Consider the following 55,662-nt stretch of genomic DNA (forward strand, 5'->3'; position numbering starts at 1 on the left):
ACCTGGTTAATCCACCCTCTTGTTGTTACTACAATCTTAGTCCAATCTTTACTAAGTAGCACGCTGTACAATAAATCTACACATGCCTCCGACAATCTCAGTAATCATCGCTACCTATTATCGAAATAATCTACTATCGGAGGCCATTGAGAGCGTCGCCAACCAGGACTACGAACCCGTAGAACTCGTCGTCGTCGACGATTCGGGAGCGGAACATGCCCGCTCCGTATTGGAAGCGAACGAGGACGTCGTTGATCGCCCGATTTACAGGAGCACAGAGGGAGATTGGGGAGCAGCATACACAACAGGAATCGCGGCCTCGACGGGCGAGTACGTCCAGTTTCTCGACGACGACGACCTCCTCCTTGACGGGAAACTAACCAAGACGGCTGCTGTACTCGGTGAGAACCCTGACGTCGGCGTCTCCTACTGTGGCGTTCTCAAAGAAGACGAAAAATACTATCCGAATCCAGACGTTGCTGGCGATATACTGGAGCACGCACTGCGATTTCAGGATTTTCCCCTGTGGACCGGGTCAATGCTCATGGAGCGAGATGTTCTCATCGATTGCCTGCCATTGGCCACGAATGCGGGGGATCCAGACCTGAAGATCGAACTGGCGAAACGCACCGAGTTTGATTACGTCGACGAGTGTCTTGCCGTGTACCGGAGAGAAGCGAGTTCGAAGTGGGTTGGGCTGAAGAAGTTCGAGGAGGTGATGCGGGTCGTCCAAAACCAAAAGGAACTCTACGATCAGTATCCGGAGATCAGACGGTCCGTATTCGCCGACTGGTACGAGAAACAGGGAAAGGCCTACCTGAAACAGCGCCCGTGGTCACCGAGGGCGACCCTATGTTTCGCCAAATCCGCGTATTACGACGACGAAAACAGGCACATAAAGGCTATCGAGGCCGCGACGTCCGTTTTCGGCCGCCTCGGATTGACCACAGCGAGCCGTGTGTACGCCGCCGCAAGGGGAAGTCGGTAGCGACTCTACCGGTCCATGATACGTTCGCGTCCTCGCGTGTCGAACCGAAGTAGAACGGGGGCCCGGACACGGACCGTCGAAAGTACTCGCCAATCCAACTGACAAGGGATCGAAGAGACGGATTGTCGGTACTCGAATTTCGAGTCTTAGGGTGTGGGAAGGTCGATTTCCAATGTGTGCTCACCGGAACCGAAAGTGCCACTTGCTACCCCGAATTCCACTTGTTCTTCGACATCGACATCTTCCGCATCTATTGGACACTCCCCGTCCTTTGCAGCTGCTTCGACCTCTTCGTCGCCGAACTCCTCGATGAGGTCACGCGGGGGTCGTATGAAGACGGCCAGATGGAGGTCGAGTTCCTCTTCGGAAACGACCTCAAACCTGACGCTGACATGGGTCGGGTTGTCCTCGTCGTCGAAGTCGAACTCTCTGTCGAGGAGATCGATTTTGTCCTCCTTCGGAAAAGTGCAGGACGGATTGTAGCTGACGCGATCCGAATTCCCCACGGCAGCCATTAGGAAGTCAGCGGGGTCGTAGTCCGGCACCCCCTCGGGTGGGCTCGAGCCGAGACCGAAGTCGACTTGCCAGTACACGAGTCCCTTACACTCGCCGTCGCTTATGGTGAGCAGTGCGTTCCGACCGCCGCCTGTCACATCGACAGAAGCACTCTCTACGGTTCCGCCTTCGTCCTTGCATACCTCGATCTGATAGGCCCCATTCCCTCGCTGCACCCACTCACTGTATGTCTCGCTATCTTCATTCTCGTACGTCACCTCGAGTTCGTTGACCTCCTCGAACTCTTCTGGTCCTCCAGGCGTCAGTACCCAATACCAGCATCCATCTTGCCAGGGACAGTCCTGGGTCGCGTGCTCGCTCCCCTGCCCTTCCCACTCGATCGTGCGGTCCTCGTCATCGCTTTGCGGCGGGCCTCGTTCGTCGTCCGGTGGGCCACCGGCGTGGTCGGGCGGTCCGCCACCATTGCCGTTCGGTGGCCCTCGACCGGATGCCGAACCGGTACCGCCGATCCCGATCAGCGATATCCCTCCCAGCGTTCGCAATACTCTCCTTCTCCGGACTGTTCTCGATCCGTGACCTTCTTCTCCAATATTGTCCTCGGACATCGACGGCATCAACGGTCCGAACTTGCAATGTTATACACTACTTACTTTGATCATTGTAGCCGATCATGTCCCCTTCTTAGCCGCACGTACCCGTTACTCTGCTTCGTCTCCGGTTCCCGAAGCGTTTCGGTCACCTCACGGAGTGGGGTGACGTCGGCGTACTTCATCTCCATGTCGAACAGCGACACCTCGTGTGAGACCACCGATCGATCCGCCACGCACTCCGGCGGGACGATCATCCGGAAGTTGCTGGAGTGGCCATCGACGACGGTCGCCCGGACGCAGCCACTCGTCGACATCCCGCAAACGATCAGGGTGTCGATCCCGTAGTGGTGCAGGTAGTTCGACAGGTGCGTGTCGAAGAAGGCACTCGCACGGGGTTTTTCGAACACCTGTTCGCTCTCCTGCGGTTCAACGTCGGGGGCGATCTCGTCGAGTTTCTCTACCCACTGTCGATGCTCCTCGTCCGGCGTTCCCTCGACCGATCGTATCGTCGGCTTCCGATACTCCCGGGGATACGTGCCGGCCGGTGTCGGAACCGCGTACACGACCGGAATGTCGACGTCCCGCGCCGTCGTCAGGAGCTCCGCGGTCGACTCCACGCACGGCCGGCTGACTTCCGGTCGTTCTTCGATGAACGCAAGCGTCAGATCCACGACGAGGACGGCGGGCGACCCGCCCCACCCGGCGACCCGTGACACGTCCTCGTTGAGGTCGAAGTACTCGAGGTCCGAATCCGGGATCACGTCCGGGACGTAGTACTCGCCGTTCCTGTTCATCCAACCGGCTCCGTTACGATCCGCTCTTGTCTTCTCCCGCTGTCCACCGTCGCGCGCCCGGAACGATCCCGACGAGTTTGGTCACGTATCCGAACCGGAACAGCCCGACCTGGAACAGCACCCCCAGAACGAACACCGCCAAAAACAGCGGCGAGAGCATGTCGAAGATCAACGGCTCGATCGACAGCGTCTCCTGGGCGGCCTGGAACTCCGCGAGCGTCAGCGACCGGGTCGCGAACGCCGAGCCGATGAAGCCGCTTGTGAACACCAGCGTCAGCTTGGTCGCGATCAGGCCGAACAGCGCGCCGACCACGAGGCCGACGACGGTGACCGCTGCGGTTTCCCACGTCCCGGCGACGTAGATCGGCGCCACGGCGAACCGGGCGATGAACGCGCCGACGATTCCCCCGATCCCCATCACTGCAAACGAGAGACCCGCGTACGCGAGGAACGCGCCGACCAGCCCGACGACGACCACGATCCCCGCGGTCGCGACCAGACCCTCGGCTCCGACGACACCGAGCAGCGACGGTGCGAAGACGTACCCGGTTCCCGCGCCGACGAGGAAACCGGCGAGCGTGACGGCGTACACCGAAAGCGCCGCGCCGACGAACGCGAGCAACAGCCCTACGAGGACGAGTCCGACGTCGACTGGGGTGACCATACGTACGTGTTCTCCCGGCTTCTTATAAAAGTCGGCGGACGGATTCAGCCTGCCTGCTGTGGGGGCGTCCCCGACCTCTCACTGCGGACGGCCGCGTTTGGCGGCCTGGATGTCGAGATACCTGCTGTAGGATCCGACCGCGAGCGCGAGCCCGACGATCGCGATCACGAACCCGACGATGCTGCTCATCCCGATCGAGAACATCCCGACGAGAAACCCGATCAGGAAGGTGAACACTCCGACTGTTGCGAGCACGATCGACAGCACTCCCGACGGCTGGACCTCCTCGCAGTGTGGGCACGTTTTGGTGCCTCGCGAGATCGGCTCGCCGCAGGCGAAACAGCGACGTCGCGCCCGTGGCTCGCGGTTGTCACGGGGCATAATTGGCGGGAGTTCGGTCCCCTCTTAGCTCTCCCTGTCTCCGTCTGTGTCTTCGGTTTCGTCGGTCGCCCGGGACTCGCTTCCGTCGACGTGTTCCCGGTCGGCATGCCGCTCGGGGTCCGCGCCGTCGGCGCCCTCCCGCTCGGCGTGCCGCTCGTCGCCGTCCGAGTTGTCGACTTCTTCCTCGGTTTCCGCGCCGTTGCTCACGGTCACCTGGGCCGCGCGAAGCACTTTCTCTCCCATCTCGTACCCCGGCTGGTACAGTTCGGCGATCGTGTCTTCGGGCGCTCCAGAGTCGACTTTCAACATCACTTCGTGACGTTGGGGATCGACCTCCTCGCCGGGTTCCGGATCGATTACGTCGACGTTTTCCTCCTCGAGCACGTCGTCGAACTGCTCCAGCGTGGATTCGACGCCGGGACGGATGTCTGCCTCCTCCTCCTGCTCGAGGGCTCGCATCAGGTTGTCTCGAACCGGAAGGAGTCGTTCGACCAGCTCTTCGGTCGCCCGTTCCCGGAGCTGGTCGCGTTTCTTCTCCTGTCGTTTCTTGAAGTTCTGGAAGTCGGCCTGTTTGCGCTTCAGCCGGCTCACCAAGTCCTCGACTTCCTTGGATCTCTCCTCGAGTTCCTCCTCGAGCGTTTCGACTCTCCCTTCCAGCTCGCTGAGCCGATCTTCGACGGCCTCGGCCAGTTCCTCGTCGTGTGTGGCGACCCGTTCGACGAACTCAGTCTCGCGGTCGACGACGTCTCCGTCAGCCGACGTCGACTCGGCTGCCTCCGACGTCGACTCGGTGTCGGTCTCCCGGGTGTCGTCGCCGGCTTGCTCGGTCATGTTCGAAGGATACGCACGCCCCGGCTTAAGAGTTCAGAAACCGCCGACCTATTTCACGGGCAGCGACGAACTACGCGGCATGACCGCACCGAACCGAAACGCGCTGTGGGCGGCAGCGATCGTCGAGGAGCTGGTTGCCGCGGGGGTCGACACCGCCTGTGTCACGCCGGGAAGCCGATCCACGCCGCTGGCCGTCGCGTTCGCGAACCACGACGACGTTCACGTCTTCTCTCACCTCGACGAGCGCTCGTCGGCGTTTTTCGCTCTGGGCCGGGCGCGGCGTACCGGTCGGGTGACGCCGCTCGTGTGCACGTCGGGGACTGCGGCGGCGAACTACCATCCGGCGGTGCTCGAGGCAGATCGCGCCCGCGTGCCGCTGCTCGCGCTCACTGCCGACCGGCCGCCGGAACTGCGCGACTCCGGAGCAAACCAGACAGTCGACCAGGAGAAGCTCTACGGCGACGCGGTCCGGTACTACAAGGACCTCCCGGAACCGGAAGCCGCCCCGAGAAAGCTCAGATCGCTCCGGACCACCGTCGCCCGTGCGCTCTCGGCGGCGGAGGGGACACCCGCCGGACCGGTTCACCTGAACGTACCGTTCGCGAAGCCGCTGGAACCGACCCCGATCGACGGCGACGTGCCCGCGGATCTCGAGCCCGTGGCCGCAGAAGGGCGACGAGCCTCCACGTCGACGGTCGAACCGTTTGTCGATCGAACCGCCGGGACGCCGGAACTCGACGAGCGATCGCTCCGGGCGGTGGCACAGAACCTCGAGGCGGAACGGGGGCTCATCGTCGCGGGGCCGGCCGATCCCCCTGGATTCGATCGGGAATCGATCGTCGCGCTCTCGCACGCGACCGGTTATCCGATCCTCGCTGATCCGCTCTCCGGACTTCGGTTCGGCGGCCACGTGAGGGTAGCGCCGGTGATTTCGGGGTACGACGGCTACCTGACCGCCGACTCGGAGGATGCACTGGCCAGCCCGGCCGACGAGTGGCCGGCGCCGGACGTCGTACTCCGACTCGGGGCGTCTCCGACGTCGAAATCGCTCCGGAAGTATCTCGCCCGGTCGGGAGCCGACCAGTTCGTCGTCGACCCCGCCGGTGGCTGGCGGGAGGCGGAGTTTTCCGCGACGGATCTCGTCGTCGCCGATCCGTCCCGTCTGTGCGCTCGACTCGCCGAGTTGCTCCAGGGCCGATCCGCCGGGAAAGAGGAGTGGCGTAGACGCTGGGAGACGGCGGACAGGATCCACTTCGAGACGGCCCACCAGTGGATCGTTGACGGGGACGAACGGGACGGGACGGAGGGACAAGCCCTCTACGAGGGTTGGGTGCTGTCCGACGTCGTCGATCTCGCGCCCGACCCCGCGACGGTGTTCGTGTCCAACTCCATGCCGATCCGCGACGCCGACCGCTTTGCGGCCGCCGACTCGAGCGCCGTGACGATGCTCGGAAATCGTGGGGCGTCGGGCATCGACGGGATCGTCTCGACGGCGCTGGGGGCGGGCAGCGGAACGACCGACGATCTGGTCTGTGTGCTCGGTGATCTGGCCTTTTACCACGACATGAACGGGCTGTTGGCGCTCGCGCGGTGCGAGGTCGAAGCGACGTTTGTACTCGTCAACAACGACGGCGGCGGGATCTTCCACAAGCTTCCCATCGAGCGGTTCGATCCGCCGTTCACCCGGCAGTTCAAAACCCCACACGGCCTCGATTTCGAGCCGAGCGAGGGGCTGTACGGCGTCTCGTTTGCCCGCGTCGACGCGAGACCCGAAAGCGACCTCGAGTCTCCTCGGGAGACGTTTCGGGAGTGCCTCTCGGCGGCGATCGCCGCCGAGGGATCACACGTCGTCGAACTTCGGACGGACGCGAAAGCGGGTCATCGCGCGCGGGAGGCTCTCGAGGGGGCTGTACGCGAACGGGTCGTGAAAGAAACCCAGACCGGCTAGCTCGGCCCTCGTACGGAGTCGCCGACACCACTCTTCACGAACGTCACTCTTCACGAAGCCGTTCGTACGCGCGATTGACGCGCTTGAACTCCTCCCGGCTGCCGGAGTCGGTGTCGGGGTGAGATTCCTTTACTCGACGCCGATAGGCACGCCGTATCGCGTCGGCCGACGCGTCCGGTTCGATCTCGAGCGTCTGGAATGCCTCGCGTTTCGAGGGATGGTTCCCCCTCTGCGTCCCCGATCCCGCCCCCGTTCCGTTCGACTGGTAGGCGCGCCTCCGGTTGCGTTCTGCACGTCGATCTCGTTCGGCCCGTTGCCCGCGGGTCCCCTCCGGGCCTTCGGGTCCGAAACGCACACCTCCGACTGTTGACGCCCGAGCCTGATCGAAGGAGAGACGACCCGTTGCGTGTTGCCACATCACGTACGTCGCGCCCCCGAACGGCACCGACAGAAGGAAAAAGAACGGGGAAACGACGACGGCGATCACGAGCATGAACGCAGTCATCCCTCCCATGACTGCTGCGAGTCCGACGACGATCGCCTCTCGGTGCACAGGGTTCGTTGGGGGCGGACGCCCGTAAGGTTCTCGGGCGGATTTCGGCGAGGCGAACTGTTGGCACCCGACCCGAACGTATACGATTCCCGCCGACGTACGCCGATACATGAGCGTCAGCGGCGTCTGTCAGATCTGTGAATCCCGTCCCGGGCGTCACACCTGCCGGCTCTGCGGGCAATTCGTCTGTGAAGAACACTTCCGGACGATGGAGGCGATCTGTACCGACTGCGCTGCGGGTGCGACTCAGTGAAGTCGGGCTACCGGTACCGGTTCAGCTGTTTTTTGAGCCGTTTCGCGGCGTCGCCGGCCGCGTTCACGTACCGGTCGAGTTCGGCATCGGTGACGTCCGCTCCCGTCGCGCCGACGGCGTCCTCGCCGGCGAAGATGATCCCGCGCGAGGAATTCACCAGGCCGACGTCCACCCCATCGCGATCGATTAGCCCGTGTTCGACTGCAGCCTCCGCGTCCCCTCCCTGGGCGCCGATTCCCGGAACCAGAAACGGCAGGTCCGGGACCTCGTTCCGGAGCGTCTCCAGTTCCTCGGGGGCGGTCGCGCCGACGACGAGTCCGACGTTGTCGCCCTCGTTCCAGAGATCAGCGAGAGCGGCGACCCGGCGATACACCGGCTCCCCGGTTTCGAGTTCGAGATCCTGGAGATCCGCGCCGCCGGGATTGGAGGTCCGACACAGCACGAACACCCCACTGTCGTGGCGGTCCAGGAACGGCTGCAACGAGTCCCGACCGAGATACGGGTTGACGGTTATCGCGTCGACCCACTCCAGCACCTCGGCGTATTGGCGCGTCGTGTTTCCGATGTCCGCCCGTTTCGCGTCCAGGAGCACCGGAACCCCCTTTCCGTGGGCGTACGCGACCGTCTCCTCGAGCGCCCGCCAGCCGTCCGGGCCCTCGTAAAAGGCGGCGTTCGGCTTGTAGCAGGCGGCGTGTTCGTGGGTCGCATCGACGATCCGTCGGTTGAACGCGAACCGCGGGAGGTCTCGATCGGCGACTGCTCCCGGAAGCCTGTGCGGATCCGGATCCAGCCCCACCGACACGACGCTGTCGATCATCCGGATGCGATCCCGGAGATCCTCGAAGAAGTTCATACGGTCTCCTCGACAGCGATCCCTAAATAGGCCCGCGATTCGACGGGGCACTGCCGCCCGGTTCTCCCTCTGTGAGAGTCCCCCACAAAGTTGAAGTAGCGGTGTGGTATATCGTAACATGTATGGCCTCTGCACCGAGTGCCGACGACGAGCTGTTCGACGAATTCCTTTCGGACCGCGGCCACGAAATGGCGGAGACGCGATGGGAATATTCGTATAACAAAAAGCAGTGCCCGGAGTGCGGCGGTCTCAACGACGAATCGTCGACGGAGTGCTCGGTATGCGGCTGGCATCCGGGTGCGGCCTGACAGGACGAACGGACGCGATCGTTTTCGACGCGACTGATTTTTTCGGCTACTGTCCCCGACAGTGTCGGCTCGGTATCCAAAATTGCTGCCGCCCCCGGCAAACTTAAGTTGTCCCCGCTATCAGTACCTCGTGACGCTTCGCTTGGAGGGCCGAAGCGTCAGCGGGGACCATTCAGGGCGGCGCGTGCCCGCGTCGACCGTTTTCCGGTCACGCGGGTTCGTTTCTATCCCCTTTTGAATTCGTCTCGCCGGTTACCCACTGCTCCGTGTTCGGACTTCCTTCGTGGCGCCGACGAGCAGCGCTCGGCAATGGAGAGTGCGGGGGAAGGGATTCGAACCCTCGAACTCCTTCGAGAGCGGATCTTAAGTCCGCCGCCTTTGGCCAGGCTCGGCCACCCCCGCCCGTCCGACGGTTCGTCCTCGACTGAAAAGGGCCTTCCGGATCGGGTGGCCGAATCATCCTACCCGACTGTTCCGACGAGAGCGGTTCGAACGGCCGAAGAAATGAGAGCGGTTCGAACGGCCGAAGAATTGACACGGAAACGGGTTGATCTTCCGAAACCTGTAATCGATAGATTACACGAAACGGAATACTTATATAGGTAAACTTGGAATAGCTGCTTGGTACCGCATACCATCAACCATGAGTGATAAATTGTCCCATATCAAGGACCTGTCCCGGCGCGACGTAATGAAGTACGTCGGCGCGGGCGGGGCAGTCGGCTTGGCCGGCTGTCTCGGCGACGAACCGGCTGACGACAACGGGGAAGACCCCGGCGAGAACGGCAACGGAACGGAACCGGGTGAGGAGCTTCCGGACCAGGAGCTGTATTTCGCACAGGTCAAAGGCCCTCTCGACCTCGATCCGATCGTCGCGAACGACGTTCCATCCGTCCAGATCATCGGGCAGCTATATGACGGGTTATACGAGTACGATCTCGGCGTGGGGATCGATCCGAAAATCGCGAGCGATCAACCCACGGTCGAACGCGACGGAACTCGATTTATCGTTCCGATCCGCGACGACGCGGAGTTCCAGAACGGCGATCCGGTGACTGCCGAAGACGTCATCCACACGGTCCGGGCTCCCTACGAGGAGGAGACCGAAAACGCCGCGGAAGTCGATATGGTGGAAAGCGCGGAAGTCATCGACGAAACCACCGTCCAGTTCGACCTGGAGTTCCCGTATGGTGCCTTCGAAACGACGCTGGTGCGATACGTCGTAAACGAGAGTGTACGGACAGAGGATCGCGAGGCCTACAACGTCGACCCCGTCGGCTCCGGACCGTTCCAGCTTGTCGACTGGGACCAGGAAGACTTCGCCACGGTCGAGCGCTGGGACGACTACTGGGACGGTGACCGGATCGGCTACCCAAATCTCGCACGTATCGAGTTCGATCCCATCGAGGAGCAGACGACCCGCGTCACCAGTCTCCAGACGGGCGACAACGACATCATCGAGACGATCCCGCCGCAGTTGTACGAAACCGTTCGCGGCATCGAAGACGCCACGATCGACGAGGAGCCGGGGGTCGGATACTTCTACCTCGCGTTCAACTGTGGTGAAGGCCCGACTGCGGATCCGGTCGTCCGCGAGGCGGTCGACTACGTGTTCTCGATGGATCAGGCGATCGAGAACTTCGTCGAACCGGCCGGGGTTCGCCAGGTGAGTCCGTATCCGCTGTCGATTTCCGAGGAGTGGGACTTCCCGATCGACGAGTGGGGAGACATCGAACACGACCGGGACCTCGATGCGGCAGAGGACCTGTTCGAGCAAGCCGGCGTCGACTGGGATTACGACTGGCGGATCATCGTCCCGCCGGACGACATGCGCGAACAGATCGGCGTCTCGATCGGCGACGGCCTGCAGAACGTCGGTTTCGACAACGTCGAAGTGCAGCGTCTCGACTGGGGGACGTTCACCGAGGCGTACCAGAGCGGCGACGAGGACGACTTCAACATGTACACCCTCGGCTGGTCCGGCAGTCCGGACCCCGACGCGTTCGCGTACCATTTGCTGTCCCAGGAAGTCGAAGGTGTCACCAACGGAACGTTCCACGACTACGACGAGGCCTCCGACAAGATCACAGAGGCCCGGCGGTCGGCCGACCGCGAGGAACGCCGCCAGCTGTACATCGAGGCGACGACCGAACTCCTCGAGGAACGCGTCCACCTACCGGCGTACAACCTGCAAAACTCCTACGGCATCAGCGGACGCGTCGACGACTATCACGCGCACCCGATCTCCAGCGTCACCCGGGTGTTCAGCGAGCACAACAACGTCTCGGTCGAGTGATGTAACGGCCGGGGCTTCCCGAAGAGTATTTAGCCTTGCGTTTGCGAGGTTTTCCAAGTTGCGACTGCGAGTACGAGCCATGACCTCAGTTCACACCGGTGATCTTCCGTGAGCCTGCTGCGTTACACGATCTGGCGGTTCGCGCAGGCGGTCCCTGTGTTGATCGGAATCATCACGATAACGTTCTTCCTGGCGAACCAGATTCCGGGTGATCCGATCTCGATCATGCTTGGGCCGTCACCCGCCCAGGAACGCGTCGAGCTCATCCAGGCCAAATACGGGCTGGATCGGCCGCTCCACGAACGCTATCTCACGTACCTTCAGGGCGTGATGATGGGCGATCTGGGATACAGTCTCTACTACGATCGTCCGGTCCTCGAGATGATCATGCTTCGCCTGCCCGTGACGCTGTACCTCACGATCTCGGCGTTCGCGTTCGCGATCGCCACGGCGATCCCGCTGGGGGTCATCTCGGCGAAGCGGCGGAACAAGCCCACCGATCACGTCGCTCGGATCGTCTCGCTGATCGGCGTGTCGACGCCGTCGTTCTGGATCGGCCTGATGTTGATCATCGTCTTCGCGTTCCACCTCGGGTGGTTCCCGGCACGCGGCCTCCCATTGCCGTGGGAGGCGCCCGGGGACGTGAGGGGAGCCGAGACGCAGATCGACGTGATCACGACGTCGCTGTATCACCTGATCATGCCGATGATCGCGCTGGGGACGCTCCAGATGGCCCAGATCACGCGCATCGAGCGGTCGTCGATGGTCGAATCGCTGCAGGGCGAGTACGTCAAACTCGCCCGGGCCTACGGCGTCTCCGAGACGACGATCGTCCGGAAACACGCGTTCCAGGTCGCACAGCTTCCCGTGATCACGATCGTCGGGCTCGGCCTCTCGACGGCGCTCGGTGGCTCGGTGCTGATCGAGACCGTCTTCGAGATCCAGGGGATGGGCCGGCTGATCATTACGGCGATCAACAACCTGGATTACGAGCTCATCATGGGCACGACGTTCATGTTCGGGTTCGCGTTCGTGATCGGCGTCATCATCACTGACATCGCGTACGCGTACATCGACCCGCGGGTTACCTACGGTGACGAATAATGGAGGGGGACGAATAATGGAGGGTGACGACTGATGGCAACTGGAACCGAATCTCAAACCGACGAGTTCTCCCCCGGGGAGGACTCCGAGGGCGGCGTCGGCGAAGTCGAAGCTCGCGTCGGCCTCAAATACACGCTCAAACAGGTCAAACGCGACACGACCGCCCGAATCGGCATCTTCGTGGTCGGCTTCGTCACGATCGTTGCGCTCTACGCTTCGATCGACTACTTCGTCTTCGATTACGCGATCGCCGATTCCGTCTGGTACCACCCCGCCCGCGACCCCGACGAGGTAAACCGACTGTTGCCGCCGCTCGGTATGGAAAACCAGTTCGGCGAGGGGGTGCTCGAACATCCGATGGGAACCGACCACCGGGGGCGGGACATCCTCATTCGGCTCATCTACGGCACCCGGATTGCGATCACGGTCGGCTTCATGGCCACCGCGATCGGGCTGGTCGGCGGGACGCTCATCGGGGCGGTGTCGGGCTACTACGGCGGCTGGGTCGACGACATCCTCCAGCGGGTCACGGAGACGATCTACGCCATCCCGTTCCTGGTGCTCGTGATCGCGTTCATGGTCGCGTTCGGCCGCAACCTGACGTTCGCGATGGTCGGCGTCGGGATCACCGCGATCCCGATCTTCAACCGGCTCATTCGGTCGCGGGTCGTCTCGATCCGCGAGGAGGACTACATCGAGGCCGCGAGAGCGGCGGGGGTAAAGGATCGCAACATCATCCTCAGACACATCATTCCCAACAGCTTCGCGCCGGTGCTGGTGCAAGCGACGCTCCAGATCGGGGTGAGTATCTTGATCGTCGCCGGCCTGTCGTTCCTCGGGTTCGGCGCGCAGCCGCCGACCCCGTCGTGGGGACAGATGCTCTCGGAGTCGCGCCACTACATGCTGCCGGCGCCCACGTTCAGTCTCTGGCCGGGGCTGGCGATTCTGATCACGGTGATCGGATTCAACATCCTCGGCGACGGTCTGCAGGACGCGCTGGATCCACGAATCAACAACTGAGATCGATATATGTCCGAACCACTACTCAGCGTCGAAAACCTCAAGACCCAGTTTTTCACCGAAGAAGGAACCGTTCGGGCGGTCGACGGCATCTCCTTTGACGTCCACGAGGGGGAGATCGTCGGACTCGTGGGGGAGTCGGGCGCGGGCAAAAGCGTCGCGACCTCCAGTCTCCTCAGGCTCGTCGAGAGCCCCGGAGAGATCGTCGACGGCGAGGTCACGTTCAAGGGCCGGACGCTGATCGGCTTCGAGGAGGGCCCCGACGGCGAGCTCAGTCCCCGCGATGAGATGCTCTCGAACGAACAGATGCGCAAGGAGATCCGGGGCCGGGAGATCGCGATCATCTTCCAGGACCCAATGGAGTCGTTGAACCCGGTGTTCACCGTCGGCGGGCAGCTTCGCGAGTTCATCGAGCTGAACCGGGATCTCGACAAAAAAGCGGCCAAACAGGAGGCCATCGACATGCTCCGGGAGGTGGGCATTCCCGATCCGGTGGCCCGATACGACGAGTATCCACACCAGTTCTCCGGGGGGATGCGCCAGCGCGTACTGATCGCGATGGCGCTCGCCTGCCAGCCGGACCTGATCATCGCCGACGAGCCGACGACCGCACTCGACGTCACGGTCGAGGGGCAGATCCTGGATCTCGTCGAGGACCTCCAGGAGAAGTACAGCACCGCGTTCATCTGGGTAACCCACGACATGAGCGTCATCGCCGAGATCGCCGACCGCGTGAACGTGATGTATCTCGGCGAGATCATCGAACAGGCGGACGTCGACGAGATGTTCTACGAGACGATGCACCCGTACACGGTGGCGCTTTTGAACTCGATGCCCCGCCCGGACGAGACCGTCGACGAGCTCGACCCCATCAAGGGCGTGATGCCGGAGGCGATCAATCCGCCGTCCGGCTGTCGGTTCCACCCGCGCTGTCCGGAAGCCCGCGAGGTGTGTACGGAGGTGCATCCCGAACCGCGGGACCTCGGAGCGTCGGCCGAGCGTCACAACGTCGCCTGCGTGAAGTACGACGCCTTCGACGTCGGGTACGAGGAGAGCCGACCACTGAACACGGAGGCAACCGGCGGGTTCAGCGCCGGCTTTGCCGGCCGACAGGAGGGCGAGGCCAATGAGTGACGCCGACGCCGGCTTCGACTTCGAGGACGATTCCCTGTCGACGCCCGGCGTCGACAGGGAAGTCGACGAGGGCGAGCCGCTGGTCAGGGTCGAGGGCCTGAAGAAATACTTCAGCGACACCGACAGCCTGTTCGGGAACGTCACCGTCGACGACGAGTTCCCGTACCTCCGACGTGAGGATCGACAGGTGAAAGCCGTCGACGACGTCTCCTTCGACATCAAGAAAGGCGAGACGCTGGGGCTGGTCGGCGAGTCGGGCTGCGGGAAGTCGACGCTCGCCCGGACGGTGTTGCGCCTGTTGAAACCCACGGACGGTAGCGTCTACTTCAAAGGTGAGGACCTGGCGACGCTGTCGGGGGAGCCGCTCCGGACGCGGCGCAAGGAGATGCAGATGATCTTCCAGGACCCCCAGTCGTCGCTCGACCCCCGGATGAAGGTCGGGCCGATCGTCGAGGAGCCGATGAAGGCCCACGGGATGCTCGACGAGGAGGGACGGGAAGCCCGCGCGAGGGAGCTGCTCGAGAAAGTCGGTCTCGATCCCCAGCACTACAACCGCTATCCGCACGCCTTTTCCGGGGGCCAGCGCCAGCGGGTCAACCTCGCGCGGGCGCTGTCGGTGAACCCGGACTTCATCGTCTGTGACGAGCCCGTCTCCGCGCTGGACGTCTCGATCCAGGCGCAGGTGCTCAACACGATGGAGCAGCTCCAGGAGGAGTTCGACCTCACGTACCTGTTCATCGCCCACGACCTTTCTGTCATCCGGTACATATCGGATCGAGTCGCGGTGATGTATCTCGGGAAGCTCGTGGAACTGGCGGACAAAGAGGAGCTGTACGAGAACCCACAACACCCGTACACGAAGGCGCTGCTCGACTCGATTCCGGTGCCGGATCCGCGGTCGGAGGGCAAGCGCGGAGTGTTGAAAGGCGACGTGCCGTCGCCACTGGATCCGCCGTCGGGCTGTCGGTTCCGGACCCGGTGTCCGAAGCTGATCCAGCCCGACGGATTCGACATGTCGGACGGCGAGTGGGAGGACGTCCGGGAGTTCACGCGGGCAGTAGACCGGCGAACCTTCGACGTCACCGACGGCTCCCGGATCCGGGAGGAGTACTTCGAGGACGGCGTGCCGGACGGCGACGCCGGCGGAATCGTCGAGGAGGCGTTCCAGCATCTCTCGGCGGAAGAGTGGGTGGAGGCCGGGACGCTTCTCATCGACTCCTTTGCCGAGCAGAGCATCTGTGCCCGCGAGGAGCCGGCCTACGAGGTCGAAACGGAGTACGGCACGTCGCGTCACTACGCCGCGTGTCACCTCCATCAGGAGGACGGAACGGACGTCAGCGACGAGGTTCTGGGTGGCTCAGCCGAGGAAGATACCGGCGTTGGAATCCTCGGTTCTGACGACTGACGACTTTCGTCGGAAATCGAAGATTTCCGAGCTCGATCCGGCTCACGCCGGATCGAACAGCGTGAATCGAAGATTCACTGGCTCGACGAAGCTCACGCTTCGTCGAACGCCTGAAATCGAAGATTTCCGAGCTCGATCCGGCTCACGCCGGATCGAACAACTCCTCGCCGTCGACCATATGCTCTTCTACGGCGTTCATGTCCAGCGTCACGCCGAGTCCCGGCTCTTCGGGCACCGTGATGGAGCCGCCCTCGATAACCGTCTCCTCGACGAGGTCATCCCACCAGTCGAGCTCGTAACTGTGGAACTCCACGGCAAGCGAGTTCGGCACCGCCGTGGCGACGTGAGCTGCTGCCATCGTCGCCACCGGCGAGGCGACGTTGTGCATCGCCACCGGAACGTAGTACTGGTTTGCGACGTCGGCGATCTTCCGTGTTTCGCGCATCCCGCCGACCTTCGGTAGGTCCGGGGCGACGATGTCGACCGCGCCGTTCTCGATGAGGCGGCGCTCCTCGGTGACCCGATAGCGGTTCTCGCCGACCGCGATCGGCGTGGTCGTCGACTTGGTGACTTCTTCCTGTACCTGAAGGTTCTCCGGCGGGACAGGGTCCTCGAGCCACCAGACGTCGTACTCCTCGATTTCGGCCGCGAGCCGCTTTGCCGACCCGCCCGAGAACGTCCAGTGACAGTCGAACGCGACGTCGGCCCGATCCTTCACCCGCTCGGTAACTTTCTCGACGATCTCTGCCTTGTGGCGGATCTCGCCCGGCCGGAGGTGCCGGTTCGCCCGGTCCTTCTCGAAGCCCGAGGGGACATCGAGGTCGAACTTCAACGCGTCGTAGCCGAGCTCCTCGACGACCCGTTCTGCCTCGTCGGCACACGCCTCGGGGTCTGCCTCCTCCTCTGTGTGGCAGTCGTTGTACACCCGGACCTCGTCGCGATACTTCCCCCCGAGCAGCTGATAGGCCGGAAGCTCGAGGATCTTCCCCGCGAGGTCGTGCAACGCCACCTCGATGCCGGAGATGGCGGTGACGGTGACGCCCTCGACGGATCCCTCCCCGGACATCTTCTGGATCAGGTGCTCGTAGAGCCGATCGATGTCCAGGGGGTTTTCCCCAACGACGAACGGCTTCATCCGTTCGATGAGTTCGGGCACGCCCGCCCCCCAGTACGCCTCGCCAGTCCCGACGATCCCCGCGTCGGTGTACACCCGCACGAGTGTCCACGGGAAGTTGCCGTCCACCATCGTCGTTTGAACGTCCGTGATCTCGACGTCGCGTCCCCCGCCCCGTTCGGCGGTCACATCCATCGTCTCCGCCGAGAGCTCCCGCATCGTGTACTCCGCGTTCGGATCGTGTAGCTCCGCGTAGTCTCTGCTCATGGGGAGTTCATTCACTCGTGAGCGTGTAAACCTTTGGTAACACTCCCCTACCCGTCTAGCGCGGTCAGATAAACGCCCGGGTAACGGCGACGTACTGGATCGCGAACAAGACCGCGTTGTACAGTCCGTGTGCGAGGCCCGGGACAACGATGTTGCCCGTCCGCTCGTACAGGTAGCCGAGGACGATTCCGAGCACGGTAGCGACTACTGCGTACACGAGTTGTTGTCCGATCGTTCCCTGGACGGCCCACACGTGAACGAGGCCGAAAAACGCCGCCGCCAGTACGATCGCGGGCCATGCGGACACCGCCCGCCGGAGCAGCCCTTGCACCACTCCGCGGAACAGTAGCTCCTCGACTGGGCCGACCACGAGGATCGACACCAGGATCATGTACAGGAAGAACTGCGGGTTCTCCCTTCCGATGAGGACCACCTGGTTTTCACCCGCCTCGAGCCCGAACTCCGAAAGAACGAACCCGAAGACGAACTGGACGATCAGCAACACGACGATGCCGACGCCGATCAGTCCCCAGCCGAACCGCGTCGGGAGACGATACGAAATCAGTTCCCGATCGTCGGTGATCGCGACGTAGCCGACGATCCCGACGCCGAATCCCACGAACTGCAACACCGTCAACGCGAGGTGGTAGCCGATCGTCTCCGGTTCGACGATCCCGCCGGAAATCAGGACACCGATCCCCCCGCCCGCGACCGCGACCGCACCCGCGAACGCGGCCAACACGACGGCGACAGCCTGCGTGAGCCGGTAGAGTGCGGGGCCGAACGTCCCGACACCTTCGGACTCGGGCGATTCGCTCATCGGTCAGCCTACGCGTCGGCGTCCCAAAGGAGCGTCGATCAGTTCCCGTCGACGATCAGTTTCCGTCGACGATCAACGTCTCCTTGTCCCGTACCGCCTCGGCTTCCGGGAAGTCCCCGCCACCGAGCAGCCCTCTGGCGGCACGTTTCCCCCACTCGACGGCCGGCTGGACGAACGTGTCCACCGAGGCGAGTTCACCGTGCAACACACAGGCAGCCTCCATTGCGTACAGCAGTTCCCCGAGGGAGCGTTCGTCCACGCGATCGATCTCGATCCGCACGGAGGGACGATCGGCTGCCGCCAGGCTCGCTTCCGTCGCCTCGAACTCTGCGTCGAGTAGCTCCCCCAGCGTCGATCCACCGAGATACGACAACCCTTCGAGATCCGTCTCGGGGATGTCGCGGTCCGGGCGGTCGGTCGGCCGAACGAGCGTCACCAGTTTGTCCCGTGGACCGGCCCGATACAACTGGAGCTGTGAGTGTTGGTCGGTCGCGCCCAGTGCCCGGGCAGGTGTCTGGCCGAGCCCGTCTTTCCCGAGGCTTTCGGCCCACAACTGTGCGAACCACTCTGCGAACGTCTCCAGCGACTCCGCGTACGGCATCACGGCGTTGACGGCGGCGCCCCGCTGGGCGAGCGCGTACGTCACCGCGCCGTAGGCGTAGGCGGGCGTCTCGAACAGCGATCCGGCACCGGCTCGGTCCAACCGGTCGGCGGCCCTCGAGCCGCCCTCCAGGATCGCCTCGAGATCGTGGCCCTGTATCGCTGCACACGCCAGTCCCACCGGCGAGAGCACAGCGAAGCGGCCCGGGACGCCCTCCGGGACCTCGAGGGCGGGCAGATCGTGTTTCTCAGCGAGCTCGCGCAGGTTGCCAGACGGCCCGGTCGTCACGAACGTTCGATCGGTCCAGTCCACCGACGCCCGTTGCATCGCGTCCCTGACGACCAGAAAGTTCGCGAGTGTTTCGGCGGTCGTCCCCGACTTCGAGACGACGTTGAGCACGGTCTCATCGAGCGGCAGCGACGACAGCAGGCGACGGACGTGGACCGGATCCACGTTATCGAGGAAGTAGGCGTCGACCTCGCTTTCCAGCGCAGCCGAAAACGTCGCCGCCCCCAGAGCGCTACCACCGATCCCCACGGTCACGACGGCACTCGGCTGCCCGAACGGAGCCACGGTGTCTTCGATCTCCGTCGGGTCGCACCGCTCGGGGAGGTTCAACGCAGCGAATCCGTGGTCGTCGCTCTCCCGCCCGGCTTGAATTCGCTCGTGGGCGCGTTCGACCCGACGATCGAGCCGTTCCAGGCCGTCCCTGGAGACTCCAGGCGAGGTTTCGAGCGCGTTCCCGATGTCGACGTTCATGGCTCATTCGGTGCGTCGTCGCCACTTAAGTTGTCTCGTCTCCGCTCCGCTCACTCGCGGGACCGGCCGACGAATATAAGGGACCTTATTTGATAAGGAATGTAATAGCCAATCCCCCCGGTGAGTTTATATATTACGTCCGTGCTATGAACGTGCACAATGGCAAACAACGCAACGATGCGGGACGTGAGTCACACGGCGCCGACCGGCGTGTCCGCCGGCGGGGTCTGGGAACGAGGCGGAGAAGCGGCCGACAAAACCGAGTAGACGTTTTTCCCGGACTGTCGGACGGCCACGTGAGATAGCGACTGCGACGGGCGACGTCTGCGACCGAAGGGGGTAGTTTTCTTCGAGTGCTCTTCCCGAATTATAAGTCGACGGCTTCCGACGGGTAGTTCACATGATCGAGGTCGCGGGGTTGCACAAGACGTACGCCGGCTTTCCGGCGGTCGTCGACGCCACTTTCGAAGTCGAACCCGGCGAAGTGTTCGGAATCGTCGGCCCGAACGGCGCGGGAAAGACGACGACGTTGAAGATGCTCGCCGGGCTGGTGGAACCGACTGCGGGGACGGCGACGGTTGCCGGATACGACGCCGCGGATCCGGCGATGCGCAGGCTGCTCGGCTATCTTCCCGAGGAGTCGCCGCTGTACGAGGACATGACGCCCCGCTCGTATCTCCGGTTCTTCGCGGATCTATACGGCGTCGAACGGGGGGTCGCCGACGAACGGATCGCCGATTCGCTCGACCGGCTCGAACTGGAGTACCGGGATCGCCGCATCGGCGACATGTCGAAGGGGATGAAACGGAAGGTGGCGATCACCCGGTCGCTCGTCAACGACCCGGACGTTCTCCTGTACGACGAACCCGCCTCGGGGCTGGATCCGCTCACCACGAACTACGTCCTCGAGTTCACCCGAGATCTCAGGGATCGCGGGAAGACGGTCGTTTTCTCGGCTCACAACCTGTATCACGTCGAGTCGGTGTGTGACCGGGTGGTCATCATGAACGAAGGGGAGATCGTCGCCAGGGGAACCGTCCCCGAGATTCGCGCCGAACACGGAGAGACCCGATATTACGTGTTCACCGACGTGCCGGTCGAGGGGGCCGAACCCGTCGCCGGTGGTGCGGCCGACGGTGCCGAACCGATCGACCGGTGGGAAATCGACCAGGGTACTGCTGGGGAATCGGAACGGACGAACCGACGGTTCCGGGTGGTCTGTGCGGACATGGACGGCGTCGAGTCGGTTCGCGAGCGGGCAGCAGACGCGGGTGGTTCGGTGCTGGACATCAGAACACGGGAGTCCAGCCTCGAGGACGTCTTCCTCGAACTGGCCGATCGATCCGTCGACGGAGAGCGCGCGGGGGCGGCGAAGTGAGCCGGGAGAACGGAGCAGACACCGGCGAGCGAACTGCCGCAGCCGGGAGGGACGGTCCCGGACGCCTCGCTGCAGTCTGCCGGATCGCCCGCTGGGAGCTCTCGACCGCGACGGGAGCGGTGGATCGACGGACCGTCGTGGTCGGCGTTCTGGCGATCCTTCTGGTCGGTGGAGTCGTCGGCGCTGCGGTACTTTCGGGGGTCGGCGGAGTGACCCCGGACGGTGACATCTACCGGGTCGCCGTCGACGAGGACGACCCGTACGCACCGGTTGTCGAGTCCGACGACAGGCTCGCGGTACGCCCGCCGGACGCGACCCTCGGGGTCGAGGCCGATGTCCACGTGGAGAGTCACGTTCCGTCGACCGACGAGGGGGCGGCAGACGACATCGCGGTCGACGGCTGGGTGAGCGTCACCGCCGTCGAGACTGAAAAGGGGGCGGCCGCCGCCCAGACGCTTCGTGCCGCCACCGAGTCGTACAACGACCGCCTGATGGCAGCCGAATCGAACCAGTCTGCGGCGTTCCCGGTCGACGTGACGCTCCGGTATGAACCGCGTGGCGGATTCGAACCTGCAGGCGACGATCCGACCGACGATTCGATCGACGATCCCGACGACGTGGCGACAGACCACGACGCCCTCGAGGGTGACGAGGAGCCGTCCGACGCCGAACGCGAGGGTGACGATCCCACGCTTCCAGCGGGTGACGCCGACGCCGACGACGGGGGGCTCGCAGTGCCCCAGCTCGGCGGCTCCGGCGGACTGTTCGGGGGCTCGACGGCCGGTTCACCCGCCGAAATCACTCCTCCGTTCCCCTTCTCGTCGTTGATCCTCGCGTTCCTGTTTCTGATCCCGATGAACTTCCTCGTCCAGGCGTACGGGAGTTCGATACTCGGCGAACGAGTGAACCGGCGCGGGGAGCTACTGCTGGTCGCGCCCGTAGAGCCGCTTTCCATCGTGGCGGGCAAGACGCTCCCGTATCTCGCCGGCGCGATCGGCGTCACTGCACTCATCGCGCTGTTCGTCGGTGGGGGGATCGTTTCGGTGCTCGCGATCGTCCCCGTCGCGCTCGCGTTCCTGGCTGCGACGTTCCTGGGGGCGCTTTTCGCCAGGTCGTTCAAGGAGCTCACGTTCGTCACCGTCACCGTCTCGGTGTTTTTCACGACGTACGTCTTCGTCCCGGCCATCTTCATCAACGTCACGCCGATCGCGCTGATCTCCCCGCTTTCGCTTGTCGTGCTCGACCTCCAGGGAGAGGCGGTCGGGGTCGGCGAGTACCTGTTCGCGACCGGCCCGCTGTATCTCGTCTCGGCGGTCTGCTTCTGGCTCGGGGCCGGCGTCTACCGCGAGGAGGACCTGTTCTCCCAGAAGCCGCTGCCGGGGAAGGCGCTCGACGCCCTCGCCGTCCGCGTGTCAGGGCCACGGTCGGTGGCCCTCCTGACCGCCGTCTTCATCCCGTTCGTCTTCGTCGCCGAACTGCTCGCGGTGGCGGTGCTTTTCGCGCTTCCCATCGCCGTGTCGATTCCCCTGCTGCTTGTCGTAATCGCGCTGATCGAAGAGGTCGCAAAGAGCGTCCACGTGTACGCCGGCTTCGTCGACGACCGCCTGGAAGTGTCGGTTCCGTCGGCACTCGCGGTCGGGGCGGCCTCGGGGATCGGGTTCTTCCTGGCGGAGAAAGGCACCGTCGTGGTTCAGCTGGTGGGACTCCCCGAGCTCTCACTCGGCCGGGCGGCGTTCGGCCCCGCTGGTGTGGCCGGAACCGGGCAGCTCCCCTGGACGGTCCTGCTCGCGTTACTTCTGGCGCCGCTCGGGTTACACGTCGTCACCGCCGTCATCTCCGCGCTCGGAGCACACCGAAACCGACGGCTGTACGCGGTCGCACTCGCGATCGCGACGCTCGTTCACGCCGGATACAACTTCGGGGTGGTGACCTTCTATGCGTGACCGAGACTCCGGGACGGAGCCCTCGCCACGTCTGCGGATCGCCGGCCGGGAGCTTTCGGTGCTCCGCAGGGAGAAGACGATCGTGCTGGCGCTCGTGATCCAGCTTTTCATCGCGGCGTTCTCCTCGTTTCTGGTCGTCGGGCTGGTGTCGCTGTACGATCCCTCTAGCCTCGACGGCTACGAGGTCGAGGTGGCGGTTTCCGGCGAGACGGTCGACGAGCTCGTCGCCGCCGCCGATCGGGTCGACGGAGTCTCCGCGACGCGATACGACGACTGGGAGACGGCCCGAGGAACCTTCGACGCGGGGGCGGCAGACGCTGCCGTCAGGGGCGAACGCCGGGACGGGAGAATCGAGGTGACCGCCGTCGCCCCCGACGGCAGCGTCGAGTCGACGGTGGTCGTCGCCCAGCTGCAGCAGGCGCTTCGCGCGCTCGAACGCGACGAACGCGGGCGAAACGCCGCGTGGCTCGACAGCCGGCCGCTTCCGCTTCCGGAGCGACCGGGCGGCAGTCCATACTACGGGTTCACCTACACGGTGCTGGTGCCGATCCTGCTGTTCCTGCCGGTGTTTATCAGCGGCTCGCTGATCGTCGACTCAGTCACCGAGGAACTCGATCGGGGGACGCTCGAACTGCTTCGAGTCGCGCCGGTGACGACCGCAGAGATCGTCGACGGCAAGAGCCTCGCCGCCGTCGGGCTCGCGCCTGCACAGGCGGCGCTGTGGCTCCTGCTGCTCTGGCTGAACGGGGTTCCGGTCGCCAATCCCGGCACGCTTTTGCTCCTCGTTGCGGCGTTTGCGACGGCGGTGGTGACGATGGGGATCGCGATCGCGACCCTCGCGCCGCGTCGACGGGACGCACAGTTCCTCTACTCTGTTGGGGTCCTCGCGCTGTTTGCGGGGTCGACGCTGCTTCCCGGCAATCCGATCAACGCCGCCGCTCTGCTCGCGGTCGGCAGCGCGACGGCGACCACGACCGCTACAGTCGTTGTCTACGCGACCCTCGCGGCGGCGGGCTATCTCGCGGTGCGAACAGCGATCGCCCGGCACGGCTTCGAGTGATCGAACGTGCCGATCAATTCGCCTCGAACGCGCCGAGACTCGACTGTCGTTCCCGACGACTCCGTTCTGGGACGACCTCGTGACCCACCAGGTCGCGGAGATCGACGGCGTAGGTCGACGCCCCGCGGTCCAGCACGAGTAGCCGCCCTTTCGTCCCCCGGACGGTTCCCGTGAGCATCGTCTCGGCGACCGGACGTCGGTCGAGTTCCAGGCCGTAGTCGAACGCGAACGTCTCGTGGGGGTCGAACGCCGAACAGAGTTGGTTCCACGCCCCCAGGTCGACGTCGCGTCCCAGCCCCCGTCGCTTTCGAGCGACGCGGACGCTGTCGGTCACCGGAACCGGGAGATCGTCCCTGGCAGCGATCTCGGCTTCGATCTCTCGGGCGATCCGGCCGTCGGATACGGTCCGGACGTGAGCCGCCTGGTCGGCTCCCTGCTCTCGCAGGCGGGTCTCCAGCCGCCACAGGCGGGTGACCCCTACCTTGAACCGGTCGGGCGCGAACGCCGCCAGGTAGACCGCGTGCTCCTCGTGGCAGTCCATCTCGTCTTTCAGACACGTCCCGGTACACCGCGCACACACCCAGGTGTCGGCGTGGTCGCGACAGTAGGGCGCCTCCTCGGCGTCACAGGCGAGGTGCTCGCCGTCGTGAACGGTCCCAGCACACCGCCTGGCGCCCAGCGTGTACGACAGTTCCGCCCCCGGGGCGATCGAGTCGAACTCGACCTCGCTGCCGTCGCCGTCGCTGAAAAGCAGTCCGGCACCCCCTTCTCCCGCGTCCGTCGCGTAGCCGACGATCTGCACGCGATCGGGTTAGCAACGCCCGAATAAAAACGACGCGACGCAGAGTCGACGTGGGGCCCGAATCGTCGTCCGATCTAGCCGTCGTAGCCTTGCGCTTCGAGTGCTTCCTCCAGGGCAGCCAGTAGGAACTCGACGTTCCGTCGCTTCGCGGAGTACCCCATGCAGCCGATCCGCCAGATGTCGCCCTCGAGGGCACCCAGCCCGGACGCGATCTCGAGGTCGTGTTCCTCCAGAAGGTAGTCGATGACAGCGCCGTCGTCGACGCCGTCGGGCACCTCGACGGCGTTGAGGCTCGGGAGCCAGTACTCCTCTTCGGCGTGGAGCTCGAGGCCGAGATCTTCGAGGCCCGACTTGAGTACGCCGGCGATCTCGCGGTGACGCTCCCAGCGGTTCTCGATACCCTCCTCGGCGACGAGCCGGAGCGCTTCCCGGATGGAGTAGACGTTCGTGATCGGGGCGGTGTGGTGGTAGGCGCGCTCTTCGCCCCAGTAACCCTCCAGAAGCGAGAGGTCGAGATACCACGACCGGGAGGGTTCCTCGCGGCCGAGCACTTTCTCCATCGCCCGGTCGTTGAGCGTGAGCGGGCTCGCACCAGGCGGACACGAGAGACACTTCTGAGGCCCCGAGTACGCCACGTCGACGTCCCACTCGTCGACCCGGAGCTCGACGCCGCCAAGCGAGGTGACGGTGTCGGCGATCACGTACGCGTCGTGTTCGTGGGCGATGCTGGTGAGCTCCGGGACGTCGGGCTGGAGCACGCCGGTGCTGGTTTCGGCGTGGACGAACCCGAACACGTCCGGCTGGTGGGCGTCGAACGCCGCAGCGACGTCGTCGGGATCGAGCGGCTCGCCCCACGGGGCGTCGACCTCGACGACCTCCCCGCCGGCCCGTCGGGCCATCTCCGCCATCCGCCCCCCGAAGTAGCCGTTCGTCGGGACCAGAACCGTGTCGCCCGGCTCGACCATGTTTCCGATCGCCGTCTCCATCGACGCCGAACCCGTCCCGGACACCGGAATCGTCCACTGGTTGTCCGTCCGGAAGGTGTACCGGAGTAACTCCTGTACCTCGTTCATCATCTCGACGAACGAGGGATCGAGATGACCCACAAGCGGCGTACTCATCGCCCGCAGCACCCGCGGATGGACGTCGCTGGGACCCGGTCCCATCAGCGTCCGGTCCGGCGGGAGGAGCTCCCCGACCTCGGGCGGATCGTCGGACGCCCGGACCGCGTTCCCCGCTCTCTCGCGAGTCTCTGGACTAGTGGTGGCTTGGTCCATATTCGCATGATCACGAACGACGGGTATAAAATCGACGATCACCGCCGCCGGTTGCCGGCGGTCGGTTTCGGGCGGCAAACAGAAGGGCTCGTCAGTTTCCGACGTCCATCGCCCGTTCGACGACTCCCTCGCCGTACATCTCTGCGAGTTCTTCGTGCTGGTCGGGACGGCTCTCGTAGACGTCCTGGAACAGGCTGATCGGGACCATCAACGCCTGGTAGGTCGCCTCGTCCCACATCCGGTCACGTTCGACGTCGATTTCCACCCCGTCGATCCGCAGCGTCGCCGCCTGGGTCATCGCGATCGCGCCCCGGCCGGCCTCCTTGGCCGCCTCGAACTCCTCCATGGAGTCGACGATGTCGCCCATGCTCGGGACGTACGACACCAGGTCCAGCAACTCCTCGCGGACGCCCTCGGCGTCGAGTTCGAGCTGGTCGGTTCCGACGGTGAGCACGTAGCCGTCGTCGGCCTCCTCGAGTTCGATCCGATCGCCACGGTACACCTGAACACCCTCCTCGTCTTCCAGCTTCACTTCTCGATCGCCGGCTTCGATCAGCCAGTAGCCCTTCTCGGGGGGGAGCGGTCCCTTGTTCGCCTCGACGACCTGCGTAGGCGTGAGCGACCAGATGCCGAGCAGCCCCTTCGACTGGTTGTCGGTCATGCGCGCGTGGTAGCCCTCGATGTCACGGATGTCGTCGTACGGACCGTCGACCGAGATGAGCCCCGCCGCGCTCGCCGCGCTCGCGGTGTTGTGCCGAATCTCGTCCCAGGACGGCAGCGAGCCCGTCGGCGTGATCGCACGCATGTCCTTCGTGTAGTCGACCTCACCGATGACCAGCATGAACAGTCGCTGTAAATTGTTCGTTGGCTTGCCCATCTCGTCGCGGAGTTTCGTCATCGCCTGTTCTGCCGCCCCGCTTTCGACGATCACCGACATCGCGAGGCTCCCCTCCTCGAGCCCGTACTCGTGTTCGAGGATCGTGAAGAACTCGTCGGCCTTCTTCCAGTCGTCGATGTCGCCGACTTCCGGGATCACGAAGCCGTCGAGGTGATCGATCGCACCCTTCTCGGGGTCGGCGATCGTCAACATCTGCTGGAACCCCTCGTAACGCGTTTCGGGGTCGTCGCGGTGCCAGACCACCCGAGGGTGGATCTCGCCCGGGAACTCTGCGCCCCCCTCGGCGACGACTTCGGCGATGTTTTCGGCCCCCTCCCCGCGCATGGACGGGGCCGTGGCGTCTTCGTTGTCTGGCACCCACACGTCCGGGGCCTGCATTCCGCGCAGTCCGATCGCACCGCGCAGCTTTTTGGCGGAGTCTTCCTGTCCCTGTTCTGCGGTCGGGGTCGTGAAGAACGTCCGGACGAACGCCCGGTCGTGCAAACGTCTGTCGACTCTCATATATCCGATTAGCCGGTCCAACACCCCAGCGTTTCCCCTTCCGGTAGTGTTTGCGACGGTAACAGTTCACACTGTTTGCTCCGGGGGCGATGGTCTCCCGAGGTTCCCGCGCCGCGGAGGAAACGCCTATGTCGAACCGCTCGATGACCCGCCCGCTTTAAAACTCCGAACAGTTTCGCGTCCGTCGCCGGGGCTATTTTCATTTCGCTGGAACGCCCAGTGGGTATTTGCGGTCTGGTACACATAGACAGGACAGAATGTCCCGCCCCGGCCCCGAGGAACTGACCGACGCCGATCGGCGCGTGCTGAGCTTCCTGCACACCAACGGCGCGGAGTTTCCCGCGCTCATCGCGAGCAACACGGGGCTGTACGTGACACTCGCAGAGCGTCGCTGTGCCTTCCTCGAGGAGGCCGGCTACATCGAATCCGTCGACGAGGCCACGGTGTATCGACTGACGGAGCACGGCATCGACTATCTCGAGTCGAAGGGCGAAGGGTGGGACCGAACGTTCCCGGGAGCGGACAGTAACCGCGCCTCGGACTGACTGCTCCGCTTTCTGCCGAAGCTTCCGGGTGCGAGCAGCCGGCCCAGTCGTCGCTGGAACGTTGCCTACTCGTGACCGCTGACCGGCACCGGTTCGTATGGCTCTTCCAGATACTCAACGTCGCTTTTGCGCAGGTCGATCTCCAGCGCCTCGACGGCGTCCTCCAGGTGCTCGATCGACGTCGTCCCGACGATCGGCGCGTCGACGACGTCCTTGCTGAACAGCCACGCCAGCGCGATCTGGGCCATCTTCACGCCGTTCTCCGCGGCGAGTTCTTCGACCCGTTCGTTGATCTCCCGGCCGCCGCCCTCCCGGTACGGGTGTTCGTACAGGTGCTCTTCGGCCTCCCCGCGCCGGGTCGCGTCGATCTCTTCGTGGGGTCGGGCCAGATATCCACGGGCGAGCGGTGACCAGGGGATCACGCCGATCCCCTCCCGCTCACACAGTGGCAGCATCTCGCGTTCCTCCTCGCGGTACACGAGGTTGTAGTGGTTCTGCATCGTGACGAACCGGTCGAGCCCGAACTGATCACTCGCGTGGAGGTACTCTGCGAACTCGTGGGCCCACATCGAGGAGGCACCCAGATACCGGACCTTCCCGCGACGAACCGCGTCGTCCAGCGCTCGGAGCGTCTCCGCCGGCGGCGTGTCCTGGTCCCGCCGGTGGATCTGGTAGAGGTCGACCGTCTCCATACCGAGGCGGTCCAGCGACGCCTCGAGTTCCTGCTCGATCGCCTTCCGGGAAAGGCCTCCCGAGTTCGGGTCGTCATCGTCCATCTGGAAGTAGCCCTTCGTCGCCACGACCGCTTCCTCGCGGTGCCCCTCCAGGGCCTTCCCGAGCACGCGCTCGGATTCGCCCTTGGAGTACATGTTCGCGGTGTCGAAGAAGTTGACACCCAACTCGAGTGCGCGCTCGACCAGTTCGATTCCCTCCTCTTCGTCGAGGACCCACTCGCGCCAGTTGGGGTCGCCGAAGCTCATACAGCCGAGACAGATCTTCGAGACGGTCATTCCGGTGTCTCCCAGCGTCGTGTACTCCATGGGCCTACAACCGTCCGGCTACTCAAAAAGCTGCCTCGAATCCGGCCCGACACCTGCCGATCTTTTAAGGGCTCGCCGGGGGTGTCGAAACCATGGATAGCCGTGACACACCGATTGGAAACCGGTCGATCTCGCTCTCCCGACGCGACCTCGTCTCGGCAATCCTCGCCGGCGGCCTCGCGGGCGGCGTCCTCTCGCCGGTGTCGGGATATCTCCGTGGCTTCGCTCCGCTGTCGGGCACCGTCTGGGGAGCCGCGGGCGACGATCGGATCCGGAGCCTGTCGTCGCCGTACGGGGCGGCGACGGTCCGGTTCGACGAGGAAGGAGTTCCTCACGTCGACGCCGGCTCGGAACCGGCCGCCTACTACGCTGTCGGGTACACGCAGGCCGCCGATCGGCTGTTCCAGTTGGACCTCCAGCGGCGGGTGATGCGCGGCCGACTGTCGGAGGTCGTCGGTCCCGACACGCTCGAATCCGACAAGTTCAACGTCCGGATGGGATACCTCGACGCGGCGCGGGCCAACTGGACACGACTTCGGGACGAGCCCGTCGGCGAGGCAGTCGCCGCCTTCGCCGACGGCGTCAACGCCCGGATCGACGACGGTCCGCTCCCGATGGAGTTCGGACTGCTGGATTACGAACCGGATCCGTGGACGCCAGTCGACACGATGCTGATGGAAAAGCAGATTTCCTGGGGGCTTACGGGCTCGTTCAGGACACTCCGGCTGGCGCTGCTCGAAGACCAGTTCGGTCCCGACGTCGTCGAAGAGCTGTACCCGTCTCGGATCCCCCACGACGCGCCGATCCTGCGGGCGGAGGGCGGTTCGTCTCCGGGCCGGACTGTCGTCTCCCGGAGCGCCGATGCAACTACCGTCGGGCGCTCCAGTGGTGCCCTCTCGGGACTCTCGATCGGGGAAGTCTCCCGTCTCTCGCGGTTCGAGTCGCCACCCGGAGTCGGCTCCAACTCCTGGGTCGTCTCCGGCGACCACACCGACTCGGGTCAGCCGATCGTCGCGAACGATCCCCACCTCGATCTGTCGGTGCCACCGCTGTGGTACGAACAGCACGTCGAAACGCCCGACGCGAGTGTTCGTGGCGTAACGTTCCCCGGGGTCCCGTTCGTGATCATCGGCGCCAACCACGCCGGGGCGTGGGGATTTACCAACGCCGGCGCTGACGTCATCGACTTTTATACGTACGAGGTCGACGACGACGGCGACCGGTACCGCTACCGCGGGGTGTGGCGGGAGTTCGACCGGAAGAGACGGCAGATTCCGGTCGACGGCGACCAGGACCGGACGATCGAAGTGAAGCGAACCGTTCACGGACCCATGATCGACCGCGAGGGGCGATCTGTCGCAGTCGCCTGGACGGGCCTGGCCGCGACCCGGACGACCATGGCCGTCTTCGAGTACGCCCGAAGCGACGGGCTCGAGGAGTTCCTCGAGGCCACTCGACGGTTCGATCTCCCGACGCAGTGTCTCGTCTACGCCGATCGGGACGGTCGGACCCTCTTTCAGGTCACCGGGAAGGTTCCGATCCGCCGGACAGACGGCGAACCGGTCCGGGGTGACCGGGTGTTCGACGGCTCCGCCGGCGAGGGCGAGTGGGACGGCTTCGAGCCGTACGGCCAGCCGACGTGGGACGGGTTCGTCCCTTTCGAGGAGATGCCCGCCGAGATCGATCCGCCCTACCTCGGCACCGCAAACCAGCGGGTGATCGACGACGACCGGTATCCCCACTACTTCGCGGCGTCGTACGCCGACGGCTACCGCGGCCGCCGCGTGTGGGACCTACTGGACGAACGCGTCGAGGGGGGTCCACCCGTGGACCGCGAGTTCCTCCGATCGATGCAGTTGGACGTCCGGGACTACCGGTTCGATGACGCCGACTTCCTGGTGCCGGCGCTGACCGACGCCGAAGCGCCGGACCGACTGGAAAACGTCGGGGAGACGCTGTTCGAGTGGGACGGGCGGATGGACCGCGACTCGCGGGGGGCACTGTTGTTCGCGGCGTGGGTCGACGCCTACCGCGAAGTCGTCTTCGAGCCCCTGTTTTCCGACCTGGACCTCGGGGAAGCGTACTACCCGGGCGACTGGACTCTTTTGAACGCCGGGCCGGAATCGACGCTCTTCGAGGAGCGGGAACGGGCGGAACTCGCCAGGGAGGCGATGGAGCGCGCCCTCGAGGGGATCGACGGCGACAGTCCCCGGTTCGAGGGTGCCGACCGCTACGGCGACGCGACCCACACGGGAGTCCTGGAGCATCCGTTCGGCGTCGGCGCGCTCGGCTACCCCCGCTACGAGACGGACGGCTCGCCGCGGACCCTGATGAACTTCAGGCCCGCGCGGCCGGCCGGCAGCAGCTGGCGGATGCTCTGTGAGCCGGGCGGTGACTGCGAGGCGATCCTCCCGGGCGGCAATTCGGGGAACTACTTTTCGCCCCACTACGACGACCAGCTCCGCCGGTGGGCCGACGGGGAGTACAAGTCGATGGATCGGGAGCTGCAGGGGGACCTGCGGTTCCGGTTTACAAAAGACGGCGGCGGGGGTGACGACGAATGACTCAACGCGAGCGGCGGATCCTGCGCTGGCTGCTGTGGATCGGGGCGGCAGTCGCCGGCGTCGGGCTCGCGAGCGTCCACTGGGTCGGAATCGTGATCGGCGGGGCGTTCGTCGGACTGCTCGCGAGGACGGTTCCGCGGGGGGTGCTGGCGGGTGCGACGTTCGGGGTGATCGTCTGGCTGGTCTCCGTCGTGACGGTGGCCCTCGACGGGGCGTCGGGGCCCTTCATCGCGACCGGAGCGTTCGTTGTACTCAGCGCCGCGATCGCGGTGGGGTTGGGGGCGTTCGGCGGGCTGGCCCGTGGACTACGCTGACGGGTACGGAAGCTCGGGCCGTCGCTTCCTCGTCGCGCGTCGGTACGGAAAAATCAGGATGCGGCCTGGCCCGCCTTCTTGCGGGTGATGTAGCCGGCGATCCGGTTGCGGACGCCCTTCGACTCGACGTTGGTGAGCTGGTCGACGCTGTCTTTGTTCGTCTCGAAGTCGGTGTTGAAGGCGTTCGGATACGTCTCGAGCAGTCGATTCCCGAGCTGTTTGATGTACTTGGGTTTGATGGCCATGTCCCAGGATACCCGGGAGAACCACTAAAAGCGTTCGTTCCACGACGGACAGCAGATCTCGTGGACCGCAGCGTCGACGAGGTTCGACACCGGATCAGTAGAACGGCAGGTTCTCCCGGTCGGCAGGTTTGGCGACGACCTCGAGCACGCGCAAGTCGTAGAAATCTCGGCTGTTCGCAGAACGGATCAAAAAGATCGTATCGGCCCCGCTGCCGGTGCCGGCGATCGAGAGCACGGGACGGTCGACGTTGACGAGCCCGGCATCACACGCCATGAGAACACATTCGACGGCAACCTTGCTCCCCTGTCCGAAGAGCCGGAGCACGTTCGCGATGACACTCTGTACCGCGTGGCCGTCCCGTTTTGCGACTGGGGCGCCGACGTTGCTGAAGACCATTGGGCCGACAAATATCTCTCCCCCGGCCGATTCGATCGCTTCCACGTGCTCGTCGTGGAGTTCCTGTTCGTTCGGCTCGCGGTAGCCAGTCGAATGCCCCACGACCGCGAGGTTCCGATCGGCCGCGTCGAACACGTCCGCGGCCATCGCTCCCGTTTCGCCCGTCGTCGAGGCGACGACGACGTCGTCGATTCCGTGTTCGACGGCGTACTCCTTGGCCGCCTCGAGGACCTGTTCGGTCCCCATGTCGTCAGTACGTATCATCGAGTTTAAACAACAACTGCAGGAGAGGTAATAATACCGATCGTCGGCGCACATTCCGAAGAACTCGATCGTCGACTCAGTTCTCGAAAAACTCCGCAGCCGCCCCGCGAAGCCGATCCGAGACCGCGGGCACCTCGCGGTCGTCGACGGGACCGTCGCGTTCGATCTCCGCGATCGACTTCGGAAACGTCCGCAACTCCTTGTGGATCGCGATCCCCGCGTTCGCCCCCTCGCCCATCGCGACCGGAACCTGGTTGTGGCCGGGCGTGACGTCCCCGACCGCGTAGACGCCGTCGACGCTGGTCCGGCCGTGGTCGTCGACGGCCACCGCGCCGTCGTCGGTCCGGTCGAGGCCGAGCTGGTCGAGGAGCTCGTTCCGGTAGTTCGAACCGTACATCGGGAACCCGCCCCTGTATTCGCGGAACGTCCCGTCTTCGAACTCGAACCCCGCGAGCCAGCCGTCCTCGCGCTTCTCGAGTCCGACCACGTCCTCCCGGATCACGTCGACTGGATGCGCCTCGAGCTGCCTGTCGGTCTCTTCGCTCCACTCGGGATCGTCGCCGCGGGTGAGCAGGTCGACCTCGTCGGTGTAGTTGAGCATGATCATCGCGACGTGGGCGGCCGCCTCGCCGGTTCCCATCACGTACACCGGCTCGTCGACGAACATGTACGCGTCACAGTGCAGACAGTAGTGTAGCCCTCGGCCGGTTCTGGGAAGCGGCGGCTCCGGACGTTCGTCGCTGAATCCCACGGCGATCACCACCCGATCGGCCGTGTAGGTCACGTTGCCGGTTTCGAGCCGGAACCCGCCGTTATCGGGTTCGATCGACTCGACGTACTTCCGGTGATAGTCGGCGCCGTACTCCTGAATCTGCTCGCGTGCCGTCGCCAGGAGCTCGTTGCCGGACGTCTCCTCGGGAACGCCGATCACATTGTGCGTCTCGAGCATCATCGCCGCGCGACCGCCACCGCGGTCGAGCACGACAGTGTCGTGACCCAGCCGGGTCGTGTACAGCGCGGTCGACAGTCCCGCCGGGCCGCCCCCGACGACAGCGACCTCGTACTGCTCGTCGACGTCGTGTTCCTCGCGACCGTCCGTCCGATCGCTGACTCCATCGCCCTCCGTCGGTTCCATAGGTCAGTTAGTCGTCGGAGGGGGATAATTCCACAGATTCGCCCGCGTCGGTCCGTTGTCGCCGTCACTCCGGTCGGACGACCCCGTAGCAGTTGCCACTGGAGAGTTCGAACGACACAATCCGGAGCGGGCTCGCCTCGAGGTCGGCGCGGAACTCCTCGGGATCGTAGATGTGATAGAACCGCGGCACCGTCTCGCCGTCGGGTAGCGTCCAGTCGACGGTGGTGTCGAACCCCGTTTCTCGGTCGAACCGGTCGTGGGAAGTGCTCCAGGCGCTCACGAGCGCGGTTCCGTCCCCCGAAAGCACTCGAGCGAGCTCCGCGAGGCTACGGATCCGCCGATCGCGTGGCGACAGGTGATGCAGCGTTGCGACGTACACGCCGACGTCGACGGTCCCGTCGGCGATCGGAAGGCGCCCGGCGTCGCCCTGGAGGAACGTCGACGCCCCGTCGAATCCCCGGTCGGTCGCCCGCTCGTGCGCCTCCTCGAGCAGCCCCCGACTCACGTCGATCCCCACCGCGAGATCGACGTAGTCGGCGAGCGGTTCGGTGTGTCGTCCGTTTCCACAGCCGACGTCGAGTCCGATCTTCCGACCGGTGTCGTCCGCCGAGCCGACCCCGCCGGTTTCTCCGCCGGCGTGTTCCTCCAGAAACGCCGTTACCTCCGGCCACGGATACTCCCGGGTCGACGAGAAGTGCGAGGCGATCCGATCGTACGTCTCCTGCAGCGAGCGCTCGGACATCGGTCAGAAGACGACCACCGCGAAAATCAGGTAGCCGGCCACGAGAAGCACGACCGCGTGTTTCGCGCCGCTTTGAATCGTTCCCTCGCCGAGCTGTCCGGCGATCAGCCCCGAAAACACCGCCTGGATCATCGTGGCGTGAAACAGCAGTTCCTCGTAGGCGCCCACGTCGACTTGGGTGATCGTGTCGACGAATCCGACGGTCGCCCCCGCGGTCGCCTCGGGGAGATCGGGATCGAACTGGGCCCCCTCGACGGCGGGGACGAACGCGACAGTGAGCGCGACAACGATCCCCAGGAAAACGAGAAACGAGATGTAAATGACGATGAGGTAGGTCAACATCACTTGTCTGCGCTCCCGACGGAGACGACGGGTCGCGCGGGCCTCGTCGGCGGCGATCGTCAAGACGGGGGCGACGTCGCCGCTCGCGTGGACCGCATTCGTGATCAACGCGACCGCCCGAGAGACCATCGGCGAGTTAACCCGATCTTCGAGCCGGTACAGGGCGGTTTCGACGTCGGCCCCCCACTGGATGTCCCGCCAGGTGCGCTGCAGTTCCGCGGTGAGTTCATCGAGATCTGATTCCGAGACGCGCTGGAGACTCCGGACCACGCTCATCCCGGCGTCGTTGACGCTGGCGAATCGGTCGAGGAAATCCGGAACCGCTCGTTCGATCGCCCGTCGCTTCCGGGCTTTCAGTTCGTAGACTGCGGCGTACGCTCCCAGCGCAAACACCGTCGCCTCCACGAGGGCCCGATCGGTCGCGGACAGCACCGAGACGGGATCGGTGACCGGCGTCGGTTCCGCAGTCGCAAGCACCCACAGCACCCCCAAGGGAGCCGTCAGGATGAACGTCGCCGAGGGCATCCGGTAGGCGGTCTCGAGCGGATGTTTCACTCGCTCGAGCAGCCGAGAGTACCGGTCGTAGGCTGCGAGCCGTTCGAGAGCGTCCGTTTGTGTTGGCGCGGCGGTTCCGCCGTCGGATCGCACGTTTGGAGACGTCTCGACGTTCGGGATCCGGGCGATCGCGTCCGCTCCGGGCACGTCGACGGCCTGCCGACGTGCGACGTCCAGCCGGCGTCGATCGGGGGCGTCCGCACCGCCTGGAGGCTGTAGCGACTCGGTGGCGTTGCCGACGTACGCGATGAATGCGACGCTCCCCAGCGGGACGCCGAGATACACGACGAGCCGCAGGATCGGCAGCGTGTCGCTCAACACGAGTCCGACTACGACCAGGATCGTCACCAGAAACAGCGGCCCGGCCACGAGCGTCGTCACGTACGCCTCGGCGAACGTCGACAGCAGTTCGAGATACTGTTCCTGCTGGGCTTTCGCCTCCTCCTGAAACCGCTCGTACTGGTCCGCGAGATACGTCGAGAGGCTCTGACCCGATTCGAGGATCGACGCGAGGTTCTCCGCGAACTCCGCCATGTTCTCGCTGGGGGTCCGTCGGGCCGTATCGCGGAGGGCAGTCAACGCGTCGGTACTGAACGTCTCCATCTCGCGAACCGCGACGGACAGTTCCCGTGCGGCCTCGCCGTACACCCGTTCGTTCCTGGCGAGCGTTGCGAGAACGATCGGAAACGCCATCCCGGACCGCGACAGCGCGTACACGAACGCGACGGTGCGGGGTAGCGTCACGTCGATTCGTTTCCCCCGCGCGTCCGCTAGCTGTTCGAGGAGCTTCCACCGAAGGTAGTAGGTCCCTACCGCGAGGACGGTCCCGACCGTCGCCCCGGAGAACGCCAAAAGGAGGAACAGCTCGCCTACCCCGACTGCAGAGAGGCGCGCGATCGGCGACAGAAACGTCAGGGCGGGCGGTAGCGCCGCACTGAGCGCCTCTTCGGAGATCGCGAGTTCCGAGAGGACGTAGCCGGCCAGATACACCCCGAGAACGCTCCCGGAGGCGGCGAGGACGGCGCTGTACAGCAGCGTTTTCGAGGCGTACACGCGGTGTGTTTCCCCGGCGTGAGCGGCCCGGAGCCGGCCGCGTTGTCGTTCGGTTTCTGCACCGGCGTCGGCGACGTACTCCCCGAACGCCGAAAGCGCGAGGCGGGTGACCAGGAGGTCGAGCCGCCGGTCGAACCGGGAAACTACGAGGGCGACGGGGAACGCGAGCACCACCGCAAGGGGGAGGAGATACCACATCAGCCGACCTCGGCGCCGGCGGTCACCTCGTCGCCGGCCGCCTCTATCTCGGCTTCGAGCCGTCGCATCGTCCGTTCGGGATCCGCGTAATATTCGTTTACGAGCGCCGTAAAGCGTCGGTAGCCGGTGACGCCGAGCTCTTGGAGCCGCCGGAGGAACGTCTCGCGTCGTCGAAGCTCCGAGAGCAGTTCGGACCGATTCCACGCCCGTTCGGCCTGAATCTCCGAAAGCAGCGAGGAATCGTTTCTGGAGAAGGTGTCCGATTCGGGGTTCCAGTCGAACGCCGAAGCGTAATCCAGCTCCCCGGTTCGCTGGTCGACACCGCGTATCTCCCCGACGATCTTCGCTCGACGGAGGCGCTCGTCGTCGAACCTGACCAGCCGCTGGACGACGACCATGTCCAGCGACTGCACCATCGCCCGGGGGACGTTGATCGGCTCGTTCTCCAGCCGGTTTATCACGGTTCGAATCGAGTCGGCGTGGATCGTCGAGAACGTCGTGTGGCCGGTGTTCATCGCCTGAAACAGGGTCACGGCCTCCTCCCCGCGGACCTCGCCGACGATGATGTACTCCGGGCGATGCCGGAGTGCAGACCGGAGCAGGTCGTACATGTCGAGGTCGGCTCCCTCCTGGAGCCGTTCGCGGGTGACAGACGAGAGCCAGTTGTCGTGATACAGCGACAGCTCCCGGGTGTCCTCGATCGTCAGCACCTTCGACCGCGGCGGAACGAACATCGAGACGGCGTTCATCGAGGTGGTCTTCCCCGAGGCGGTGCCACCGGCGAAGATCAGCGACTTGTTGTGTTCGATACACAGCCAGAAGTACGCCATCTGCTCGACGTTGTACGTCCCGTAGTTCACGAGGTCGATCGGCGTGAACGGCTCCTCGGCGTACTGCCGGATCGTGAACGCCGACCCCCGGGGGGTGACCTCCTCGCCGTACGCCAGCTCCGCTCGCGAGCCGTCCGGCAGCGTCGTCTCGACGATCGGCTCCCCGACGCTTATGTGCTTGCCGGACTGCTGGGCGAGCCTGACGACGTAGTTGTCCAGCTCCCTGCGGGGAAACGAGACGTTCGTTTCGATGTCGGTGTACTCCGCGTGGTAGACGAAGATCGGGAGACCGTACCCGTCACAGGAGATGTCCTCGATCCGGGGATCGTTCAACAGTGGATCGACCTTCCCGAACCCCTGAAAGTCGCGGAGCAGGTAGTACACGAGGCTGTGAAACGTCGCCATGTCGGGCTCCAGACCGTACTGTTCGAGGAGCGACTCCAGTTCGGCCTCCAGCGTCGATTCGTCGACCGGGTCGACGTCATCCCGGAACAACAGCGGATCCCGGATGTCTTCGACGACGCGGCCGAGCAGCGTCCGTTGGAATTCGTCGAGATCTGGCTCGACGGCGTGGTACCGGTGTTCGTTTTCGGTCTCGTCGTAGGTGATGACGACGTAGGCGTACGGGGCGTTCACCCAGTAGCGGTCGACTTCCCGTTCACCCGGGGGCGGAGTAAACGTCGCTAGCGTGCCGTCAGTGGACGGACGGAACGGTCGCACGTCCAGGTCCGTGCCCCGAAACAGCTCCCAGACGTGTTTCACGCGTCGCGTTAGTCCATCGATCCCCCCGGAAGAGCGCTCGCCTGACATTTCGGTTGGATGTGACAACGGGAGGAGGGGACTTAAAAAGTCGCGTGTCTCGATCCTCCGGATTCGCGGTCCGGTTTCCGTGTCACGGGTTTTTTCATTCGGCTGGAACACGCGTCGAACTATATTCGTACGGGCGGTTAACGTTCGGTAGTGCCGACCGCGTCGGTCGACCCACGAGCATGAACCCGAGATCTATCGCCACCGACGAAAGACCACTCGTCGTGACCTGGGAGTGTACGCGAGTAGGGGAGCTCGGCATCGCGAACTGCCGGGGAGACGCGGCCGACGAGCCACATCCCGAGGAACTAACGACCGAAGAGGCAACACAGCTGCTGGAGCGACTCCGGGAGTTCGGGGAGGGGTTGCTCGTCGTCTTTTCCGGCGGGAATCCGCTCGAACGGGACGACATCTTCGAGCTGATCGAATACGGAAGCGAGATCGGGCTCACTGTCGCACTCGACGCCTCCACGTCGGGCAGGCTCTCCCGGGACTGCCTCGAGCGCCTCTCGGACGCCGGGCTCTATCGTCTCGCCGTCGGACTCGAGGGCGCAACGGCCGAGGTACACGACGAAATCCGCGGCTCGAAGGGGAGCTTCGAGGCGGCCCTCGGCACACTCGAGGCCGCACGCGAGGTGGGTTTGCCGACGGGGATAAACACCGTCGTGAGTCGCGAGACGTTCGAGGATCTGCCGGCGATTCGCGACAGGATCGAGGAGCTGGGTATCGTTTTGTGGAACCTGTTTTTCGTGATCCCCGCCGACGATTGCAGGCTCGAGAGTGTCGACCCCTCGGCTGCGGACGCGATCATGCGCTGGCTCCACGAGGCGTCGAACGTCTCCTCGTTCGACGTTCGGACGATCGAGGCCCCCCAGTACCGTCGGGTCGCCATCCAGCGCGGGGAGGTCGTCACTGGGGTCCGCGACCAGTTCGGAACCTACGCCGGGGACGGGATCGTCCACGTCGATCACGTGGGTAACGTCCAGCCCTCGGAGTTCCTCCGGAAACCCGTGGACAACGTTCGAGAGCGTTCGATCGTGGAGACGTACCGTGAGGCTCCCCTGTTCCGGAAGCTCAGGGACCGGAGCAACCTCGAAGGCCGGTGTGGGGCCTGTCCGTATCGGGATATCTGTGGGGGGAGTCGGGCGCGCGGGTACGCGGAAACCGGGAACCCGTTCGCGACCGACAAACTCTGTCCGTTCGAGCCGCCGGGGTTCGGAGAGAGCTAGTCGTCGCAAGCGCGGAACCGCCCGGGTTTGCTACCTGATCTCGACGTGTTCCGATTCCTCGTTGAGCGCGAGGTTCGCCGCGATCTCGGCGTTGCGCATCGCGTACTGGGCGGTCTGCTGGAGGCTCACCAGTACCTCCCGGACGTGGAGCAACTCCTGGTTGGACAGTTCGGGAAGGTCGTCGAGGATTTCTCGCTCGCGGTCGGCGAGCCCCCGAAACAGTTCCCGACACTCGATCGTGAGATCGTAGTCGCGTTCCACGACCGACCGGACGGCGAGGCGCGTGAGATCGTCGACGCCGTCCGTGAACTCGCGGATCTGTCGCATCGTCCCGCTGTCGATGTCGAGAGTGTGTCCGTCGATCTCCAGTACGATGTCGGCGATGTCCTCCGCGTTGTCCGCGGTGAGTTCGAGGTTCTTCGCGACCGAACGGTAGCCGATCAGGGGGAACCCCGAGTCCAGCCCCACCGCACGACAGAGGTTGGGGTTCTGGTAGGCGGTGAAGATCAGACGCAACATGAGCACGAAGATCTTGTTCGCCTGTCGCTCGCGATTGAGCGCGCGCTGTGCGAGGTCCGGATTGCCGTGTGCAAGCGCCTTCACCGCCTCGCCGCGCATCGTCGAGCCGGTGTTTTCCAGGCGCTCGAGGAGGTTGTCCAGGGTGAAGTCCTCGGGATCGACCGAACACCTGATGGCGATGCTTTCGGGAGTTTCCTCGATGACGCCGAGCCCCATCAGCTGGGTTTCGGCCTTGTATACGGCGTTGATGTGGTCGCTTTCGAGTGCCCCCTCCGATTGGCGGACGTGGATCACCCGCCGGCCGAGTACGTACTGGGCGACGATCGCCCGCTCTAGCGCGTCCGCGTCGAGTGCGTCAGCGTGAATCGTCGCCTCCGACTCCTCGGTGCTCGTCGACTGTGGCAGCACTGTCAACGTTCCCTTGCCGCCGATCCGGATCGACACCTCGTCCCCCTTGTCGACGCCGTGTTCCTTGGTCCACTCTGCCGGCAGGGTCATCGCGAGCGTCGATGGACCGAGCCGTTGCACCTTCCTCGTTTCCATGTTCGCCGTAGGCTACATACGTCCTTAATCTTGTCTGTATGTTCATTAATGACGATGTTCCGTATAGAAGGGTATCCCCCCGAGCGGAGGAACATAAAAGGGGGTGTGTAGCGTTTGATTGGTATAAGAGCACGACCGGTCTTATCGAGGGGTCCGTTGCGATCTTCCTCGAGCGCACTCAGACTATTTTCATCATTCGCGTCTCGTAGGCGCCCACGCGAACCCGGATCCACCCGCGGAGCGACGCGTCGAGTTCGGGGTCGTCGGTGTCGACCCGGAGTACACGCAGGTCATCGAGCTTCCGGCGGGAAGCGACGACCTCGAGGTCGCTTTGCCGGATCACCGCGGGCGATAGCTGTGGATTGCCACGGCCGAGGACGAACCCCTGGCCGCCGATCGGGGTGACGACCACGACGTTCCGCTCTCCGAGGCAGTCCAGGATCTCGTCTTCGGTGGCGTCGCGGGCGAGCACCTCGCCGTCCCGCCAGACGTCGACCCCCAGCGGCGATCCCTCGAAGCCCAGCTCCTCTTTGATCGCTCCCAGGGTCGATCCCGGTCCGAGCACGTAGGTGACGCCCTCTCTGACGTCGGCGGCGAACCCTTCCGCGAGCGACTCGACGGTACCGCCGCCGAGCTGTTTCGACGACTGGAGGTCCTCGGCGACCGGGACGCGGGCGATCGCCCGCAGCTCCGGGTTCACCTCGCCCTCGCGGTACTCGTCTTCGTCGATGTCCATCACCTCCCGGCGTTCTGTGCGCTCGAAGGAGACTGCGACCGCGGCGGCATCCTCCGGGGAGACCGCAAACACCGAGGAGTACACTTTCACGCCCGCCGGAACGCCCAGCATCGGCGTGTCGGTCCCCTCGAGGGCTTCGGCGACGTCGGCGGCGGTGCCGTCGCCACCGACGAACAACACCAGATCCACGCCCCCTTTTAGAAACGCCTCGACCGCTCGTCGAGTATCCTCGGCGGAGGTTTCCGACTGGGCGTACGCGTCGTCTGCCGCCGGTGTGTCGCCGAACGCGACTGACGGTTCAGCTACCACGTCGGGATCGAGGCCCGCCTCTCGAACGAGGGACTCGCCCATCGGGTCCGCGACGGTCGACACCCGGACGTCGGGATCGAGTTGGGCGAGCCGTGACAGCGCGCGGCGCGCCCGGTTCGGCGCCCGTGGCTCTGCGCCCCGGTCGCGCGCCTCCTGTACCTTTCCATCGGTGCCTTTCAGTCCGACCCGACCGCCCATCCCCGCGATTGGGTTTACGACGACGCCGACGTGCATCTCAGTCGGTCAGCCGCCAGCGCGGGTCGTTCCCGTCGTCCTCGAGTGTCCCTGTGACTCGTTCGACGACACCGCGCCGCTCCATCTCCGCGAGCACCTCGTCGAGCCGGTCCGGCTGAGCGATCTCCATCTCGATCCGGTCGACTTCGTGATACGCCGAGAGGTAGTGTCTGATCGCCTCCCGATCGAAGGTGTCCTCCTCGGCTTTCTCCATCACGCCGGAGATGAGGTCGATCATATCCTCGATGAAGTTCCACGGGTAGACGATCCAGGTCCACTCCTCGAGCTGCTCGCCGACGAAATCCGGCTCGAACTCGCTGGTCTGAAGCAGCTGGAGGGTCGCGGTTTTGACCTCACCGGGGTTGCGCTCGTTGACGTACTCGTGGGCGCGTTTTATCGACCCGCCGGTGTCGGCGATGTCGTCGATGATGAGCACGTCCTTCCCTTCGACGCTTCCCTCGGGCATGGGATACCGGACCTGCGGTTCGTCGGCCTTCTCGGCGGTGCCGACGTAGTGTTCCATCTTGAGGCTGGCGAGGTCGTCCAGCCCGAGAAAGTCACACAGACACCGACCCGCGAACCACCCGCCACGCGCGAGCGCGACGATGACGTCCGGCTCGAACTGGTCCTCCGTGACCTGTTCAGAGACGCTCCGACAGAGCCCGTAGATGTACTCCCAGTTGGTGACGGTGCAGCTGAACTCCTCCGGGAGGTCGCTCATACGCACGAGAATGGACCGGGCGCGCACATAAGGGTTGTCAGAGCGGATCATTTCCCCCAGAAGGGGTCCCGGCTCCGCTGTTTGTCGAGGTAGCCCTGCAGCGCTTCCAGTTCGTCGGCCGGGATCTCGTCTGCGAGCTCCTGTTCGAGGATCTTCGCGTGTTTCTCCGGCAGCTCCGTCCACAGCTCGTCGCCCTCCTCGATCTGCCGGCCGACGGTCGGACCGTCGATCGCGACGCTGACCCTGGTGCCCGCTCGGGCCTCGGAGATGTCTTCGCCCTGTTCTTGAATCCCCGAGAGCTGCCCCACCCGCCTGGGCTCGTTGTTCTCGAAGGCGACGACGTGGCGGTTGTTCTGGAGCGTCCCCGTGAGCACTTCGACGCCGACTACCGCGGGATCGGACTGCCGGAATACGTGATCCTCGAGGATTCGGAACCGGCATGGCCGAACGATCTTCTCGAGAATCGTCTCCTGCTGGGCCCGTTCGCGCTTTGCGACGAACGCCTCGTAATCCTCGACGAGCTGATAGATGACGTCGTCGACGAACACCTCCACGTCGGACTCCTCGAGTTCGTCTTCGGCGTTCCCGAGGACGTCGACGTTGAAGCCGAGGATCGCCCGGTAGGTCGCCTCGTTTGCGGTGCCGGCGACCGCGACGTCCCGGGGTGCGACGTCGCCGACCTCCGCCCGGAGGATCGGGATCTCTGCCTCGCGGAGCGCGTCGGCCATCGCCTCGAGGCTCCCCAGTGTGTCGGCCTTGACGACGACCCCGTCCTCCTCGGTTTCGACCTCGAGTTCCGCAAGCTCCGCGCGCACCTCCCCGATGACTTCCTCGACGGGGCGGTTCCGGACGACCATGACGGGCGCACCTGCCATGGCGTCATCGAGCTCCGGCGCGGCGATCTTCACGCCGGCGGCCGCCTCGACGGAGTCGACGCGTTCGAATCGGTTTTCGGTGCGGATCTCCGCCAGTGGCCGTGGCTGCAACAGCGCCCGGATCTCGGTGACGATCGGCTCGTCCATCCCGCCGACGACGATCGTATCGCCCTCTCGGATCACTCCGTCGTAGACGACGACGTCGATGGTCGCTCCGAAGCCGCGCTCCTCTTTCACTTCGAGCACTGTTCCGACGCCGGCGCCCGAGACGTCGACTTCCATCTCCCCGCGCATGTAGCGCTGGGAGAGGCCCATGAGCACTGCGAGCAGGTCTGACACTCCCTCGCCGGTCATCGCCGACACCGGAACGACGCCGATGTTGCGCTGGAACTCCTGGACGCGCCAGTACAGGTCCGCCGAGAAGCCGGCCGACGAGAGATCCCCGATGATGTCGTACAGTCCCTCGTCGAGCGTCGACCGGACGCGGTCGGACTGGGAGTCGTAGCTCGCCTTGATCGGCGCGCCCTCTCTGGGGTTCCATCCCGGGATCGTGTCCACCTTGTTCGCGGCGACGACGAACGGCGTTCCCGTCCGCTGGATGATGTCGATCGCCTCCTCGGTCTGGGGCTGGAAGCCGTCGTTCACATCGACGACGAGGATCGCGATGTCGGCCAGCGCTCCCCCGCGTGCCCGCAGCGTCGAAAACGAGTGGTGCCCCGGCGTGTCGATGAACAGAAGCCCCGGCAGATCGAAGTCGTCCGGGTCGACGAGTTCGCCGGCCATCGAGGAGATCGTCTCCAGTGGAACCGCCGTCGCACCGATGTGCTGGGTGATCGCCCCCGACTCCCCTTCGCTTACGGCCGAGCCGCGTATCTTGTCGAGCAAGCTGGTCTTCCCGTGGTCGACGTGGCCGAGGACGGCGACGATGGGCGTCCGCAGCCTGGCCGCGTCCTCCGTCCCGGCGTCAGTGGATGTGTCGTTCGACATGGGTCCCCCGAAAACTCCTTGGTCGATACAGTCGGGGACGGGAGTTAAGCCTTTCAGAACTGTCCTCTCTGTCTCCTCTCGGTCTCCTGTCTCACCTATCTCCGTCGGACGGCCGGCGCGCGACCGTCGGACGCCCCGTGGCGTTTATATCGTTCCAGTCTGTCGTTGGAAGCATGGCAGACATACTCGCTGAGAACCTCTCGGGGAAAGCCGTCATGGGGACCGACGGCACCGAGTTGGGAGACCTGTACAACATCACGATGGACCTGAAGTCCGGGCGCCTCGAACATCTCCTCGTGTCGCCCCACGAGCAGCTCGACGTCCGGCAGGTGTCGTTCGACACCGACGATCGGGGACGTCTACGGGTCCCGGTCTCTGCAGTGCAGGCGGTCAAAGACTACATCGTCGTTCAACGGTAGATGCACGTTCTCGACACGTCCGCGTTCATCCACGAGTATCACACCGACGAGCAGACGGCATCGATCCCGCTCGTCCAGGAGGAGCTCGAGGGCGAACACGCCTTCAGGTTCGACGCGATGGAGGGTGCGGGAATGCACATCCACATCCCGGCGGAAGGAACCGTCGAGAAGGTCTCGCGGGCCGCACGCGAGACCGGCGACGCCGACGAGCTGTCGGAGACCGACACCCGCCTGCTCGCGACCGCCTTCGAGCTCGACGGAACGCTGGTCACGGACGACTACGCGATGCAAAACGTCGCCGAGAAGCTCGGAATCGCCGTCCACGTGATCGCACGCGACGGGATCACCGAACAGCGCGACTGGCTGTTTCAGTGCGCCGGCTGCGGGCGAGAGTTCGACGACAACCACGACCGGTGTCCGATTTGCGGGAGCGATCTCACTCGGAAGAATCCGGCCTGATCCGCCGGCGTTCCCTCCGTCCCTGTTTTCCGCGTCGAGTTCTGTTACGGCCAGTTTCCGGCCTGATCGTAGGCGTTCGCGACCCGCTGGATCGCCACGACGTAGGCGGCCGATCTGAGGTTCGGCAACTCGAGTGTTTCGTAGGTTTCGATCAGGTCGTCGAACGCGTCACAGATGATCCGTTCGAGCTCCTCGTTGACCCGCTGTTCGGTCCAGTAGAACCGCTGTCGGTTTTGAACCCACTCGAAGTACGACACCGTCACACCGCCGGCGTTCGCGAAGATGTCCGGCAGCACGTACACGTCCCGATCTTCGAGCACTTCGTCGGCGTCCGGCGTCAGCGGGCCGTTTGCGGCCTCCGCGACGACGTCGGCCTGTAGTTCCCGCGCGAGGTCGGCGTCGACGGCGTTTTCCAGCGCCGCCGGAACCAGCAGGTCGACGTCTAGCGCGAGCAACTCTTCGTTCGTCAATTCCTCGGTAGCTTCGGGATGGCCGACGACGCTCCCGTTTTCGCTTTTGAATGCCTTCACTTCCCGGGCGTCGAACCCGTCCGGATTGTAGATCCCCCCCGAGGAGTCGGACATCGCGACGATCTTCGCCCCGAGGTCGTCGAGCAGGTATGCCGTCACGGAACCGGCGTTTCCGTACCCCTGGACGGCGACCGTCGCCCCCTCGATCTCCCGATCGAGGTAGTCGAACATCTCCCGGGCGGCGAGCATCGTCGACCGGCCGGTCGCCTCGACGCGACCTTCCGATCCGCCGGAATCCAGCGCCTTCCCGGTGATCACGCCGGGAGCGGTCGTGTTCTCGAGCTTCTCGTAGGTGTCTTTGATCCAGTTCATCTCTCGCTGTCCGGTGTTTACGTCCGGTGCGGGAATGTCGGCGTCCTCGCCGATGAGGGGTCGAAGTTCCAACGCGAACGACCGGGTGATCCGTTCGAGCTCCTGTTCGCTGTAGTCGCTCGGATCGATCGGGATCCCGCCCTTTCCGCCGCCGTAGGGGATGTCGACGACCGCACACTTGTACACCATCCACCCCGACAGCGCCTTCACCTCGTCCATGTCGACGTCCGGGTGGTACCTGATACCGCCCTTGTACGGCCCCCGGTCGCCGTTGAACTGCGACCGGTAGGCGCGTACTGTCTCGAGGGACCCGTCGTCGCGCTCGATGGTGAGGTTGGTCTCCAGTACCCGTTCGGGGTTTTTGAGCCGTTCGATCACCCCCGGATCGACGTCGAGATGTGCCGCAGCGTCGTCGATCTGCTCTTGGAGACTCTCGAACGGATTGGCCTGGTCAGACATATCTCACGGACTACTGTGTTAGCTGTTAACTGTACCGATTGCCCGAGTTACTGCGCGTTTTTCGAATCCGAACCGAACCCGATTCCGGCACCCCGGGCGCGTTCTCGTATGCGTTCGGCCCTGAGGATCAGCGGTCGATCGATCATCTCACCGTCGACTTCGAAGACCCCCCGCCCGTCCCGGTCGGCACGTTCGCGCGCTTCCAACACGCGGCGGGCCCACGCTAGTTCCGACTCGTCGGGCGTGTACGCTCCGTTGATGACGTCTACCTGTGCGGGATGGATCGCGAGCTTCCCGTCGTAGCCGAGCTGGCGGGCGAACGCCACCTCCTCGCGCAGTCCGTCTTCGTCCTCGAAGTCGGTGTACACGGTGTCGATCGCGTCGATCCCGCCGGCTGACGCCGCCAGAACGACGTGCTGGCGGGCGTACAACACTTCCTGGCCCGCTTTTGTCCGGGTGGCGCCGACGTCGGCGGCGAGATCCTCCGCGCCGAAGATCAACGCCTCGATTCCGTCGACGTTCGCGATTCCCTCGGCTGCGAGCACGCCGGCGGCCGTCTCGACCAGTGCGAGCACTGGCACGTCGAATCCGCGTGCGCGTGCCAGCTCGACACGGTGCATTGCGGTTTTTTTCGAGTCGACCTTCGGCACCACCAGCGCATCCAGGCGAAGCCCCTCCTCGTGGTTTTCTCGATCGCGTTTCGGATCGTCGACGTCGCCGAGCAGGGCGTCGAGATCCGCGGCCGGTTCCGCCGCAGTGAGCCGAACGCACACCTCCGCGTCGGGGTCGAATGCTTCGTCGGTCAGGATCTCGCGCACTGCCGTGCGCGCTTCGTCCTTGCGGTCGGGGACGACGGCGTCCTCGAGGTCGAACACGACGGTGTCTGCACCCGTTTCGGGGGCTTTCCGCATGAGATCCGGCCGGTCACCGGGCGAAAAGAGTACGCTTCGTCTGACCATACGCTGCGGTTGCTCGTCGCGGTGAAAAACCCCCACGCTCGGTTCGCCCCGCAGTATCGAGGGCATACTCACTTCCATTCGGCGGCCGTATTTCCGAGGGACAATGACCGACGTTCGTCCGCCTGCTGTCGCGGGGCAGTTTTATCGGGGCGATCCGGATCCCCTCGTGGAACAGATCGAGGCGTGTTTCCTGGACGAATACGGCCCGGGCACGGTCCCCGATACGGGACAGGCGACTGACCGACGGGCGGAGACCGCCGACCGACGGGCGGAGACCGCCGACCGACAGCCGGACAAGCCGAATGCGGATCGGGGGGACCTCCTCGGACTCGTGGTCCCGCACGCCGGCTATCAGTACTCGGGTCCGATTGCGGCACACAGCTACGCTGCCCTCGCGCGCTCGCGAACGCCGGAGACCGCTGTGATCCTCGGGCCGAACCACCGACAGGCCGGTGCCGAGATCGCGCTCGCTTCTCACGACGCCTGGGAGACTCCCCTCGGGAGGCTTTCTGTCGACGAGCCGCTCCGTGAGAAACTCCTCGAAACAGACGCGGCGATCGAAATCGACGACCGCGCCCATCGGGTCGAACACGCAGTCGAGGTCCAGCTGCCGTTTCTCCAGCATCTCGAAGCTACTCCCCGGTTCCTTCCGGTCGCGGTCGCAACGAAGGATCGCTCGCGCTGTGAGTACCTCGGCGAAGCGATCGCCCGGGCCATCGACGCCACCGGACGCGATGCCGTGGTGATCGCCTCGACGGATCTCACCCACTACGAGCCGACCGAGGCGGCGACCGCCGCCGACGACCCCGTCCTCGACCTGCTCGTCGATCTGAACCCGGCCGGGCTGCTCGATCACGTCGAACGGACCGGTCACACGATGTGCGGCCCCGGGGCGACCGCGGCGACGCTTTTCGCCGCAATTCGGCTCGGTGCGGCGTCCGGAACGGTCTACGCCTACGCGACCAGCGGCGACACCGCTGGCGCCGGTGGAAGAACCGTCGGCTATACGGCCGTCGGCATCGACGACGACTGACCGGTCCCCGCTCGCCACGACGCGCGATCAGAACCCCAACTGTCGCCTGCGTCCCTCGGAGTCGCCCCCGCCTGCCCACTCGATTCCGGCGACGTCGATCGATCGGCCACACGACGGACAGTTTCCGTCCTCCAGGTCGTACGAGCGGATTTCGAATCCCTGTCGTTTGATCACACAGGTTCCACAGTCCGGACAGTAGGTGCTTTCGGATTCGTGTCCCGGAACGTTGCCACAGTACACGTACTCCAGCCCTTCATCGCGGGCGACGTCCAAAAGCGACTCCAGCGTTTCTATTGGCGTCGGCGGGACGTCCTGCATTCGATAGGCGGGACGGAACCTCGAGAAGTGGACCGGCGTTTCCGGTCCGAGCTCCTCCCTGATCCAGGCCATCCGCCCCCGGACGGTTTCGGGATCGTCGTTCTCTCCGGGTATCACGAGGTTCGTGATCTCGACGTGGACGCCCCCGTCGGCGAGTGTTTTCGCGGCCTCGTAGATCGGTTTCGGATCCGGAACGCCACACCGCCGTCGATAGAACTCGGTGTCGCCTTTGACGTCGATGTTGATCGCGTCGAGTTCCGAGGCGAGTTGTCTCGCGGTCTCTTCGGTCATGTAGCCGTTCGAGACGAACACGTTACACGCGTCCTCGTCGGTCGCTTGCATCGTATCGAGGGCGTATTCCAGGAAGATGGTCGGCTCGGTGTACGTATAGGCGATCCCTTCGCAGGATCGATCGACGGCGGCGTTCACCAGCTCTGAGGGTGGGAGCGACTGTTCTGGAACGTCGTCGTGTTCGATCGCAATCTGATAGTTCTGACAGAAGTCACACTCGAAGTTGCAGCCGCGTGCGGCCACCGACAGCACGCGGGCGCCCGGCGCGAAGTGAAACAGCGGCTTCTTTTCGATCGGGTCGATCGCGGTCGAGACCGCCTTGCCGTAGGTGAGCAGTTCGAACCGCCCGCCGTCGTTGTATCGAACGCGACAGACGCCCCGCTCGCCCGGAGCGACGAGACAGCGCCGGGGACAGACCGCACACCGGACGCGGTCGTCCTGGAGCCGTTCGTAGCGTTCGACCTCGCGTCCACGCGCGCTCGGTGACATACTTCTTCTCGAAGGAGCTTCGTGTTCTCTCCAAAAAACCGTATCTCCGATTCCCACACCGGGGGAAGTGTGCGAACCAACCATCGACGCGAACCCATAAGTACGACCGCGGCGACGGGAGCGGTATGTCCGGGCTCTACTACGGGGAGTTCACGGTCGGCGAGACGATCGAACACGGGAAGCGACGGACGATCAGCGAAGCCGACAACCAGCGTTTTTGCGACATGACGATGAACCAGCAACCGCTCCACCTCGATGCCGACTTCGCGGCGGACACCCAGTTCGGCGAGCGCCTCGTCAACGGCATTTACACGATGGCACTCGCCGTCGGTCTATCGATACCCGACACCACCGATGGGACGATCGTCGCGAACCTCTCGTACGACGACGTCGAACATCCGGCGCCCGTCTTCCACGGCGACACGATCTATGCGCAATCCACCGTGACCGACAAACGCGAGACGAGTGACGGAACTCGCGGTGTCGTCACGATGCACGTCGAGGCGTTCAAAGTCGAAGACGAGGACGAAGGGGGCGACGAAGAGGACGGCGAGGACACGCTCGTCTGTTCGTTCGATCGGACGGTGCTGTCGCTGAAACGGGACGCAGAGTCGGTGTAGTCGACGGCAGGGCTCACACGACGTCGTAGTCGACGTTCGGACGCTCCACGTCGACTCCACACGCCTGTAATGCGTCGACGGCGCGGGTTGCGGGTCCGGGCGGGGTCCGATCGTGGGGATCATCGGCCGTCTCGACTGCCCGAACAGTCCAGTCGCCGTCGACGACCACGGCCGCCCGGCGTGGGACGTCCCCGTGACTCTCCCACTCCTCGGTCAGCAGTTCGTACCGGTCGGAAACTCCGCCGTGGAACTCCGAGACGATCGGGAACGAGAACCCGTAGCGGTCGGCGTACGTGTACGCCGCATACAGGCTGTCGGCCGTGAGGCCGACTGTCGCAATTCGTTCGTGGTCCGGCCACCCCGCCCGCTCGACGGCGAGCCACTCGGCGGTCGGCTCCGGGACGAACGTACAGGGGGCAAAAAGTAGCACTACAGCGTCGTGACGATCGATCAGTTCGAACAGCGCGAGTTCGACCGTGCGATCGCCGTCGACTGCGGGAGCGATAAAATCTGGTGCCGTCTGTCCCTGTGAGACCATCGGTTTCTGGCGGAGGATTCGACGCCGAGTCCCATTAATCCCCGAGCCGTCGGGGGTCCTGATGGGACCCGCTTTGCGACCCGCCGTCTCGCGGTTTGATTTTTGGCCTCCCCGCACCAGTAATACGGTGCGCTTTTTACCTCCTAGTACAATACTGTAGACAGTGAGTTCAGCTGTCCTCGCCGTCACTGCGCTCGTTCTCGCCCTCGGTGTCGCCGGACAGCTCCTCTCGATGAAACTCCGGGTTCCGAGCGTCCTGTTTCACATTCTTTCGGGGGTGCTGATCGGGCCGCACGTCCTGGGGCTGGTCTCCCTGGAGACGTTCGGCGATGGCCTGTTCGTCATCGTCGGCGTCGGCGTGGCAGTGATCGTGTTCGAGGGAGCGTTCGAACTCAGACGCGAGCGCCTGCAGCGAGCGCCGCAGGCCATCCTCGGGATGGTGTCGATTGGGGCGGTCGTGATGTTTCTCGGCACCGCGGCGGTTATCCACTACCTGATCGGGCCGGGATGGGAGGTCGCGCTGTTGATCGGGGCGTTGATGATCGCCACGGGGCCGACGGTGATCACCCCGATCCTCGAGGTGGTCACGGTTCGCGAACAGGTCGCGTCGGTCCTGGAGGCCGAGGGGATCATAAACGACGTCACTGCCGCGGTGCTCGCAGTGGTCGTCTTCGAACTGCTCGTCGTGGGCAGCGGCTCCTACGGGTCGGTGTTCCTCGGGTTCCTCGAACGCATCGGGGTCGGGGTCGCCGCCGGGCTGGCCGTCGCTGCCGTCGTCTACTACGCGCTGACGCAGCTGGACATCTCTCCCGACTCGGCCCCGCACGTCACCCGGCTGATCGTCTTCGCCGGGATCGTGGGGACGTACGCGATCGCCGACACCGTCGCCGCCGAAGCCGGTGTCGCAGCCGCCGCGACCGCCGGGATCGTGCTGGGGAACGTGGAGCTTCCCCATCGGGATGCCATCGAGTCCTTCGAGCGCGACATCAGGGCCATCGTGCTGTCGTTTATCTTCATCGTCCTCGCGGCACTTCTGAACTTCGGTGACATCGCCCAGCTGGGGCTTGCCGGCGTCCTCGTCGTCGTTCTCGTGGCGCTGGTGGTGCGCCCGGGCGTGGTGTTTCTCTCGGTCAGATCCTGGCGCTTCACCCGCGAAGAGAAGCTGTTTCTCAGTCTCGTCGGCCCCCGGGGGATCATTCCGGCGTCGGTCGCGACCGTGTTCGCGATCCAGCTACAGGACGCAGGACAAAGCGAGGTGGCCCAGGCGCTCGTCGGGGTCGTCTTTCTCATCATTTTCGCTACTGTCGTGCTCCAGGCCGGGTTGGCACGACAGATCGCAGACAGGCTCGGCGTGATACCAATGAAAGTGATCATCGCAGGCGGCGGCCGGGTGGGTCGCACGCTCGCACGACAGCTCGAACAGCGCGGCGAAAACGTCGTCATCGTGGACGTCGACCGGGACGTCGTCCGGGAGGTACGGGAACTGGGGTTTACCGCACACGAGGGTGACGCAACCGAATCCGATGTCCTCAGAGGCATGGGAATCGACGACGCGAAGATCGTCGTCGCCGCAACGGGAGACGACAACGACAACCTGCTGGTGTCACAGCTCGCGCGGTCGAAGTTCGACGTCGATCGGGTGTACGCCAGGGTCAATCAGCCCGAGAACGTCGACGCGTTCGACTCCCTCGACGTGACCGCGATCGACGCGTCCCTGGCTACGGCGTGGTCGATCGACAACGAGATAGAGCGACCGGCGATGGCCCACTGGATGAACGAACTCGGGGAGGGCCACGACGTCGTCGAGATCGAGGTGACCGCAGAAGACCTCGCCGGCAAGACGATCCGTGAGGTGAACGAGGCGATCCCCTCTGGCTGTATCGTCGCAGTTATCGGCAGGGGAGACGACACGCACGTTCCCGACGCCGACGAGGTGGTCGAGTACGGCGACCACGTGACGTTCCTCGGGGACGCCGAAGCCGTCCGGGAGGCGGCACGACGGTTCCACCCTCACTCCTGAAATAGTCTTTCGTCGTCACTGTGTCCGGTTTCCGCTCCCCAGCCGGCGGTGTTCGACTTTCAGACAGCGATCCTGAACGACGCGGACGCCGGCCTCCTCCGCGCGGCGTACCGCGTCGTCGTGCTGTATTCCGAGCTGGAGCCAAAGTATCCCCGCGTCGCCTCGTGTCTCGCGGCGCTCCAGTAGTTCCTCGACGATTCTCGGAACCTCATCGCTCGGGCGGAACACCTCGACCAGATCGACTTCTTCGGACACCGCCGACAGCGAGTCGAACGTCGCCTCGCCGAGGATCTCGTCTGCGAACGGATTGACCGGAAAAATCCGATATCCCTGTGACTGGAGATATCGCGGTACGTCGTGGGCGGCTTTCCCCGGCGTCGTCGAACAGCCGACGACGGCGATAGTGTCGACGGAAAGCAACTCCCGCAACTCGGCGTCTGTTTCGATCGGCATACACTATCTGCAGTCCTGCAGGTTGAAAGTGTGCTCGTCGGTCATTCACCGAGCCGGATCGTCGGCTCGGCGTCCTCCGAGGTTTCGACGATCCCGTCGAACAACTGTGTGAGAGTGTTCCGTTCCCGGTCGTCGTGAGCCGTCGAGTCCATGCAAAACAGGCCGAGGCCGCCGACACTCTGGATCCGTCCGGTGAAGACATGGAGGAAGCGGAACACCGTCTGGAGGTCCGAATACATCAAAAGTGTCGAAAGCGAGTGGAGCATGATGCGGTTCCGCTGGATCCCTCGGTCGTGGTAGAACGCCTGGAGGAACTCCGAGAGCTTGATGCCGATTCCGGTCATGTCGACCGGCGACGACGTGTACTTGATCCGGTCGTCGTCGCGCATGTCGCCGACACCCTGCTGACGGGTGACACAGTCGACGACTGCGACGGGGCGTCCCTCGTACTCGGTTCGCTTCGCGTAATCACCGAGGACGCGGTCGGCACTGTCCTTCGTCGTCACCACGATCGCGCCGTCCCCCCGTTCGGTCCCGTCAGCGAGCAGATCAAGCGCGAGCGACCGCTTTCCGGTCAGCGACGGCCCCGTGATCAGGAGGTTCGTCCCTGGCTCGACCTGCGCGTCGAGGTGGGGGTCGAGCTCATACATACGTACCCCTCGCCTCGCCAGTCCACACACCGCAAAACACAGTGAAACGACGCGTTATCTGACCGAGAGACATCGACTACCTGTAGTTTGCCCGGAACTGGTATTATTCTTTTTGATTGTTCGATACGAGCTACCGGACGGTCGGATCGTGGAGCTGTCAGGTGGTGTTCAGTTTCGACTGCGGCCTCACGCGTACAGTGGATACTCTTTACAGAGTTCGTCGATGCGTTCGCCGACGTCGTAGATCACGTCCTCGGAGTCGTGGTTGTCGATAATCCGGTAGATGAGACCACCGAGTTCTTCGACGACAGCCTCGTCGAATCCACGGGTCGTGATGCCCGGCGTGCCGGCACGCAGACCCGAGGGATCGAACGCCGACCGGGTTTCACCGGGGACGGTGTTCGCGTTGAGAATCACGTTCGCGGCAGCCAGCGAGTCCTCGGCGGTCCCGCCGGTAAGATCTGGATGGGAGTCCCGCAGGTCCACAAGCACCAGGTGATTGTCGGTGCCGCCGGAGACGAGCGACAGACCGTGCTCCGAGAGCGTCTCACCGAGCGTCCGGGCGTTGTCGATCGTTTGCTGGATGTACTCGTCGAACTCGGGCTTCAGTGCTTCGCCGAACCCGACGGCCTTTCCGGCGATGTTGTGGGCGAGTGGGCCCCCCTGTCCCCCCGGGAACACTGCCTTGTCGATGTCTTCGGCGTGTTCGTCGTCGGTCATCACGATCCCGCCACGCCCGGCTCGGATCGTCTTGTGGGTCGACCCGGTTACGAAGTCCGCGACGCCGACCGGCGAGGAGTGCGCGCCGGCGGCGACCAGACCCGTGATGTGAGCGATATCGGCCAGGTGGTAAGAACCGACCGTGTCGGCGATCTCCTGGATGGTCTCCCACTCGACTTCACGGGGATACGCCGAGAAACCGGAGACGATGATGTCCGGATCGAACGCTTCGGCTTTCTCTTGCAGTTCCTCGTAGTCGAGATAGCCGGTGTCGGGGTCGACGTGGTAGTGCTCGACGTCGAATAGCTGTCCCGTGAAGTTCACGGGATGGCCGTGACTCAGATGGCCGCCGTGGCTCAGCTCCAGCGAGAGGATCCGATCGCCGGGGTCGAGTGTTGCGAGATACACCGCCATGTTCGCCTGAGTCCCCGAGTGCGGCTGCACGTTGACGTGGTCGGCACCCCACAGTTCCTTGGCCCGGTCGATCGCGAGTTGTTCGATCTCGTCGACGTATTCACAACCGGCGTAGTACCGCCGTCCTGGATAGCCTTCCGCGTACTTGTTCGTGAGGAGGCTGCCCTGGGCCTCCATCACTGCGCGGCTCACGTAGTTCTCGCTCGCGATCAACGACAGCGTCTCCTCCTGTCGGTCGACTTCGCCGGCCAGTGCGTCTGCCACTGCCGGATCCGCTTCGCGTACGTGTTGGAACTCCATATCCCGATCCGCGAGTGAAACACCCATAAACCTGTCCGTCTCCGCCGACGTTTCCGTCACCAGTGCACCCATTCCGGTTCACCGTTCCCGCGCTGTTGTGAAGCTTTCAACCAAAATAATACAATGATAGAAATTTAATAATAATTCTAACCTCTAAGAAAATAATCCGAACCCGATGTGCTAGAGGATTCTGTAGAATTCGGAGGCTAGAGGCTCCCATGCGACTGTTTTACTCGCAAGATCCCCGTTAATATTAAATAGATATCAGACGATTATCTCGGTAGACTGATGACATCGAATTTACTCGAGGAGGACGTCGAGAATATCCTCGGTGAGGCGCTGGACCGGGCCAGGGAAACGCTGTACGTTGTCGACCCGTCCCCTGCGGTCATCGAGGCGTTCGTCGCGGTCACAGCCGACACCGAAGAGGCCCCCG

At 64.4% G+C, this 55,662-nt stretch carries 52 protein-coding genes, 1 tRNA gene and 1 pseudogene (1 of these 54 only partly in view); 22 read left to right on the forward strand and 32 right to left on the reverse strand.

Annotation, left to right across the window (positions count from 1 at the left end):
- Positions 1 to 82 precede the first annotated feature (82 nt).
- On the forward strand, positions 83 to 988 hold the full coding sequence (locus RH858_RS06745; RefSeq protein WP_310561409.1) for a glycosyltransferase family 2 protein: 906 nt from the start codon (positions 83 to 85) through the stop codon (positions 986 to 988).
- A 146-nt stretch (positions 989 to 1,134) separates the two neighbouring features.
- Here RH858_RS06745 and RH858_RS06750 read toward each other — a convergent pair whose 3' ends face one another.
- From RH858_RS06750 to RH858_RS06770, 5 genes and pseudogenes are all read right to left on the reverse strand, one after another.
- Positions 1,135 to 1,761 carry a hypothetical protein gene (locus tag RH858_RS06750; RefSeq protein WP_310561410.1) on the reverse strand — a complete coding sequence of 209 codons (627 nt, stop codon included), beginning with the start codon at positions 1,759 to 1,761 and terminating at the stop codon, positions 1,135 to 1,137.
- A gap of 398 nt (positions 1,762 to 2,159) precedes the next feature.
- Positions 2,160 to 2,888, reverse strand: coding sequence for an isochorismatase family protein (locus RH858_RS06755; protein WP_310561411.1), 729 nt, complete (start codon positions 2,886 to 2,888; stop codon positions 2,160 to 2,162).
- A 13-nt stretch (positions 2,889 to 2,901) separates the two neighbouring features.
- Positions 2,902 to 3,552 (reverse strand): phosphate ABC transporter permease, encoded by a 651-nt coding sequence (locus RH858_RS06760; RefSeq protein WP_310561412.1) that lies wholly within the window; start codon positions 3,550 to 3,552, stop codon positions 2,902 to 2,904.
- A gap of 78 nt (positions 3,553 to 3,630) precedes the next feature.
- Entirely contained in the window at positions 3,631 to 3,933 is a 303-nt protein-coding gene (locus RH858_RS06765) for a zinc ribbon domain-containing protein (RefSeq protein WP_310561413.1), read from the reverse strand.
- Positions 3,934 to 4,134: 201 nt separating this feature from the next.
- Positions 4,135 to 4,764 (reverse strand): annotated as a pseudogene (locus RH858_RS06770) (nucleotide exchange factor GrpE); the annotation flags it as partial.
- 79 nt (positions 4,765 to 4,843) lie between these two features.
- Here RH858_RS06770 and menD point away from each other — a divergent pair.
- Positions 4,844 to 6,712 (forward strand): 2-succinyl-5-enolpyruvyl-6-hydroxy-3-cyclohexene-1-carboxylic-acid synthase, encoded by a 1,869-nt coding sequence (menD, locus tag RH858_RS06775; protein ID WP_310561414.1) that lies wholly within the window; start codon positions 4,844 to 4,846, stop codon positions 6,710 to 6,712.
- A gap of 43 nt (positions 6,713 to 6,755) precedes the next feature.
- Here menD and RH858_RS06780 read toward each other — a convergent pair whose 3' ends face one another.
- Positions 6,756 to 7,265 (reverse strand): J domain-containing protein, encoded by a 510-nt coding sequence (locus RH858_RS06780; RefSeq protein ID WP_310561415.1) that lies wholly within the window; start codon positions 7,263 to 7,265, stop codon positions 6,756 to 6,758.
- A gap of 109 nt (positions 7,266 to 7,374) precedes the next feature.
- Here RH858_RS06780 and RH858_RS06785 point away from each other — a divergent pair, with 109 nt between their 5' ends.
- On the forward strand, positions 7,375 to 7,518 hold the full coding sequence (locus RH858_RS06785; protein WP_259535347.1) for a hypothetical protein: 144 nt from the start codon (positions 7,375 to 7,377) through the stop codon (positions 7,516 to 7,518).
- Positions 7,519 to 7,525: 7 nt separating this feature from the next.
- On the opposite strand, the gene pyrF is transcribed toward RH858_RS06785, so the two are convergent.
- Positions 7,526 to 8,371, reverse strand: coding sequence for an orotidine-5'-phosphate decarboxylase (gene pyrF, locus RH858_RS06790; protein WP_310561416.1), 846 nt, complete (start codon positions 8,369 to 8,371; stop codon positions 7,526 to 7,528).
- 122 nt (positions 8,372 to 8,493) lie between these two features.
- Between pyrF and RH858_RS06795 the strand changes: the two genes are divergently transcribed.
- Complete coding sequence (locus tag RH858_RS06795) at positions 8,494 to 8,679, forward strand: HVO_0416 family zinc finger protein (RefSeq protein ID WP_259535349.1); 186 nt, start codon at positions 8,494 to 8,496, stop codon at positions 8,677 to 8,679.
- Positions 8,680 to 8,996: 317 nt separating this feature from the next.
- On the opposite strand, the gene RH858_RS06800 is transcribed toward RH858_RS06795, so the two are convergent.
- Positions 8,997 to 9,081, reverse strand: a tRNA-Leu gene (locus tag RH858_RS06800).
- Between the two features lie 289 nt (positions 9,082 to 9,370).
- Here RH858_RS06800 and RH858_RS06805 point away from each other — a divergent pair.
- The 5 genes from RH858_RS06805 to RH858_RS06825 all read left to right on the forward strand — a co-directional run bounded on the left by RH858_RS06805 (position 9,371) and on the right by RH858_RS06825 (position 15,638).
- Positions 9,371 to 10,975, forward strand: coding sequence for an ABC transporter substrate-binding protein (locus tag RH858_RS06805; protein ID WP_259535350.1), 1,605 nt, complete (start codon positions 9,371 to 9,373; stop codon positions 10,973 to 10,975).
- Between the two features lie 114 nt (positions 10,976 to 11,089).
- Positions 11,090 to 12,079: an ABC transporter permease gene (locus RH858_RS06810; RefSeq protein ID WP_259536527.1), complete on the forward strand. Its 990-nt coding sequence runs from the start codon at positions 11,090 to 11,092 to the stop codon at positions 12,077 to 12,079.
- Between the two features lie 33 nt (positions 12,080 to 12,112).
- Positions 12,113 to 13,099 carry an ABC transporter permease gene (locus tag RH858_RS06815; RefSeq protein WP_259535351.1) on the forward strand — a complete coding sequence of 329 codons (987 nt, stop codon included), beginning with the start codon at positions 12,113 to 12,115 and terminating at the stop codon, positions 13,097 to 13,099.
- A gap of 9 nt (positions 13,100 to 13,108) precedes the next feature.
- On the forward strand, positions 13,109 to 14,233 hold the full coding sequence (locus RH858_RS06820) for an ABC transporter ATP-binding protein (protein WP_259535352.1): 1,125 nt from the start codon (positions 13,109 to 13,111) through the stop codon (positions 14,231 to 14,233).
- Positions 14,226 to 15,638, forward strand: a complete 1,413-nt coding sequence (locus RH858_RS06825; RefSeq protein WP_259535353.1) for an ABC transporter ATP-binding protein — start codon at positions 14,226 to 14,228, stop codon at positions 15,636 to 15,638. Before RH858_RS06820 ends, RH858_RS06825 begins: the two co-directional genes overlap by 8 nt.
- Before the next feature lie 142 nt (positions 15,639 to 15,780).
- Here RH858_RS06825 and RH858_RS06830 read toward each other — a convergent pair whose 3' ends face one another.
- The 3 genes from RH858_RS06830 to RH858_RS06840 form a co-directional block, all read right to left on the reverse strand.
- Positions 15,781 to 17,019, reverse strand: a complete 1,239-nt coding sequence (locus RH858_RS06830) for a mandelate racemase/muconate lactonizing enzyme family protein (protein ID WP_259535354.1) — start codon at positions 17,017 to 17,019, stop codon at positions 15,781 to 15,783.
- Positions 17,020 to 17,083: 64 nt separating this feature from the next.
- Positions 17,084 to 17,839 carry a CPBP family intramembrane glutamic endopeptidase gene (locus tag RH858_RS06835; RefSeq protein WP_310561417.1) on the reverse strand — a complete coding sequence of 252 codons (756 nt, stop codon included), beginning with the start codon at positions 17,837 to 17,839 and terminating at the stop codon, positions 17,084 to 17,086.
- Positions 17,840 to 17,894: 55 nt separating this feature from the next.
- Positions 17,895 to 19,199 carry a glucose-6-phosphate isomerase gene (locus RH858_RS06840; RefSeq protein WP_259535356.1) on the reverse strand — a complete coding sequence of 435 codons (1,305 nt, stop codon included), beginning with the start codon at positions 19,197 to 19,199 and terminating at the stop codon, positions 17,895 to 17,897.
- A 400-nt stretch (positions 19,200 to 19,599) separates the two neighbouring features.
- On the opposite strand from RH858_RS06840, the gene RH858_RS06845 reads away from it, so the two are divergent.
- From RH858_RS06845 to RH858_RS06855, 3 genes are all read left to right on the forward strand, one after another.
- Complete coding sequence (locus tag RH858_RS06845; protein WP_310561418.1) at positions 19,600 to 20,577, forward strand: ABC transporter ATP-binding protein; 978 nt, start codon at positions 19,600 to 19,602, stop codon at positions 20,575 to 20,577.
- A gap of 83 nt (positions 20,578 to 20,660) precedes the next feature.
- Positions 20,661 to 22,520 carry a PrsW family intramembrane metalloprotease gene (locus tag RH858_RS06850; RefSeq protein WP_310561484.1) on the forward strand — a complete coding sequence of 620 codons (1,860 nt, stop codon included), beginning with the start codon at positions 20,661 to 20,663 and terminating at the stop codon, positions 22,518 to 22,520.
- Complete coding sequence (locus tag RH858_RS06855; RefSeq protein WP_259535358.1) at positions 22,513 to 23,580, forward strand: ABC transporter permease; 1,068 nt, start codon at positions 22,513 to 22,515, stop codon at positions 23,578 to 23,580. The genes RH858_RS06850 and RH858_RS06855 overlap by 8 nt, the downstream gene beginning before the upstream one ends.
- Positions 23,581 to 23,593: 13 nt before the next feature.
- Here the strand turns inward: RH858_RS06855 and RH858_RS06860 are convergent, their stop codons facing one another.
- The 3 genes from RH858_RS06860 to aceB form a co-directional block, all read right to left on the reverse strand.
- Positions 23,594 to 24,382: a DUF2797 domain-containing protein gene (locus RH858_RS06860; protein ID WP_259535359.1), complete on the reverse strand. Its 789-nt coding sequence runs from the start codon at positions 24,380 to 24,382 to the stop codon at positions 23,594 to 23,596.
- A gap of 74 nt (positions 24,383 to 24,456) precedes the next feature.
- A complete protein-coding gene (locus RH858_RS06865; protein ID WP_259536529.1) occupies positions 24,457 to 25,548 on the reverse strand; it encodes an alanine--glyoxylate aminotransferase family protein in 1,092 nt (363 codons plus the stop codon).
- 202 nt (positions 25,549 to 25,750) lie between these two features.
- The gene (gene aceB, locus RH858_RS06870) at positions 25,751 to 27,058 is read right to left on the reverse strand and encodes a malate synthase AceB (protein ID WP_259535360.1); all 1,308 of its coding nucleotides are present in this window, start codon (positions 27,056 to 27,058) and stop codon (positions 25,751 to 25,753) included.
- A 257-nt stretch (positions 27,059 to 27,315) separates the two neighbouring features.
- On the opposite strand from aceB, the gene RH858_RS06875 reads away from it, so the two are divergent.
- Positions 27,316 to 27,603: a DUF2250 domain-containing protein gene (locus RH858_RS06875; RefSeq protein WP_259535361.1), complete on the forward strand. Its 288-nt coding sequence runs from the start codon at positions 27,316 to 27,318 to the stop codon at positions 27,601 to 27,603.
- Between the two features lie 65 nt (positions 27,604 to 27,668).
- On the opposite strand, the gene RH858_RS06880 is transcribed toward RH858_RS06875, so the two are convergent.
- Positions 27,669 to 28,643: an aldo/keto reductase gene (locus RH858_RS06880; protein ID WP_310561419.1), complete on the reverse strand. Its 975-nt coding sequence runs from the start codon at positions 28,641 to 28,643 to the stop codon at positions 27,669 to 27,671.
- A gap of 92 nt (positions 28,644 to 28,735) precedes the next feature.
- Here RH858_RS06880 and RH858_RS06885 point away from each other — a divergent pair, with 92 nt between their 5' ends.
- Together RH858_RS06885 and RH858_RS06890 are read left to right on the forward strand one after the other, a co-directional pair.
- A complete protein-coding gene (locus RH858_RS06885; RefSeq protein ID WP_310561420.1) occupies positions 28,736 to 31,207 on the forward strand; it encodes a penicillin acylase family protein in 2,472 nt (823 codons plus the stop codon).
- Positions 31,204 to 31,521 (forward strand): hypothetical protein, encoded by a 318-nt coding sequence (locus RH858_RS06890; RefSeq protein WP_310561421.1) that lies wholly within the window; start codon positions 31,204 to 31,206, stop codon positions 31,519 to 31,521. Before RH858_RS06885 ends, RH858_RS06890 begins: the two co-directional genes overlap by 4 nt.
- A gap of 53 nt (positions 31,522 to 31,574) precedes the next feature.
- Here RH858_RS06890 and RH858_RS06895 read toward each other — a convergent pair whose 3' ends face one another.
- The 6 genes from RH858_RS06895 to RH858_RS06920 all read right to left on the reverse strand — a co-directional run bounded on the left by RH858_RS06895 (position 31,575) and on the right by RH858_RS06920 (position 38,092).
- Positions 31,575 to 31,766, reverse strand: a complete 192-nt coding sequence (locus tag RH858_RS06895; RefSeq protein ID WP_259535365.1) for a 30S ribosomal protein S17e — start codon at positions 31,764 to 31,766, stop codon at positions 31,575 to 31,577.
- A 94-nt stretch (positions 31,767 to 31,860) separates the two neighbouring features.
- Positions 31,861 to 32,427, reverse strand: a complete 567-nt coding sequence (locus RH858_RS06900) for a pyruvate kinase alpha/beta domain-containing protein (protein WP_310561422.1) — start codon at positions 32,425 to 32,427, stop codon at positions 31,861 to 31,863.
- 76 nt (positions 32,428 to 32,503) lie between these two features.
- A complete protein-coding gene (locus RH858_RS06905) occupies positions 32,504 to 33,562 on the reverse strand; it encodes an NAD(P)/FAD-dependent oxidoreductase (RefSeq protein WP_259535367.1) in 1,059 nt (352 codons plus the stop codon).
- Positions 33,563 to 33,626: 64 nt separating this feature from the next.
- Positions 33,627 to 34,304, reverse strand: a complete 678-nt coding sequence (locus RH858_RS06910; RefSeq protein ID WP_259535368.1) for a class I SAM-dependent methyltransferase — start codon at positions 34,302 to 34,304, stop codon at positions 33,627 to 33,629.
- A gap of 3 nt (positions 34,305 to 34,307) precedes the next feature.
- Positions 34,308 to 36,452, reverse strand: a complete 2,145-nt coding sequence (locus RH858_RS06915) for a type II secretion system F family protein (protein WP_310561423.1) — start codon at positions 36,450 to 36,452, stop codon at positions 34,308 to 34,310.
- Positions 36,452 to 38,092 carry a type II/IV secretion system ATPase subunit gene (locus tag RH858_RS06920; RefSeq protein WP_259535370.1) on the reverse strand — a complete coding sequence of 547 codons (1,641 nt, stop codon included), beginning with the start codon at positions 38,090 to 38,092 and terminating at the stop codon, positions 36,452 to 36,454. Before RH858_RS06920 ends, RH858_RS06915 begins: the two co-directional genes overlap by 1 nt.
- A gap of 179 nt (positions 38,093 to 38,271) precedes the next feature.
- Between RH858_RS06920 and RH858_RS06925 the strand changes: the two genes are divergently transcribed.
- On the forward strand, positions 38,272 to 39,318 hold the full coding sequence (locus RH858_RS06925; RefSeq protein ID WP_310561424.1) for a radical SAM protein: 1,047 nt from the start codon (positions 38,272 to 38,274) through the stop codon (positions 39,316 to 39,318).
- Between the two features lie 30 nt (positions 39,319 to 39,348).
- Here the strand turns inward: RH858_RS06925 and RH858_RS06930 are convergent, their stop codons facing one another.
- The 4 genes from RH858_RS06930 to infB form a co-directional block, all read right to left on the reverse strand.
- Entirely contained in the window at positions 39,349 to 40,380 is a 1,032-nt protein-coding gene (locus tag RH858_RS06930) for a phosphate uptake regulator PhoU (protein ID WP_259535372.1), read from the reverse strand.
- 178 nt (positions 40,381 to 40,558) lie between these two features.
- A complete protein-coding gene (locus tag RH858_RS06935) occupies positions 40,559 to 41,659 on the reverse strand; it encodes an ATP-NAD kinase family protein (RefSeq protein ID WP_259535373.1) in 1,101 nt (366 codons plus the stop codon).
- A 1-nt stretch (position 41,660) separates the two neighbouring features.
- Entirely contained in the window at positions 41,661 to 42,380 is a 720-nt protein-coding gene (locus RH858_RS06940; RefSeq protein ID WP_259535374.1) for a phosphoribosyltransferase, read from the reverse strand.
- Between the two features lie 47 nt (positions 42,381 to 42,427).
- Complete coding sequence (infB, locus tag RH858_RS06945; RefSeq protein ID WP_259535375.1) at positions 42,428 to 44,242, reverse strand: translation initiation factor IF-2; 1,815 nt, start codon at positions 44,240 to 44,242, stop codon at positions 42,428 to 42,430.
- Between the two features lie 173 nt (positions 44,243 to 44,415).
- Between infB and RH858_RS06950 the strand changes: the two genes are divergently transcribed.
- Together RH858_RS06950 and RH858_RS06955 are read left to right on the forward strand one after the other, a co-directional pair.
- On the forward strand, positions 44,416 to 44,661 hold the full coding sequence (locus RH858_RS06950) for a PRC-barrel domain-containing protein (RefSeq protein ID WP_259535376.1): 246 nt from the start codon (positions 44,416 to 44,418) through the stop codon (positions 44,659 to 44,661).
- Positions 44,662 to 45,120, forward strand: coding sequence for an NOB1 family endonuclease (locus RH858_RS06955; protein ID WP_259535377.1), 459 nt, complete (start codon positions 44,662 to 44,664; stop codon positions 45,118 to 45,120).
- A 44-nt stretch (positions 45,121 to 45,164) separates the two neighbouring features.
- Here RH858_RS06955 and RH858_RS06960 read toward each other — a convergent pair whose 3' ends face one another.
- Both RH858_RS06960 and RH858_RS06965 read right to left on the reverse strand, forming a co-directional pair.
- Positions 45,165 to 46,421 carry a Glu/Leu/Phe/Val dehydrogenase gene (locus tag RH858_RS06960; RefSeq protein WP_259535378.1) on the reverse strand — a complete coding sequence of 419 codons (1,257 nt, stop codon included), beginning with the start codon at positions 46,419 to 46,421 and terminating at the stop codon, positions 45,165 to 45,167.
- Positions 46,422 to 46,468: 47 nt separating this feature from the next.
- Positions 46,469 to 47,380, reverse strand: a complete 912-nt coding sequence (locus tag RH858_RS06965; protein WP_259535379.1) for a CoA ester lyase — start codon at positions 47,378 to 47,380, stop codon at positions 46,469 to 46,471.
- Positions 47,381 to 47,483: 103 nt separating this feature from the next.
- On the opposite strand from RH858_RS06965, the gene amrB reads away from it, so the two are divergent.
- Positions 47,484 to 48,413 carry an AmmeMemoRadiSam system protein B gene (gene amrB / locus RH858_RS06970; protein WP_259535380.1) on the forward strand — a complete coding sequence of 310 codons (930 nt, stop codon included), beginning with the start codon at positions 47,484 to 47,486 and terminating at the stop codon, positions 48,411 to 48,413.
- Between the two features lie 27 nt (positions 48,414 to 48,440).
- Here the strand turns inward: amrB and amrS are convergent, their stop codons facing one another.
- Positions 48,441 to 49,511, reverse strand: a complete 1,071-nt coding sequence (gene amrS, locus RH858_RS06975; protein ID WP_259535381.1) for an AmmeMemoRadiSam system radical SAM enzyme — start codon at positions 49,509 to 49,511, stop codon at positions 48,441 to 48,443.
- On the opposite strand from amrS, the gene RH858_RS06980 reads away from it, so the two are divergent.
- Positions 49,505 to 50,131, forward strand: coding sequence for a MaoC family dehydratase (locus tag RH858_RS06980; RefSeq protein WP_323805932.1), 627 nt, complete (start codon positions 49,505 to 49,507; stop codon positions 50,129 to 50,131). The two genes, amrS and RH858_RS06980, sit on opposite strands and share 7 nt — an antisense overlap.
- 13 nt (positions 50,132 to 50,144) lie before the next feature.
- On the opposite strand, the gene RH858_RS06985 is transcribed toward RH858_RS06980, so the two are convergent.
- Positions 50,145 to 50,669 carry a redoxin domain-containing protein gene (locus RH858_RS06985; protein WP_259535383.1) on the reverse strand — a complete coding sequence of 175 codons (525 nt, stop codon included), beginning with the start codon at positions 50,667 to 50,669 and terminating at the stop codon, positions 50,145 to 50,147.
- Between the two features lie 163 nt (positions 50,670 to 50,832).
- Here RH858_RS06985 and RH858_RS06990 point away from each other — a divergent pair, with 163 nt between their 5' ends.
- Positions 50,833 to 52,689 carry a cation:proton antiporter gene (locus tag RH858_RS06990; RefSeq protein ID WP_259535384.1) on the forward strand — a complete coding sequence of 619 codons (1,857 nt, stop codon included), beginning with the start codon at positions 50,833 to 50,835 and terminating at the stop codon, positions 52,687 to 52,689.
- A gap of 15 nt (positions 52,690 to 52,704) precedes the next feature.
- Here RH858_RS06990 and RH858_RS06995 read toward each other — a convergent pair whose 3' ends face one another.
- The 3 genes from RH858_RS06995 to glyA form a co-directional block, all read right to left on the reverse strand.
- Positions 52,705 to 53,142, reverse strand: a complete 438-nt coding sequence (locus RH858_RS06995; RefSeq protein ID WP_259535385.1) for a CoA-binding protein — start codon at positions 53,140 to 53,142, stop codon at positions 52,705 to 52,707.
- A gap of 41 nt (positions 53,143 to 53,183) precedes the next feature.
- Positions 53,184 to 53,792 carry a recombinase RecA gene (locus RH858_RS07000; RefSeq protein ID WP_259535386.1) on the reverse strand — a complete coding sequence of 203 codons (609 nt, stop codon included), beginning with the start codon at positions 53,790 to 53,792 and terminating at the stop codon, positions 53,184 to 53,186.
- Between the two features lie 186 nt (positions 53,793 to 53,978).
- Entirely contained in the window at positions 53,979 to 55,226 is a 1,248-nt protein-coding gene (glyA, locus tag RH858_RS07005) for a serine hydroxymethyltransferase (RefSeq protein WP_310561425.1), read from the reverse strand.
- A gap of 288 nt (positions 55,227 to 55,514) precedes the next feature.
- Between glyA and RH858_RS07010 the strand changes: the two genes are divergently transcribed.
- Positions 55,515 to 55,662: the beginning of a DUF5821 family protein gene (locus RH858_RS07010; protein WP_310561426.1), read on the forward strand. 671 nt of this gene lie beyond the right edge of the window; only the first 148 of its 819 coding nucleotides appear in the window; its start codon is at positions 55,515 to 55,517; the stop codon falls past the right edge of the window.

The sequence above is a fragment of the Halalkaliarchaeum sp. AArc-GB genome (genome assembly GCF_031432225.1).
Classification (GTDB): Archaea; Halobacteriota; Halobacteria; order Halobacteriales; family Haloferacaceae; genus Halalkaliarchaeum.

What these genes read in the sequence shown, in the direction of transcription:
- RH858_RS06745 (WP_310561409.1), top strand. Translation starts at nt 83, where the DNA reads ATGCCTCCGACAATCTCAGTAATCATCGCTACCTATTATCGAAATAAT.
- RH858_RS06755 (WP_310561411.1), bottom strand. Translation starts at nt 2,888, where the DNA reads ATGAACAGGAACGGCGAGTACTACGTCCCGGACGTGATCCCGGATTCG.
- RH858_RS06760 (WP_310561412.1), bottom strand. Translation starts at nt 3,552, where the DNA reads ATGGTCACCCCAGTCGACGTCGGACTCGTCCTCGTAGGGCTGTTGCTC.
- RH858_RS06765 (WP_310561413.1), bottom strand. Translation starts at nt 3,933, where the DNA reads ATGCCCCGTGACAACCGCGAGCCACGGGCGCGACGTCGCTGTTTCGCC.
- menD (WP_310561414.1), top strand. Translation starts at nt 4,844, where the DNA reads ATGACCGCACCGAACCGAAACGCGCTGTGGGCGGCAGCGATCGTCGAG.
- RH858_RS06785 (WP_259535347.1), top strand. Translation starts at nt 7,375, where the DNA reads ATGAGCGTCAGCGGCGTCTGTCAGATCTGTGAATCCCGTCCCGGGCGT.
- pyrF (WP_310561416.1), bottom strand. Translation starts at nt 8,371, where the DNA reads ATGAACTTCTTCGAGGATCTCCGGGATCGCATCCGGATGATCGACAGC.
- RH858_RS06795 (WP_259535349.1), top strand. Translation starts at nt 8,494, where the DNA reads ATGGCCTCTGCACCGAGTGCCGACGACGAGCTGTTCGACGAATTCCTT.
- RH858_RS06805 (WP_259535350.1), top strand. Translation starts at nt 9,371, where the DNA reads ATGAAGTACGTCGGCGCGGGCGGGGCAGTCGGCTTGGCCGGCTGTCTC.
- RH858_RS06815 (WP_259535351.1), top strand. Translation starts at nt 12,113, where the DNA reads ATGGCAACTGGAACCGAATCTCAAACCGACGAGTTCTCCCCCGGGGAG.
- RH858_RS06820 (WP_259535352.1), top strand. Translation starts at nt 13,109, where the DNA reads ATGTCCGAACCACTACTCAGCGTCGAAAACCTCAAGACCCAGTTTTTC.
- RH858_RS06825 (WP_259535353.1), top strand. Translation starts at nt 14,226, where the DNA reads ATGAGTGACGCCGACGCCGGCTTCGACTTCGAGGACGATTCCCTGTCG.
- RH858_RS06830 (WP_259535354.1), bottom strand. Translation starts at nt 17,019, where the DNA reads ATGAGCAGAGACTACGCGGAGCTACACGATCCGAACGCGGAGTACACG.
- RH858_RS06835 (WP_310561417.1), bottom strand. Translation starts at nt 17,839, where the DNA reads ATGAGCGAATCGCCCGAGTCCGAAGGTGTCGGGACGTTCGGCCCCGCA.
- RH858_RS06840 (WP_259535356.1), bottom strand. Translation starts at nt 19,199, where the DNA reads ATGAACGTCGACATCGGGAACGCGCTCGAAACCTCGCCTGGAGTCTCC.
- RH858_RS06845 (WP_310561418.1), top strand. Translation starts at nt 19,600, where the DNA reads ATGATCGAGGTCGCGGGGTTGCACAAGACGTACGCCGGCTTTCCGGCG.
- RH858_RS06855 (WP_259535358.1), top strand. Translation starts at nt 22,513, where the DNA reads ATGCGTGACCGAGACTCCGGGACGGAGCCCTCGCCACGTCTGCGGATC.
- RH858_RS06865 (WP_259536529.1), bottom strand. Translation starts at nt 25,548, where the DNA reads ATGGGACCGGGTCCCAGCGACGTCCATCCGCGGGTGCTGCGGGCGATG.
- aceB (WP_259535360.1), bottom strand. Translation starts at nt 27,058, where the DNA reads ATGAGAGTCGACAGACGTTTGCACGACCGGGCGTTCGTCCGGACGTTC.
- RH858_RS06875 (WP_259535361.1), top strand. Translation starts at nt 27,316, where the DNA reads ATGTCCCGCCCCGGCCCCGAGGAACTGACCGACGCCGATCGGCGCGTG.
- RH858_RS06880 (WP_310561419.1), bottom strand. Translation starts at nt 28,643, where the DNA reads ATGGAGTACACGACGCTGGGAGACACCGGAATGACCGTCTCGAAGATC.
- RH858_RS06885 (WP_310561420.1), top strand. Translation starts at nt 28,736, where the DNA reads ATGGATAGCCGTGACACACCGATTGGAAACCGGTCGATCTCGCTCTCC.
- RH858_RS06890 (WP_310561421.1), top strand. Translation starts at nt 31,204, where the DNA reads ATGACTCAACGCGAGCGGCGGATCCTGCGCTGGCTGCTGTGGATCGGG.
- RH858_RS06895 (WP_259535365.1), bottom strand. Translation starts at nt 31,766, where the DNA reads ATGGCCATCAAACCCAAGTACATCAAACAGCTCGGGAATCGACTGCTC.
- RH858_RS06900 (WP_310561422.1), bottom strand. Translation starts at nt 32,427, where the DNA reads ATGATACGTACTGACGACATGGGGACCGAACAGGTCCTCGAGGCGGCC.
- RH858_RS06905 (WP_259535367.1), bottom strand. Translation starts at nt 33,562, where the DNA reads ATGGAACCGACGGAGGGCGATGGAGTCAGCGATCGGACGGACGGTCGC.
- RH858_RS06910 (WP_259535368.1), bottom strand. Translation starts at nt 34,304, where the DNA reads ATGTCCGAGCGCTCGCTGCAGGAGACGTACGATCGGATCGCCTCGCAC.
- RH858_RS06915 (WP_310561423.1), bottom strand. Translation starts at nt 36,452, where the DNA reads ATGTGGTATCTCCTCCCCCTTGCGGTGGTGCTCGCGTTCCCCGTCGCC.
- RH858_RS06920 (WP_259535370.1), bottom strand. Translation starts at nt 38,092, where the DNA reads ATGTCAGGCGAGCGCTCTTCCGGGGGGATCGATGGACTAACGCGACGC.
- RH858_RS06925 (WP_310561424.1), top strand. Translation starts at nt 38,272, where the DNA reads ATGAACCCGAGATCTATCGCCACCGACGAAAGACCACTCGTCGTGACC.
- RH858_RS06930 (WP_259535372.1), bottom strand. Translation starts at nt 40,380, where the DNA reads ATGGAAACGAGGAAGGTGCAACGGCTCGGTCCATCGACGCTCGCGATG.
- RH858_RS06935 (WP_259535373.1), bottom strand. Translation starts at nt 41,659, where the DNA reads ATGCACGTCGGCGTCGTCGTAAACCCAATCGCGGGGATGGGCGGTCGG.
- RH858_RS06940 (WP_259535374.1), bottom strand. Translation starts at nt 42,380, where the DNA reads ATGAGCGACCTCCCGGAGGAGTTCAGCTGCACCGTCACCAACTGGGAG.
- infB (WP_259535375.1), bottom strand. Translation starts at nt 44,242, where the DNA reads ATGTCGAACGACACATCCACTGACGCCGGGACGGAGGACGCGGCCAGG.
- RH858_RS06950 (WP_259535376.1), top strand. Translation starts at nt 44,416, where the DNA reads ATGGCAGACATACTCGCTGAGAACCTCTCGGGGAAAGCCGTCATGGGG.
- RH858_RS06955 (WP_259535377.1), top strand. Translation starts at nt 44,662, where the DNA reads ATGCACGTTCTCGACACGTCCGCGTTCATCCACGAGTATCACACCGAC.
- RH858_RS06960 (WP_259535378.1), bottom strand. Translation starts at nt 46,421, where the DNA reads ATGTCTGACCAGGCCAATCCGTTCGAGAGTCTCCAAGAGCAGATCGAC.
- RH858_RS06965 (WP_259535379.1), bottom strand. Translation starts at nt 47,380, where the DNA reads ATGGTCAGACGAAGCGTACTCTTTTCGCCCGGTGACCGGCCGGATCTC.
- amrB (WP_259535380.1), top strand. Translation starts at nt 47,484, where the DNA reads ATGACCGACGTTCGTCCGCCTGCTGTCGCGGGGCAGTTTTATCGGGGC.
- amrS (WP_259535381.1), bottom strand. Translation starts at nt 49,511, where the DNA reads ATGTCACCGAGCGCGCGTGGACGCGAGGTCGAACGCTACGAACGGCTC.
- RH858_RS06985 (WP_259535383.1), bottom strand. Translation starts at nt 50,669, where the DNA reads ATGGTCTCACAGGGACAGACGGCACCAGATTTTATCGCTCCCGCAGTC.
- RH858_RS06995 (WP_259535385.1), bottom strand. Translation starts at nt 53,142, where the DNA reads ATGCCGATCGAAACAGACGCCGAGTTGCGGGAGTTGCTTTCCGTCGAC.
- RH858_RS07000 (WP_259535386.1), bottom strand. Translation starts at nt 53,792, where the DNA reads ATGTATGAGCTCGACCCCCACCTCGACGCGCAGGTCGAGCCAGGGACG.
- glyA (WP_310561425.1), bottom strand. Translation starts at nt 55,226, where the DNA reads ATGGAGTTCCAACACGTACGCGAAGCGGATCCGGCAGTGGCAGACGCA.